Below are 57671 nucleotides of genomic sequence, written 5' to 3'. Positions count from 1 at the left end.
CTTTTGGAGCATTTATATTTTCAAAATTTATGCTACTAGGATTTGAACCTATAACTAGTACTGTCTTAGCTTTTATTTTTGGTTCATTAGCTGGAGTATTAACCTATGCTTTGCACATAAAAATGAAAATAGCACCAATATTAGCTGGTATCTTAACTATGACTATACTTTATTCTGTCAACTTAAGGGTCAATGGTAAAGCTAATATTCCATTATATAATCACTCAAGTATTTTTGACTATGGGAATACAACTTTAGTTCTGCTTATAATTGTTCTTTTAATCAAAGTTTTAATGGATAGCTTCTTGAAAACAGAAAGAGGATATCTACTTATTGCTACTGGAGATAACGAAACTTTAGTAAAATCTTTAGGAGTTAATTGCAATACTTACAAACTTTTAGGACTCATGCTATCAAATGGACTAGTCTCTATGAGTGGAGCTATTATGGGACAATTACAAGGCTTTGCTGATATAAATATGGGAGCTTCTATCATTGTTGCAGCTCTAGCTTCTATAATAATTGGAGATACTTTCTTAAAAAATTCTAAGAGATTAAATGGTACAACTAGAGCTATTATAGGAGCTATAACGTATAAAATTATAGGTGGTATTGCTCTAGAAGTTGGGCTTGCTCCTACTGATTTAAAAGCTATTAGTGCTTTCATAGTAATCGTATTTATTGGATATAATAATCTTTCTATTCTAAATTTTATGAAAAAAGGGGGAAAACAAGATGTTACAAATAAGAAATTTATCAAAGAGTTTTAATATAGGAACTGAAAATGAAACAAATATTTTTAATGGTTTTAATTTTAATGTAAAAGAAAATGAGTTTGTAGCCATTCTTGGTTCAAATGGTTGTGGAAAATCTACCCTTTTTAATTTAATAAGTGGCTCACTTCAAAATGATGGTGGTTCTATTATTTTAGATGGAATAGAGATTGGCAAATTAAAAGAAGAGAAAAGAGCACTCAAAATTGGAAAGATACACCAAGATCCATCTATGGGAGTTTCTCCATCTTTAACTATCTTAGAGAATATCTCTCTCGCTAATAAAAAAGGAGAAAAATTTTCATTAAAAAGTTTAATAAAGAAAAGTAATATTTCAAGATTTATAGAGCTTTTAAAAGAATTAGATTTAGGATTAGAAAATAAACTAGATACTCAAGTAAAATTTCTATCTGGTGGTCAAAGACAAGCACTATCACTTTTAATGACTACATTAAAAAAACCTAAACTTTTACTTCTAGATGAACATACTTCGGCTCTTGATCCTAAAACTTCAAAAGTTATTATGGAAAAGACAAAAGAACTAATCCAAAAACAAAAAATTACTACTCTTATGATCTCTCATAACCTAAGAGATGCTATAAAATATGCTGATAGAATTGTCATGTTAGATAAAGGAAAAGTTATTTTAGATTTACCTAGTAAAAATTTGACAGAAGAAGAATTAGTCAAAATATATAACTCAAAAATTAATAACTCCCCCATATCAATAGCCGTCTAAACCACTTATTAAATTAAATTTGACAAAAATATTTTATACGTGTATGATTTAGTTAAGGAATTAAAATTTTAAGGAGGAAAACAAATGGCAAATTGTAGCACTTGTCCTTCAGGAAGTACTTGTAAAAAAGACAAAGAAACTTGTGGGATTATAAATAACCCATTAAATCATATAAAAAATGTAATAGGTATAATGAGTGGTAAAGGAGGAGTAGGAAAATCCACTGTTACTACTTTATTCGCTAAAGAACTAGCTAAAAGAGGATATAAAGTTGGTATCATGGACGCTGATATTACTGGTCCTAGTATTCCTAGACTTATGGGACTAGCTGGACAAAAAGCTACCGGAGATGGAACTAACCTAATTCCAGTAACTTCAAAAGAAGGAATAAAGATAATTTCTCTTAATTTATTATTAGAAGATGAAAGTCAACCAGTAGTATGGAGAGGTTCTATTATAAGTAATGCAGTTAAGCAATTTTGGGAAGAAGTACTATGGGGAGATCTTGATTATCTTCTAATAGATATGCCTCCAGGAACAGGAGATGTAGCTCTAACCGTTATGCAATCTACTCCTATAAATGGAGTTATCATGGTATCCGTTCCTCAAGATATGGTATCTATGATAGTTGCCAAAGCTGTGAACATGACCAAAAAATTAAACGTTCCTGTATTAGGAGTTGTTGAAAATATGAGTTATATAGTTTGCCCTGGTTGTAAAACTAAAATTAGTTTTCATGAAGAAAGTGGAGCCCATGATTTTTTAAAGGATATGAATCTTACACTTCTAGGGGAATTACCTATGACAAAAGGATTTGCTAGAATGACTAAAGGAGAGGAGTGCGCTGATTCAACTGCTCTTTTTAGTCCAATAACAGATAAAATTCTAGATATAGTTTCTAAATTATAATACAAAAGGAGGTTGTATAGTAACCCCTCCTTCTTAGATACTATTATTTCATTATTAATTAGTAAGGATTAACTCCTGTATTTTGCAGATGTTAATCCTTTTAATTTTATTATTATAATAATCTATATATTCTTTTATTGCTAATTTTAACTTTCCAATATTTCTACAATTATTTTCTTGTCCATAAAATATTTCTGATTCCATTATCTCAGAGAAACTTTCTATTAGAACATTATCTAAACTCTTCTCTTTTTTTGATATACTTTAAATTATATTCCTTTCTTATTCACTTCTTTTTTAACATCCAATATTAATTTAATAACTAAATACTTTCTTTATGCTATCTTAAAGTATATTTATATGGGTTAAAAGCTACTTGAACTAGTTTAAAATTTTGTATACCAAAAGGTATTCCTATAATTGTACAACACTGAGTTATACCTATTAATATATGAGATATTGCTAACCATATCCCTGCAAATATTATCCATAAAAATGCACTTATAGGTCTAGCTGGCTCACCTAACTTCTCTTTTAATTCTACTTTTTTTCCAAATGGTGTCAAACACGAAGCAGCCATTTCAAAACATCCTCTTGCAAAAGGAATAGTTATTATAAAAATGATAGATATGATCCCCATAATTATCCATTCCAATGCCAAAAATAAACCTCCAAAAAAAAGCCAAATTATATTCATTACAATACTCATATTTTCCTCCGTTATATGTAAAAATAGACATACATCTGTATGTCCTAAAATTCATAAGTATGGCGGGAGTGACGAGGGTCGAACTCGCGACCTCATGCGTGACAGGCATGCGCTCTAACCAACTGAGCTACACCCCCATAATATAATGGTGGTCTCAACAGGACTTGAACCTGTGACCCCCTGCTTGTAAGGCAGGTGCTCTCCCAACTGAGCTATGAGACCATCCTCTAAAAATGGTGCCCAGAGGCGGAATCGAACCACCGACACGGGGATTTTCAGTCCCCTGCTCTACCGACTGAGCTATCTGGGCATATTTTTCTGGCGGAAGACCAGAGATTCGAACTCTGAAGCCTTGCGGCGCCGGTTTTCAAGACCGGTTCCTTACCAATTAGGATAGCCTTCCAGCCTTTGAAATATTTATTATTAATGGTACCCCGTAGGGGAATCGAACCCCTGTTTCCAGAGTGAAAATCTGATGTCCTTACCACTGAACGAACGGGGCAGTGGTGGATCCAGCTGGAGTCGAACCAGCGACCACTCGGTTATGAGCCGAGTGCTCTGACCAACTGAGCTATGGATCCAAAATTTCATGGCGTGTCTGAAGAGATTCGAACTCCTGACCCACGCCTTAGAAGGGCGTTGCTCTATCCAGCTGAGCTACAGACACAATGGTGCGTCATACAGGATTTGAACCTGTGGCAACACGATTAAAAGTCGTGTGCTCTACCAACTGAGCTAATGACGCTTTGGAGCGGGAAACGAGGGTCGAACTCGCGACATTCAGCTTGGAAGGCTGACGCTCTACCAACTGAGCTATTCCCGCATATCTTAATTTAATTTTGGTGGCGGGGGAAGGATTTGAACCTGCGACCTTCGGGTTATGAGCCCGACGAGCTACCAGACTGCTCTACCCCGCGTTAAGTGGTGCCTAGAGCCGGAATCGAACCGGCACGGTAACTAAATACCACAGGATTTTAAGTCCTGTGCGTCTACCTGTTCCGCCATCCAGGCAATTTATAAAATATTATTAAAGTTATGGCGGGAGTGACGAGGGTCGAACTCGCGACCTCATGCGTGACAGGCATGCGCTCTAACCAACTGAGCTACACCCCCATAATATAATGGTGGTCTCAACAGGACTTGAACCTGTGACCCCCTGCTTGTAAGGCAGGTGCTCTCCCAACTGAGCTATGAGACCATCCTCTAAAAATGGTGCCCAGAGGCGGAATCGAACCACCGACACGGGGATTTTCAGTCCCCTGCTCTACCGACTGAGCTATCTGGGCATATTTTTCTGGCGGAAGACCAGAGATTCGAACTCTGAAGCCTTGCGGCGCCGGTTTTCAAGACCGGTTCCTTACCAATTAGGATAGCCTTCCAGCCTTTGAAATATTTATTATTAATGGTACCCCGTAGGGGAATCGAACCCCTGTTTCCAGAGTGAAAATCTGATGTCCTTACCACTGAACGAACGGGGCAGTGGTGGATCCAGCTGGAGTCGAACCAGCGACCACTCGGTTATGAGCCGAGTGCTCTGACCAACTGAGCTATGGATCCAAAATTTCATGGCGTGTCTGAAGAGATTCGAACTCCTGACCCACGCCTTAGAAGGGCGTTGCTCTATCCAGCTGAGCTACAGACACAATGGTGCGTCATACAGGATTTGAACCTGTGGCAACACGATTAAAAGTCGTGTGCTCTACCAACTGAGCTAATGACGCTTTGGAGCGGGAAACGAGGGTCGAACTCGCGACATTCAGCTTGGAAGGCTGACGCTCTACCAACTGAGCTATTCCCGCATATCTTAATTTAATTTTGGTGGCGGGGGAAGGATTTGAACCTGCGACCTTCGGGTTATGAGCCCGACGAGCTACCAGACTGCTCTACCCCGCGTTAAGTGGTGCCTAGAGCCGGAATCGAACCGGCACGGTAACTAAATACCACAGGATTTTAAGTCCTGTGCGTCTACCTGTTCCGCCATCCAGGCATTCTGACACACATTTTTTATGTTTCAGAACATGTACTATACTATCATATATTTTATTTTATGTCAATACTTTTTTATTTATTTTTATCTCAATATTTAATTCCTTTTTTACACTCAAAATAAAACTCTTTGGATTAGCTATAATACCCTCTTTTTTTTCTCTTGATAGAGCTTTTATATACTTCTCTATCTTACTAGCTACTGCACGATCTTCACACTGAAAATGAACCTCAATTTTCAATACTCCCTTCGCTCTAGTATACCTCCCTCCTCTTTTTTCTAAATGCTCTTTGTATCTTCTTTGAATATCAGTTGTTATTCCAGTATATAAACTTCCGTCCTTACATCTTAATATATAAATATAATAACTCTTAACCTCTTTCATACCTTTTATTTTACAATATATTTTTATTTTTTTATAGTCAAATTCTATCTCTTTTATAAAAATCATTATTTGACTTTTCAAATAAAACATAATAATATTTAATTATATAGAAAATTTAATATGGAGGACTTGATGGATAATTTTAATAATAATCATGTTAAAAAAATTAAGGCCATCTCTATTTTTTTAACAGCTCTTATCATCATTGGATTTATTTCTTATGTTATTTATGAAAGAGAAAATGTTTTTACTGGAATTTTAAAAATAATCACCTCTCCTGCTATATTGATTACAGATTTTCTAGTTATTGGTGGAATTGGTGCTGCTTTTCTAAATGCTTTTTTAATATTTATTTTTAATTTTATACTTGTAAAACTTCTAAAAGTTGAGATTAATGGTCTCACTATTGCATCATTTTTCACTGTATTTGGTTTTTCATTCTTTGGAAAAAATATTTTAAATATTCTTCCCTTTTATCTAGGTGGAATACTTTATAGTGTATTTGAACATATTGATTTTAAAGAAATCTTTATTACTATTTCATTTACTAGTGCGATGGCTCCTTTTGTAAGCGAAGTTGCTTTCAGGGTGGATACTACTGAAACCTCATATATTAATGCCATTGCTTTAGGGATTATAATAGGCTTTATAGCTACTCCACTATCAAAAAAGATGCTGAACTTTCATGAAGGATTTAACCTTTATAATTCAGGTTTTACAGCTGGTATTTTAGGTGCTGTCATCACTTCGATACTAAAGCTATATAACTTCCAAATAACACCACAAAGAATTATATCTACAGAGTTTGATTTAGCTTTAAAAGTTATATGTTCATCTTTTTTTTCTACTCTTATCATTATAGGCTTTTTTATAAACAACTGCTCTTTTAAAGGTTATTTAGCTATTTTAAAAGATAATGGATTAAAATCTGATTTTATAAAAAAATATGGATTTGGAGTAACATTTATAAATATGGGTGTAATGGGATTTGTTGCTACAGGATTTATAGTACTTATAAAAGAAACTTTAAATGGACCTCTACTTGCTGGAATATTAACTATTGTTGGTTTTTCAGCACATGGAAAACATTTTAAAAATACTATTCCTATCCTACTAGGAGTTTATCTTGCTGGTTGGGGAAGCTCTATTGATGGTTTTACTGTAGCTCTTTCAGCTCTATTTGGTACTTCATTAGCTCCTATTACTGGAGTTTATGGAGTAATCTGGGGAATAATTGCTGGCTTATTACATCTTGCTGTTGTTCAAAGTATTGGAACTGTTCATGGTGGATTAAACCTATATAATAATGGATTCTCAGCTGGTATTGTAGCAAGTATCCTCCTTCCTATTATGGATATGATAAAAGACCACAAAGATAAAGAAAGAATTAAATATTTAAAGAGAAAAAAACAACTTTATGATGCCATTACTGAACAAAGAAAAAAATTAGAAGAATTTGACAATGAAATATAAAAGGAGATTTGTTATGGAGTTAAATAATTTAAAATTTTTAAAGATTGCTATTGAAACACATCCTACTACTGGAACTACCTTAGAATACATTATTAAGCAAGATGCTATAGGAGCTCTTGTAGTTAATGCTAAAGGAGATAAAACTTTTTTAGTAAAGCAATATAGACCTGGTATAGCTGGTGAAATGTATGAAATACCTGCTGGTTTAATAGAAAGTGGAGAATCTGCACTTTCAACTCTTTATAGAGAAATTGAAGAGGAAACTGGTTATCTTCCAGAAAATTATGATATTATCTACATGCCTAAGCAACCACTTACTGTATCTCCAGGATATACTCAAGAAAAGATTTATATCTATGTTATAAAACTAAAGAATGACTCTATTATTCCTAAAAATTTAAAACTAGATATAGGAGAAGATTTAACTGGAAGCTGGTTTGATTTAAAAGAAGTGGAAAATATTTCCCAAGATATGAAAACAATACTAGCTCTACATCTTTATAAAAGATAAAATAAATCAAGAATGACCTTTACTTTCTAAATAAAAGTCATTCTTGAATTTTTATATTTAAATTTTAATTTAAAAATTTATAATAACCATCTACTTCAACTCTATATCAATCTTTTATAATTTGTATTTTAATTTACCTTTATTCCCTGCAACAAATATTTTCCATACTCGCTTTTTGGTGCCAGAAAAAAATCCTCTATTTCTCTAATCTCTTGAATCTCACCTTTATATAATAGCATTACTCTATCAGAAATATTATATACAACTCCTAAATCATGTGAAATAAATATAAAAGTTATTCCATACTTCTTATTGAATTTTTTTATTAAATCCAATATCTGTTTTTGTACTCTTAAATCTAATGAAGCAACTGGTTCATCACAAACTACCAATTTAGGTCTTAATATCATAGCACAACCTATGACAACTCTTTGTCTTTGTCCTCCGCTTAGCTCGTTTGGGTACTTATCTAAATACTCCTCACTTAATCCTACTTCTTTTATAATATTTACTATTCTACTCCTTATCTCTTTTTTATTTAATCTTTCATTAGCTTTAATAGGTTCTGCTAATATATCCTTTATCTTCATAGCTGGATTTAAAGAGCTATATGGATCTTGGAAAATCATCTGTATATCTTTTTTCTCTCTTTCAGAAAGAGATTTTCCTAAAAACTTTATCTCTCCAGAACTTTCCCTCTCTATCCCTAATATTATCTTTCCAATAGTTGATTTTCCAACTCCTGACTGACCTATTATAGAGAAAATCTCTCCTTTTTTTACTTCAAAATTAATATTTTTAAGTACTTCTTTTTTTTCATTAGAAAAAAACTTTTTTTTCTCATAGATCTTTGATAAATTTTTTATACTTAATATCATTTCTCACCTCTTATCCAAAGACTATTAGATAGATACATTAATCTTTTTACATAAGGGTGAACTTGAGTTTCAAATATCTTCTTACAACTATTCTCCTCTACTATCTCTCCCCCATACATTACACATACTCTTTGTGCAAAATCTTTTACTGATTCTAAGTCATGTGAAATAAAAAGAATAGCCACTCCTGTTACCTTCTGAACCTCCTTAAAAAGATCAATAACCTCTTTTTTACTCTTCAAATCCAAAGCAGTTGTTACTTCATCTGCTATGAGCAAATCAGGCTGTCCTATTATTGCTCCTGCTATAACTATTCTTTGTCTTTCTCCTCCACTTGTTTCATGTGGATATTTCTTCAATATTTTTCTAGGTTCTTTTATTCCTAATTTCATTAATAAGTCTACTATTTTGCTCTCCCACTGAATATTTTTTCCAAAATGACCTTCATAAATCTTTTTTAATTGATGCCCTACTCGTATAGTTGGATTTAAAGATGTAAAAGCATTTTGAAAAACTGCTCCTATTTTACATTTTTTTTCAAACTTTTCATACTCAATTATACTTCTTTCAGGTAAAATCTCTAATATAAATTTAGTAGTTAAAGTCTTTCCACTCCCTGATTCCCCAACTAATGCTAAAATTTCTCCTGAAGTTATAGAAAAATTGATATTCTTTAAAAGTAACTTTCCATCTATCTTTAAATTTAATCCTTTAATATCTATTAATTTCAATATTTTTTACCTCTTTTTTCTAACTTTTTTATTTGATAAACAGTAAAGACTATAAGTAGTCCAGGTGCTATAGTAAACCAAGGGGCTGATAAAAAATACGATTGAGATTGATTCAAAATATTTCCCCAAGTTGGATATGGTGGTTGTATCCCTAGGCCTAAATATCCTAAGCCTGCTTCAGTTAAAATAGCTCCAGCAAATCCTGTTGTAAAAGCTACTGAAATAGGTTTTAATATGTTTGGCAAAATATGTATGAGGAGTATCCTACTATTTGAAACTCCATAAGTTTTAGCAGCTATTACATACTCCATATTTTTTTCTTTTTTTACTAATCCTCTTACAACAGTTACACATCTGGGAATATAAATCACAAATATTGCAACTATTAGAGAATGAAAGCCAGTACCTAAAATTATTATTATTCCTAATGCTATTAATATTCCAGGAATTGAACTAATTACCTCCATGATTGATATTACTATTCCATCTATTATTTTCCCGTAATAACCAGCTACACCACCTACTAATACCCCAGTAATAACTGCTAAACTTATAGATAAAAAAGCTATAGTCAAAGTATAAAAACTTCCTAATAATAATCTACTAAATATATCCCTTCCTAAATTATCACAACCTAAAATATTATCAAAACTTGGTGTTGCTAATATTTTGCTCTCTTCCATTGCATAAGGATTTTGATAAAAGAAAAAACAGAGTATAAAAAATATAAGTAATAACAAGTATCTTTTCTTTTTCATTATCTCTCACTCCTTATCCTAGGATCAACTATAGAATAGATTAAATCTATTAAAAAATTAAGCATTACCATAACTACAGAAGTATAAAATATAAGTCCTTGTACTAGTGGTAAATCCCTGTTAACAACTGCAGTTATCATAAGTCTACCTATGCCTGGTATTGAAAAAATTTGCTCAATTATTACAACTCCAGTAATCAAATCAATTAACATCAAACCTATTAGTGGAATTATTGGTATAACCGAATTTTTTAAAATATAAAAATTTAGCCAAAAGCTTTTAACTCCATTTACAAAAAGATACTTTGTATATTCCTCTCTTAACTCTACTTCTAAATTATTTTTTATATAGCTAATAAAAATTCCTATATTAGGTATGGCTATAACAAAACAAGGTAATAAAAGAGAGATAATTGTATTATCATATCCCACTGAAAACCATTTTAAAATTACACTAAATAAAAACATTGAAATTATTCCTAGCCAAAAAGATGGCATAGATATACATAGTCCTATTATAAAATCTATTATTTTTCTTACTTTCTTATTCTTTATTCTATAAATCATAAAAGAAAGAGGAATCGAAACTATTAAAACCATAATTATTGTTAAAATAGCCACTTTTAAAGTTAATGGAAGCCTTTCCATTATCAAATTTGAAACTGGCTCTCCATATTTAAAAGAGTTCCCAAAATTTCCAGTTAAAACACCTTTGCCCCATTCTAAATATCTCTTTTGTAACCTCTTATTTAGACCTAAAATATTTCTTAACATTGCTATATCTTCGGCTGAACTTTCTAATCCTAATATAGCTAAAGCTGGATCTCCAGGTATCATTTCAAGAAGTAAAAATGAAATGCTTCCTATTAAATATATAGAAAATACCATCTTTAATATTTTTTTTAAATAATACATCTTACTCTCCAATTTTTATCTTAGCAAAATTAATGTATGGTAATGGATAGTATTCAAAGCCACTTATTTTTTTATCAAATGAAGTTATAAGCTCAGGGTCCATTATATATATAGCTGCTTGTTTTTCTCTCAATATTTCTTGAGCTTTTTTATAATTTTCTACTATAATTTCATCTTGAGTGGTTTGCTTTGCCTCTTCAATTAAAAGATCATACTCTCTATCTACAAAATTAAAGAAATTATTTTTATAATTACTAGTATATCTTCTTAGAATAGAATACGGATCTAACTTCCCTGACAGTCCAACTATTGTTGCTTCGTATTTTCTTCCAGAATAAACTTCAGATAGCCAAGTAGTCCATTCAATTGTTTCAATTTTTACATCTACATCTATTTTTTTTAATTGTTCAGCAATTATTTGAGCAGTATTTACATGTAGAGGATAATTACTTGGAACTCTTATTGTAAAAGAAAGGTTTAAATTTCCACTTTCCTTAAGAAGCTTTCTAGCTCCATCTATATCTTGTTTTTCTCCTATATTTTCTATACAATATTTCTTCATCACAGGACTCATATTAGTTTCTAATTTTATTCCATTTCCACCTACTACTGCTGAAATAATTTCATCCTTATTCAATGCCATATTAAGTGCTTTTCTTACTCTAATATCATCAAAAGGCTTCACATTATTGTTTAAAGCAAAAATCTGTACTGTATTTTGTGGTGCTGACACATTTTTAAAATTTTCTAATTCATTGATTCTTTTGGAGTCTATTCTTGAAAGCATATTTATTTCACCAGATAGAAGCTTTAAAAACGCTGTTTCAGCATTAGGAACTATAAGAATTGTTACTTTATCAATATTGGCTTTAACTCCCCAATAATCATCAAATTTTTCTAGTACAACTTGTTGTTCTCTATCATATCTTGATACTTTAAAAGGACCTGTTCCTATTGGATTTTCATCCAAGTTTTCCGCATTTTCATCAGGTACTATAGCTTTTGTCAGAGCATATATAAAAGCTGAATCAGCTTTTATTAGCTTGATCTCTATTTCATCTTCTGATATTATTCTTATATCCTCTATTTCATTAAAAAGAGCACTGACAGTTGGAGACCCATCTCTTCCTGACATTCTATTCAAAGAAAATTCTACATCTTTTACATCTAAAGGATTTCCATTATGAAATTTTATACCTTTTCTTATCTTAAAAATATATCGCTTTCCATCTTCTGAAATTCTATAATTTTCTGCAATCGTAGGAATTAATTCTCCATCTACACTAGGCATAAATAAACCTTCATATACATTTAACATTATCTCTTCTGTTCCACTAGACACTATCTTATAAGGATTAAGACTATCTATATCCATACTCATTGTTGTTTTTATCTCTTTTACATTTTTACTCTGTTCTGTTCCACAACTTAAAAGAAGTATTCCTAATAAACTAACAACAACAAACTTCCCCAACACTTTTATTTTTTTCATCATAACCTCCAAATTTTCGTTCATTTTTTATAAGTTTTCAGTATAAATTAACTTATTACTATTGTATCATATTTTTTCTATAATAAAAGGGTATAAACAAAATTATTCTGTAACAATTCAGTTATACCCTATTTATATTTATTTCGTTATATATCATACAATTATATCCCCTACTACCATATTCAGATAAGTTATTAATTCATCAGGTTCTATTATTAATTGTAATCCACGTACTCCTGCACTTATCATTATATAATCCTTAGTTAAAGCACTTTGATGTATAAAACTTTGATGTCTTTTTTTTATACCAATAGGGGAACAACCACCTCTTATATATCCAGTCATATTAAATAGCTCTTTTAATTCCAACATTTCAACTTTTTTACATCCAGCCACTTTTGCTAATTTTTTTAAATCAATATTATCAGCGCCTGGAATACAAGCCACTAACATCTCCCTTTTTTCATTTAATAAAACTAAAGTTTTAAATATTTTGGTAATATCCTCTCCAGTTTTTAATGAAACAGCTATTGCACTTAAATCATTTTCATCTACTTCATATTCTTTAAATTCATATTTTATCTTATTTTTATCCAATTCTCTCATTGCATTTGTTTTTTTCATTTTACCCCCTTAAAATATAAAGTTTCCAAAAAATAAAAAATGGCGCTTCCTAATGGACTCGAACCATTGACACTGCGGTTAACAGCCGCATGCTCTACCGACTGAGCTAAGGAAGCACTCTTATTGAGAGCTTGGCAAGTTCCTATCCTCCCAGGAGGCTTCCCTCCAAGTACTTTCAGCGTTTACGGGCTTAACTTCCAGGTTCGGAATGTGTCTGGGTGTACCCCCGTAGCTCTTCTCACCAAGCTAATGTCTATTTACATAGGCATTTGAAACTATATAGTAATATCAGGTAACGCTGATTCCTTTCAGTCATCTGCGTCTAAATAATCATAGTCGTAACTTCGTTACTTCTTGATTATTTGAAGGTTAAAACTTCGACTTATTAGTATTGGTCAGCTAAAGGCCTCGCAACCCTTACACCCCCAACCTATCTACCTCCTAGGCTCGAAGGAGTCTTAAAGAATACTTATCTTGAAGTCAGTTTCCCGCTTAGATGCTTTCAGCGGTTATCTGTTCCAAACGTGACTACCCAGCTGTGCCACTGGCGTGACAACTGGTACATCAGAGGTTTGTCCATCCCGGTCCTCTCGTACTAAGGACAGATCTTCTCAATATTCTAACGCCTACAGTGGATAGGGACCGAACTGTCTCACGACGTTCTGAACCCAGCTCACGTACCGCTTTAATGGGCGAACAGCCCAACCCTTGGGACCTTCTCCAGCCCCAGGATGCGATGAGCCGACATCGAGGTGCCAAACCCTACCGTCGATATGGACTCTCGGGTAGGATCAGCCTGTTATCCCCAGGGTAGCTTTTATCCGTTGAGCGACGATCCTTCCATTCGGAATCGCCGGATCACTATGTCCTGCTTTCGCACCTGCTCGACCCGTCAGTCTCGCAGTCAAGCTCTCTTATGCCATTGCACTCTGCGGTTGATTTCCATCCAACCTGAGAGAACCTTTGAACGCCTCCGTTACTCTTTCGGAGGCGACCGCCCCAGTCAAACTGCCCACCTAGCACTGTCTCCGTGGCTTCAAACCACAGATTAGAATTTCAACATTGAATGGTTGGTATTCCACCGACAACTCCAATGCAGCTAGCGCCACATCTTCATAGTTTCCCAACTATCCTATACATGCAATGCCAAAACCCAATACCAAGCTACAGTAAAGCTCCATGGGGTCTTTCCGTCCTACTGTAGGTAACCGGTATCTTCACCGGTAATACAATTTCACCAGGCCTCCCGTCAAGACAGCGCTCAAATCATTACACCATTCGTGCAGGTCGGAACTTACCCGACAAGGAATTTCGCTACCTTAGGACCGTTATAGTTACGGCCGCCGTTCACCGGGGCTTCAATTCGGAGCTCTCACTCCTCCTCTTAACCTTCCGGCACTGGGCAGGTGTCAGCCCATATACATCGCCTTACAGCTTAGCATAGACCTGTGTTTTTGTTAAACAGTTGCTTGAGCCTCTTCACTGCGACCCCCAAGCGCTTTGCATTGCGTGTATACTCACGCCCAGGGGCACCCCTTCTCCCTAAGTTACGGGGCTATTTTGCAGAGTTCCTTAACGAGAGTTAGCCTGTCCGCCTTAGATTTCTCATCCTGACCACCTGTGTCGGTTTCGGGTACGGGCAGTCATACCTTAACGTTAGAAGCTTTTCTTGGCAGCGTGGGATCTGTACATTCATCTTACGACTATATATCACACCTCAAATCTAACTTGACGGATTTACCTATCAAGTCATTCTACATGCTTTTACGGAAACTACCGTTCTTCCGCGCACATACCCTTCTGCGTCCCTCCATCACAAAATATGACTGGCACAGAAATATTAATCTGTTTTCCATTCGCCTACGCACTATAGCCTCGGCTTAGGTCCCGGCTTACTCAGGGAAGACAAGCTTTACCCTGAAAACCTTGGTCTTCCGGCGGGGAGGATTCTCGCCTCCCTTCTCGCTACTTATTCCTGCATTCTCACTTCTGATACCTCCAGAGTTGCTTACGCTTCTCCTTCAACGGCCTACAGAACGCTCTCCTACCAATTGCTTGCGCAATTCCACAGCTTCGGTTCATAACTTAGCCCCGTTACATTGTCGGCGCAGAGACTCTCGACCAGTGAGCTATTACGCACTCTTTAAAGGTATGGCTGCTTCTAAGCCAACCTCCTGGTTGTTTATGAATCTCCACCTCCTTTCCCACTTAGTTATGATTAGGGACCTTAGCTGGTGGTCTGGGTTGTTTCCCTTTTGACGATGGAAGTTAATTCCCATAGTCTCACTCCTGAGCTCTTGAATTATGGTATTCGGAGTTTGATTGGATTCAGTAAGCAATGCGCCCCCTAGTCCATTCAGTGCTCTACCCCCATAATTAAACACTCAAGGCTGCACCTAAATGCATTTCGGAGAGAACGAGCTATCTCCTAGTTCGATTGGCTTTTCACCCCTAAACCTACCTCATCTCCCAACTTTTCAACGGCGGTGAGTTCGGGCCTCCACTGTGTCTTACCACAGCTTCACCCTGGACAGGCTTAGATCACCAGGTTTCGCGTCTACGCCCAGCGACTAAAATCGCCCTGTTCAGACTCGGTTTCCCTTCGGCTCCGTTAAACTTAACCTTGCCACTGAACGTAACTCGCAGGATCATTCTCCAAAAGGCACGCCATCACCCCGAAGGGCTCTGACCGCTTGTAAGCACATAGTTTCAGGTTCTATTTCACTCCCCTCCCGGGGTTCTTTTCACCTTTCCCTCACGGTACTATACGCTATCGGTTAGTAAGAGTATTTAGCCTTACGAGATATGGTCCTCGCAGATTCACACAGAATTCCTCGTGTTCCATGTTACTTGGGAGAGAACGGACAAGTTAATGAGTTTACCTGTACAGGATTATCACCTTCTACGATCTAGCTTTCCAACTAGTTCCAGTTCAGTCATTAACATTGTTGAGTACGTTGCAGTTCCTCGTAGTTCTTCCCACAACCCCGCATAAACAACGGCTGCATCCTTGACATTTATGCGGTTTGGGCTCATCCCCGTTCGCTCGCCGCTACTTGGGGAATCGTTTTTACTTTCTTTTCCTCGCGTTACTTAGATGTTTCAGTTCACGCGGTACCCTCTTTCGTGCTAAGTCTTCAACTTAGCGGATTGCTCCATTCGGAAATCTCAGGATCAAACGTTCGATTGCAACTACCCTGAGCTTATCGCAGCTTACCACGTCCTTCATCGGCTCTTACTACCTAGGCATTCCCTATGTGCCCTTAATTATTTTAACCTTTAGTTTTTAAATATTGATTGACAGCTAACTCTATTAAAATTAGAGTTAAATTGTATTATCTGATTTACTATATAGTTTCCAATGTCCATTAATAATAATGTTGCGTCCCATTCTCCGAATGCGACATCTTTATAATCATAGTCGTAACTCCGTCACTCCTTGATTATAAGAACATTATCAATAGAATAGAGAAAGTATTGCTCCTTAGAAAGGAGGTGATCCATCCGCACGTTCCCGTACGGATACCTTGTTACGACTTCACCCCAATCGCTAATCACACCCTCGGAGCATCCCTCCTTACGGTTAGGCCTGCTACTTCAGGTGCAACCAACTCTCGTGGTGTGACGGGCGGTGTGTACAAGACCCGAGAACGTATTCACCGCAACATAGCTGATTTGCGATTACTAGCGATTCCAACTTCATGTACTCGAGTTGCAGAGTACAATCCGAACTGAGAATAGTTTTCTGAGATTAGCTCCCCCTCGCGGGTTTGCGACTCTCTGTACTACCCATTGTAGCACGTGTGTAGCCCAGCGTATAAGGGGCATGATGACTTGACGTCATCCCCACCTTCCTCCTGCTCATCGCAGGCAGTATCGCATGAGTGCCCAACTTAATGATGGCAACATACGAAAGGGGTTGCGCTCGTTGCGGGACTTAACCCAACATCTCACGACACGAGCTGACGACAGCCATGCACCACCTGTCACTAGGTTCCCCCGAAGGGGCACGAAGGCATCTCTGCCAACTTCCTAGGATGTCAAACGCTGGTAAGGTTCCTCGCGTTGCGTCGAATTAAACCACATGCTCCACCGCTTGTGCGGGTCCCCGTCAATTCCTTTGAGTTTCATACTTGCGTACGTACTCCCCAGGCGGATTACTTATCGCGTTAGCTTGGGCGCTGAGGTTCGACCCCCAACACCTAGTAATCATCGTTTACGGCGTGGACTACCAGGGTATCTAATCCTGTTTGCTACCCACGCTTTCGCGCTTTAGCGTCAGTATCTGTCCAGTGGGCTGGCTTCCCCATCGGCATTCCTACAAATATCTACGAATTTCACCTCTACACTTGTAGTTCCGCCCACCTCTCCAGTACTCTAGTTTGACAGTTTCCAACGCAATACGGAGTTGAGCCCCGCATTTTCACATCAGACTTACCAAACCGCCTAGACGCGCTTTACGCCCAATAAATCCGGATAACGCTTGCGACATACGTATTACCGCGGCTGCTGGCACGTATTTAGCCGTCGCTTCTTCTGTTGGTACCGTCACTTACTTCGTCCCAACTGAAAGCACTTTACATTCCGAAAAACTTCATCGTGCACACAGAATTGCTGGATCAGACTTTTGGTCCATTGTCCAATATTCCCCACTGCTGCCTCCCGTAGGAGTAAGGGCCGTGTCTCAGTCCCCTTGTGGCCGTTCACCCTCTCAGGCCGGCTACCTATCATGGCCTTGGTGAGCCGTTACCTCACCAACTAGCTAATAGGACGCAAAGCTCTCCTGCAGCGCATATAGCTTTCATATGAATTCCATGCGAAACTCACATAATATCCGGTATTAGCATTCGTTTCCAAATGTTGTCCCAGACTGCAGGGCAAGTTCTTTACGCGTTACTCACCCGTCCGCCACCATCACCCGAAGGATCAAGTAGACTTGCATGTGTTAAGCATTCTGTCAGCGTTCATCCTGAGCCAGGATCAAACTCTTCGTTCAATCTATTAAACTCAGTAAAATATACTGATTATTTACACCAATTTATTGTTGTGTTTGCATTACTTATCTTTCTCTATTCTGTTGCTAATGTCCTTATCACCATTAATCACGCTCTCTCACGAACATAAAATATAGTATCATACTTTTTATATTTCGTCAATACTTTTTTATTTTTTTAAAATTTTTTATATTTTTTGTCTCTTAATATTGAAAAAACCTCCATTAAAGCTAGTAAATTAAACTTCAACAAAAGTTCTTTATTCAATAATTATTTTATCAATTTATTATTATATTTTCTATTAAAACTTTTCCTTCAAAACTATTCATAAATAAACTCTTCCATAATATAGAATAAGTTTAAAATAAAAAAGCTGAGTAATATTTTAAAATATTTTACTCAGCCTTCCTTATTTATATAGTTACCATCATTTTATAACTATATTTACTATTTTATCAGGAATAACAATTAATTTTACCAAATTTTTCCCTTCCATATGCTTTTTAACATTATCTAACTCTAAAGCTAATCTTCCAATAGTTTCTTTATCAGTTCCTCTCTCTACTTCAACTGTCCCTCTAACTTTTCCATTTACTTGAACAGCTATTACAACATCTGAAGAAACTGTTAACTTTTCATCATATGAAGGCCATTTTTCATTAAATAAATATCCTGTATGTCCCATCTCTTCCCATAACTCATCACAAAAATGTGGAGTAAATGGAGATAACATTACTAAGATATTTTTAATAACTTCAGCAAATATTTTCTTAGATTCAGAAGTTGTTTTTCCAACTTCTAAAATATTTACTTTATAATCTTGAGTTTCATTTATTAACTCCATAGTAGCAGCTATTGAAGTATTAAAGTGATAGTCATCTTCAATAGATTCAGTTACTTTCTTTATAGTTTGATTTAATTTTATTAGTAGAGCTTTGTCCTCTTTACTCACCTTTGTTAGATCAATATTTCCAAACTCTAAATTTTCTTTGTGTTCCATTACTAATCTCCAGATTTTACTTAAAAATCTGGAAGCTCCAGCAAGGCCATTTTCATTCCACTCTAACTCTTTTTCTGGTGGAGCAGCAAACATTATAAATAATCTAGTTGTATCTGCACCATATTTTGTTATCATCTCTTCAGGATCTACACCATTATTTTTAGATTTAGACATTTTTTCAACTTTTATTGCTAATTCTTCCCCAGTAACTTTTGAAAATGCCTTTTCACCTTTAACATTAACTTCGCTTGGGAATAAGAATTTATTCTCAGCTGACGAATAGTATGATGGTCCTAAAACCATCCCTTGAGTTAATAATCTCTTAAATGGTTCATTAGCTGAAACAAGACCTAAATCCCTTAATATTTTTTGGAAAAATCTAGCATATAATAAGTGCATTACTGCATGTTCAATTCCCCCTATATATTGATCTACTCCCATCCAAGAATCAACTATCTCTTTATCAAATGGAAGTTTATCATTTTTAGGGTCACAATATCTTAAGAAATACCAAGATGAATCTACGAAAGTATCCATAGTATCTGTATCTCTTCTAGCTGGTCCACCACAAATTGGACATACAGCATGTTTGAAACTCTCTGATGTCTCTAATGGATTTCCTACTCCATTAAATGAAACATCTTCTGGAAGTTTCACTGGAAGATTTTCATCTTTTTCCATTACAGTTCCACATTTTTCACAATATAGTGCTGGGATAGGTGTTCCCCAATATCTTTGCCTTGAAACTCCCCAATCTTTTAATCTGTATTTTACTGTTCTTTTACCATAATTATTAGCTTCTACATACTCAGCTATTTTTGTTAAGGCCTCTTTAGAGCTCATTCCGTTAAACTCTCCCGAATTTGTCATTACTCCAACTTCAATGAAAGCCTCTGTCATCTCTTCTGCTTTTAGCTCAATTACTTCTTTTGTTTCCTTATTAACTGGATTAATTACAACATTTAATGGTAGATTATATTTCTTTGCAAATGCAAAGTCTCTTTCATCATGACAAGGAACAGCCATTACAGCTCCTGTTCCATAGTTCATTAGAACATAGTCAGCTACCCATAATTCTACTTTCTCTTTTGTTACTGGATTAATTACATGCCAACCTGTAAATACTCCATTTTTTTCTCTTCCTTCTGCTGATCTTTCAATTAAATCTGTATTTTTCATTGCTTCAATGCTTGATTTTATCTCTGGATTACCTTTTATAATTTCCTCTACAATAGGATGCTCTGGAGCAACAACACAATAAGATACTCCATATATTGTATCTATTCTTGTTGTAAACATAGGTAATTCCTTACCTGTTTCAGCAATAGTAAATACTATCTCTGTTCCATATGATTTTCCTATCCAGTTTTTTTGCATTGTTAAAACTTTTTCAGGCCAACCATCTTTCAACTCTTTATGCCCCTCTAATAACTCGTCAGCATAGTCAGTTATCTTAAAGAACCATTGCTCTAACTCTTTTTGAATAACTGAAGTTTTACTATGTCTCCAACATTTTCCATCTTCAACTTGCTCATTTGCTAATACTGTATTACAGTCTGGGCACCAGTTTACAAGAGATTTTTTCTTGTAAATTAATCCTTTTTCATAAAGTCTTTTGAACATCCATTGGTTCCATTTATAATATTCTGGTGTATAAGAAGCTATCTCCCTATCCCAATCATACGAGAATCCTAATAATTTTAATTGTCTTCTCATATTTTCAATATTAGATTTTGTCCACGCAGCTGGGTGTGCTCCATTTTGAATAGCTGCATTTTCTGCTGGTAATCCAAAAGAATCCCATCCCATAGGATTTAATACATTATAACCTTTCATTCTCTTATATCTAGCTATAACATCTCCTATTGTATAGTTTCTAGCATGTCCAACATGTAGTTTCCCAGATGGATATGGAAGCATTACAAGTACATAATAATTCTCTTTACCTTCAACTTTATTTTCTGTCTTGAAAATGTGTCCATTTTCCCATTTTTCTTGCCACTTGGCTTCTACTTCTTTAAAATTATACTCTCTCAAGAATATCACCTCATTAATAATTCTTTTCAATATTCAATATATCACTACTATTTTTGATTAACAACTTCTTTATTAAATTTAGTAGGTACTTAACCATAACTCACTTTTCCTTTTTATCCTTTGAAAACTATTATCTATTACTTTAGGTGTTTTCTCGAGTTCTTCAGCTATTTCTTTATACGAAAATCCTTTTATCATGTAATTAAATACTTTTCTTTCAAATGGACTAAAATTATGCTCTACAAAATTTTGAAACTCCATCACTTTCTCTTTAGATAAAAATATAGCCTCAGGATTATACTGCTTATTTAAGTAAAGATTTTTCGAATAACCTTCATGAATATCTTCAATCTCTAAATTATTTCCACTAGCCTCGTTCAAAACGCTATTTTTCTGCGCCGTTGAACTTCTAATAGCAGTCAATATTTGCCTTCTTATACATAAAGTCGCAAAAGTTTTAAAAGAAGCTTTTTCCTTACTATAATTCTTTATAGCTTTTAACAATCCTATCATTCCCTCTTGGAGCAAGTCATCTTGCTCAGCACCAACTAAAAAATAGTTTCTTACATTCAAAAATATAAATTTCTTGTATTCCTTTAAAATTAAGTTCAATGCTTCTTGATTCCCCTGCTGTGCTCTTTCTACTATATCATCTGTTATTAAATTTTCACTCATATAACTCTTCTACCTTCCCACTTTTTTTAACTGTTCTAGAAAGATTTTACTATCTCAGATAAAATTATTCCTCCAGCTACTGAAACATTTAAAGAGTTTATCTTTCCATACATTGGTATTTTTATAAGAACATCACAGCTTTCTTTCACTTTCTTCCTCATTCCATTTCCTTCACTTCCAAGAACTAATGCTGTTCTACTAGGATATTTCTCTTGAGAATAATCCTTACTTCCTTCTCCTTCTGCTCCATATACCCAATAATCTAATTTTTTTAATTTACTAATAGCATCAGATATATTTGTAACTTTTACTATATCCACATACTCTATTGCTCCAGTTGAAGTTTTAACAACCGTTTCATTTATTCTTACAGCATTTCTTTCTGGAATAATTATTCCCTTTACTCCAAAAACTTCCGCACTTCTTATCAAGGCTCCAAAATTTCTTGGATCTTGAATTTCATCTAGTATTAGCACAATAGACTTTTCAAGCGGCGCTATTTTCTCTAAGAAAGCTCCAAAATCAACATAATAATCATAATCACTTATATAAACTACAACACCTTGTGAATTTTCTCTTTTTTTATCAGTATAAAATATCTTAATATTTCTCTCAGAAGCTAATCTTTTTATTTTATTTACTTTTTCATCCTTGGCTCCTTTAAAAATCTCCAGCTTTTCTATTGTCTTTTCTTTATTTTGTAAAACTTCAATAACTGGATTTATACCTATTATTTTCTCCATTCTTCCTCCATCATATATCTACTTTTATTCTTTCTATATTAGCTCCAATACTTTTTAATTTTAAACTTAGATTCTCATAACCTCTATCCACATGGTATATTCTGTTTACAACACTCTCTCCTTCAGCCTTTAAAGCAGCTAATATCAAAGAGGCTCCTGCTCTTAGATCACTTGCCATAACTTCAGCTGATGAAAAGTTTTCAATTCCTTTTATCGTTGCAATATTTCCATTTATATCTATCTTTGCTCCCATTCTATTTAATTCAGGCACATGCATAAATCTATTTTCAAAAATAGTTTCCTTTATTTCACTACTTCCCTTAGCTAGACACATAAGCGTCATTATAGGTGATTGCAAATCTGTGGGAAAACCTGGATATGGCATAGTTGTAACTTTAACTCCTCGAATATCAGAAAGTTTAGACAAAACTGCTAAGGTGTCCCCCTCTATCTTATATCTAACTCCCATCTCTTGTAATTTTAATAAAAAAGCCTCCAAATGTTCTTTTATAACACCTTTTACCCTTACCTTTCCATCAAAAATTACAGCTGCTATTATGAAAGTTCCTGCTACTATTCTATCGGCAATAATAGTATGTTCACATGGATATAACTTCTCAACTCCTTCAATTTTCAAAGTTCCCGTTCCTATCCCATCTATCTTTGCTCCCATTTTATTTAAAAAATTACACAAATCTATTATCTCTGGTTCTCTCGCTGCATTTTCTAATATTGTAATCCCCTTTGCCTTAACAGCTGCCATTACAATATTTTCAGTAGCTCCTACACTTGGAAAGTCTAATATTATCTTTCCACCAATCAATTCATCAGTTTGAGCCTCTACATATCCATGGTCAATTGTTATTTTTGTTCCTAAAGCTTCAAAACCTTTTAAGTGTAAGTCTACTGGTCTAGCTCCAATAGCACATCCACCAGGAAGAGAAACTTTTGCTTTCTTACAATGGGCTAACATTGGTCCCATCACTAAAAATGAAGCTCTCATCTTTTTTACAAGTTCATAACCAGCCACCAAATTAGTCAATCCTTTATTCACAATCTTATATGTATTCAAGTCCAATCTTTCTATTTCCAAACCTAAACTTTCCAATAATTTTACTAAGGTTCTTATATCCATTAAATTTGGAACATTTTTTAATACATATGTCCCTGTCTCTATAAGAGTAGCTATCATTATTGGAAGAGCTGCGTTCTTAGACCCCTCTACCTCTAATATTCCATCTATTTCCCTACCACCTATGACTCTAAAAGCTTCTACCATTTTCTATTTTTCTCCTTTTCAATTTTACATATTGGACAACCCTTTCCAAATAATTTATCTAAAAATGTTAATTTTTTAAACTGGAATACATATTCTGGCATTTTATCCTTCAATAATCTATAGTGTCTTTCACAGAGTGCTTCTCCAAAGTATTTAATATATTCAACATAGAGTCCATTTTTTTCAAATTTCTCCTCCATGCTCTTTACTACAATCTCTCTTTCGTTTGTTTCAAAAGCCTCCTTACTTACAACAACTAATCCTATATCTCCTAAAAGATTCAATCCATCTACTAATGTATATCTCAATCTATTTTTTTCAGCTTCTAAAATATACGGTTTTAAATATTTTAATGAAATTTCCCTTTTTAATTTTATATATGCAGTTGTTGACTTTTTCATCTCTTCTAAAATCTCAGGATATACATACCCAGACTTTAGTTCCTTCTCCGTTAAAGCTAAAGCTATATTCTCTTTAAATTCATCTAAATAAAAAGCTCGTTCCGCCTGCATTTTTAAAAATCTCAACTTCACCTGACTCTCTTGATCAACTAAGTTTTCACTCACTAATATCACCTTTTATATATGACTTTTGTAATAGATTATATCATAATATTTTACCATTTTATAGTGATATTTCAAAAGTTTTTCTAAAACTCTTTTGAGAAATTTTAACATAAATCATAAAAAAATGGTATAATAGTCTTACAATTATTTTCAGGAGGAAAAATAGTGAGAAAAATTTTTTTTATCTTTATATTCACGAATGTATTTTTGACAACTTTTACTAAAAATATTACCTTTAACTTTAACACTCCAACAGGTAAAGTACAATATTTCAAAGCTGGTGATCTCAATGTCCAAAGTAACTATTTTTATGAAGGAACTCTAACTCTAGATCTAGAAGAAACAGAATATCATTTTTTAATCATTAATGAAGATTTTCCAATCATCGAAAAAATCTATAATATTAAAGATATAACCACCCCTATCAACATAGTATTTTCTAAAAAAGATTATGTAGTAGTCCAAGGTAAAATTACTAGTAACTCTTCAAATTTAGGGAATGTTGTTATCTCTTTTACCAATGCTGAAAATAAAAGTTTTAATTTTATTACTGATATATTTGGACAGTACACAGCCTATCTACCACCTGGTAACTACCTTATAAATGCCAAAAGATTTGGTTATACTCTTGAAAAAATAAATAAGATTGTACATACTTTTTCCTTTACTAATAATCCTTATTCTTTAAATCTTGAACTGAAAGAATTGCCAAGTTTCATACAGGGAAAAGTTATAGATGAGAATGGATTTGCTATTCCATATCCAACTCTTTTTATAAAAAACGGTAAGGATATTATAGAGAAACAGGGGGATGAGTTTGGAATGTTTAAACTTGAAGTTGATAGTGGTATAGTAACTATTCTTGCTCAAAAACATAGTTTCTTTCAAAATGGAGTTGTTAGAAAAGTAGAAAAAAATTCCTCTATCAGCAATATTGAAATTCCACTCAAAAAAATAAGATACAGTATCACAGGAACAATTACTAATGGAATAAAAGCCCTTCCAAATATACAACTTCAACTGTTAACCGAAGATAATAATAAAATTACAACAACTTATAGTAATGAAAATGGCTATTTTGAATTTTATAAAATTCCAGGTAATAGAGAAGTTTTTATTTCCATCTTAGATGAAGAAAAAGTCATTATGAAAACCCCTATTATAGAGTTAACAAAGGATATTAAAGACTACAATATTCTAATTGATAAATAGAGCAAGTCAGCATAAGCTTGACTTGCTCTTTTAATCATCTATCACATTCAATGTAGCTACTCCATTTAAATCCAAGTCAGAAAAGCACTCCTTTTTATCTTTTGCATTAATAAGTTTATAATAGGCTGCTTCAGCTATCATAGCTGCATTATCCGTACAAAGTTTCAAAGATGGATAAAATACCTCTATTCCCATTTTTTTAGCTTCTTCTGTAAGTTGACTTCTAAGTAATGAGTTAGCTGCCACACCGCCAGCTAAAATAATCGTTTTGACGTTTTTATCTTTAGCCGCCTTTAAAGTCTTTTTACATAGGATATCTACAACTTTTCCCAAAAAAGAGGCTGCTAAATCTTCATTAGAAAATTCTTCACCTTTCATCTTCATCTTATTTACAAAGTTGATTACAGCTGTTTTTATCCCTGAAAAACTAAAATCGTACTCTCCTACCTTAGGTTCAGATATCTTAAGAAAATTTCTATCTCCTTGATAGTACATTTTATCAATCACAGGCCCTCCAGGATAGCCTATTCCTAAAACTCTAGCAACTTTATCGCAGCTCTCTCCTACTGCATCATCTAATGTTCCACCTAAATTAGTAAACTTATGATTTTCATCCATATACAAAATATTAGTATGCCCTCCAGATACAACCAATGAAATACATGGTAATTTTATATCATGCTCTAAAAAGTTTGCATACATATGCCCTTTTATATGGTGTACAGGTATAATAGGTATATTATGAGTATAAGATAACCCTTTAGCAAAAGATATTCCTACTAACAACGCTCCTATAAGTCCAGGAGCATAAGTTACAGCTATATAATCTATATCTGTTATAGTTAGCCCAGCTTCTTCTAAAGCTTCATCTACTATTGTAGCTATATTTTTTATATGCTGTCTTGAAGCTATTTCTGGAACTACTCCTCCATACTCTTTATGTATCTCTATCTGTGAAGAGATTTTATTAGATAAAATCTCCTTCCCATCTTTCAATATAGCTACGGAAGTTTCATCACAAGAAGTCTCTATCCCTAAAATTATCATTAAAGAACCTCCCTTTCTCTCAATAACATATTGTCTATTATATCATTTTTTAAGAAAAAAAGCACTTTTTTAATGAACAGGAAGTTCATATTTTTTAAATATCTCCATTATCTCTTGTTTTCTTTCGTATCCTAAATCTTCTACCTCAGCTAATGGATACTCCAGTCCTAACTTTTTATATTTAAACACTCCTAAAGTATGGTATGGAAGTATTTCTACCATTTCAACATTATCAGCCTTTGATATATATTGAGCCGTTCTTTCAAGAAGTTCATCATTATCAGTTATTCCTGGAACTACTACATGCCTTATCCAAGTTGACTTTTTTATCTCCTTTAAATATTCGAAAAATTTTAAGGTATTATTGATATCTACTCCTGTTAAATCCCTATGAATGTCCTGATCTATAGCTTTTATATCTAGCAAAACCAAATCTGTATATTCTAAGATCTCTTTTACTTGTTCATTAAAAATATAACCTGAAGTATCTAAAGCCGTATGAATACCCTCCTTTTTACAAAGTTTAAAAAGTTCTAATACATAATTACCTTGAATTAAAGGTTCTCCACCAGTTACAGTTACACCACCCTTTTTTCCAAAAAAATTTCTGTATCTTTTTATTTTTTTCAAAGTATCCTCAGCACTCTCCTGTATCTTTTTTTCTGCTATATTCCAAGTATCAGGATTATGGCAAAATTTACATCTCAATGGACAACCTTGTAAAAAAACTACAAATCTAATCCCAGGTCCATCTACGGTTCCCATACTCTCATAAGAATGAATATTTCCTAAAACCATTTTATCTCCTTTTTTAAATTATTAGACTCATCTGAAAAATAGTAAAAATTGATAAAGAATAAATAGAGCAAGTCAGCATAAGCCATACTTGCTCTTTATTCTTTGAACGAAAGTCATTCTTGAACTATTTATAATAACTTTAATTTCTTAAATTGCAACATCCCCTATATTACATTTTTCCACTGATAGTTCTTGATAGCACATCTAACTGTTGTTCTCTTGTAAGTCTTACAAAGTTTACTGCATATCCCGAAACTCTAATTGTAAGTTGTGGATATTTATCAGGATTTGCCATAGCATCTTCTAATAACTCTCTATCAAATACATTGACATTTAGATGTTGTCCTCCCTGTGGAGTAAAATACCCATCCATCAATGTAACTAGATTCTCTACTCTATCCTCTTTAGTTTTTCCTAAAGCTGCTGGTGAGATAGCAAATGTATAAGAAATTCCATCCTCTGCATGGTGGAACGGTAATTTAGCCACTGAAGCTAGAGAAGCTACAGCACCTCTTGTATCTCTTCCATTCATTGGATTAGCTCCTGGTGCAAAAGGTGTTCCTCCTCTTCTACCATCTGGAGTATTTCCTGTTTTCTTTCCATATACAACATTTGAAGTAATAGTTAATATTGATTGAGTTGCCTTAGAGTTTCTATATGTTCCATGAGTTCTTAAGTAATTCATAAACTTCTCAACTATTTGAACTGCTAGCTCATCTGTTGAGTCCTCATCATTACCAAATGGTACATACTCTCCTTCTCTTTCAAAATCTACTACTATTCCCTCTTCATTTCTTATCACTTTTACTTTAGCATCTCTTATAGCTACTAGTGAATCTACTACTATTGAAAGACCTGCTATTCCACTAGCTTGAGTTCTTTCTACATTTAAATCATGTAATCCCATAGCAAAAGCTTCATAAGAATACTTATCGTGCATATAATGTATAATTTTTAAAGCATTTACATAAGTTCCTGCCAACCATTTCATCATTTGGTCAAACTTATCCATCACATCATCAAAATCTAAGTAATCTCCCATAACTGGAGTGAACTTAGGTGCTACTTGAACTCCACTTTTTTCATCTCTTCCACCATTAATAGCATATAAAAGTGCTTTTGCTAGATTTGCTCTAGCTCCAAAGAATTCCATTCCTTTTCCTATCTTCATAGGAGATACACAACAAGCTATTCCATAATCATCTCCTAATTCAGGTCTCATTAAATCATCATTTTCATACTGAATTGAAGAAGTATCTATCGATACTTTCGAACAGAATTTTTTCCAATTTTCAGGAGAGTTCACTGACCATAAAACTGTTAAATTTGGTTCTGGAGCTGGTCCTAAATTATATAGTGTATGTAGATATCTAAATGATGTTTTAGTAACTAATGTTCTTCCATCTACACCTTGCCCTCCAATAGATTCAGTTACCCATGTAGGATCTCCAGAGAATAAATCATTGTATTCAGGTGTTCTTAAAAATCTTATTATTCTTAATTTTATTATAAATTGGTCTATTAACTCTTGAGCTTCCTCCTCAGTAATTACTCCAGCTTTAAGGTCTCTCTCAATGTATATGTCTAAGAAAGTAGAAGTTCTTCCTAAAGACATAGCTGCTCCATCTTGATCTTTTGTAGCTGCAAGATAAGCAAAATAGAGAAATTGCACAGCTTCTTTTGCGTCTTTAGCAGGCTTAGTTACATCAAAACCATAAGATGCACACATTGTTATAAACTCTTTTAAAGCTTTTATTTGCTCAGATACCTCTTCTCTTTTTCTAATTATATCTTCATTGAAATCTGCTGATTCCAATTGTTTTAATTGCTCTTTTTTATCTTCAATTAATCTATTTACACCATATAAAGCTACTCTTCTATAATCTCCTATGATTCTTCCTCTTCCATAGGCATCAGGAAGACCTGTTATAATCCCACTTTTTCTAGCAGCTTTTATCTCATCTGTATAAGCTGAGAAAACCCCTTCATTATGAGTTTTTCTATACTTAGTAAAAATCTCTTCTGTCAATGGATCAATTTTATATCCATACGCCTCTAATGAGTTTTTAACCATTCTAAGTCCACCTTTAGGAAAGATTCCTCTTTTTAGTGGAGCATCAGTTTGAAGCCCTACAATAACCTCTGAGTCTTTATCAATATATCCAGGTCCATAAGTGACTATCCCTTGTGGAAATTTAGTCTCTGCATCATAGATTCCCTTTTCTCTTTCTACTTTGAACATCTCTGTTAACTTATTCCAAACTTTTTTAGTCTTCTCTGTAGAATCAACTAGGAAAGAATCATCACCATGATAAGGTGTATAATTTTCTTGTATAAAGTCTCTGACATTGATCTCCTTTTTCCATAATTGACCTTTAAAATTGCTCCAAAACTCCATTTTGCCTCCTTAAAATTAATAAATATTAAAAAATTCAAAAACCCTTTAGTGTGTTAATTTTTATTTTATATTGTTTGAATATACTTTATGATATCATTCTTTATTCAAAAAGTCAATTTTTTTGTTTGTAAAAATAATATTTTTTATATAAAAATATTTGAAGTGTTTTTAAAATAAAAAAGCCGACAATCCAGGCTTAGTGCCCAGACGGTCGGCTAAATCTTAAAGTTATACTCCACGTGGTTATCCACTTTTTCTCCGTCAGTTATATAACTATTTATAGTATATCATTTCTTTTATAATTTATCAACAACTTATTTAATTTTCTCATAATTACTTTTTATTATCTCTCTAACAGTCGTACTTAATTCTTTGACCTCATCTTTAGAAAGAGAGTTTATATATATTGGTTCATCTACAACTATAGTGACCATCTGATTTCTTCTCATCTTCCACTCTCCTCTTTTTTGTATATTAAAAGTACCTTTTAAGGTAATAGGTACTATTATTCCACTTGTTTCTGTTGCCAGCTTAAAACTACCTTTTTTGAATCTAAGTATCTCTCCATCTAAACTTCTTTCTCCCTCAGGAAAGATAACTATTGGATGTCCAGATTTTACAATTTTTACCGCTTCTTTTATATCCTTTATTCCCTCTCTTGGATTTTCTCTATCTAAGAAGACACACTTACTTTTTTTCATCCAAATACTAAAAAATGGCCAAGTTTTCATCTCTTTTTTTGCTACAAATCCAGTATCTATGTGTAATGCACTAACAATGACGGGAATATCTAAATTACTCTGATGATTACATACAAAAATAATTCCCTTTTCTCTCTCTAAAGCGTTAATATTTTTTCTATTTTTATAAATAACTCTTAATTTTACACCTAAACTTCTTAAAACCAGTTTTGATAACCATCTTAATTTTTTTCTTGCTAACTTCACTCCAGTTACTTCATCTTTTAACGCTATTATAGGAAGATATAGTATACTTATGTATATAAATATTAATAATCCTGTTCCAGCTGCTAATATCATTCCCAACATATTTTCTAATCCTCCTAAATTTCTACTCTTCAATCTCTTTTATTGCCCTTTGAATATCTTTATATGTAAATCCTTTTCTCATGAGAGAATTGATTTTTTTATCTACATCTTTCCCCTCAAACCTTTTTAATTGTCTTTTTATCTCAGTTATATCTCGAAAATTATCATTCTCTAAGACTTTTTTAATTATTTCTGAGCTTATTCCTTTTTGAAGAAGCATAAATTCTATCTTTTTTTTACTATAATTATGTGACCTTACATAGCTCTGTGCATAATCATAATCATTGAGATAGCCTAAATCTACAAATCTTTCTAAGATCTCTCTTAAAATATCTTTTTCTCTATATTTAGCTAAAAGTTTATGATATAGCTCTTTTTGAGAGTAATCTCTTTTACTTAACCAAAAATAAGCCATACTTTCTGCTCTTTTTCTAACTAATTCTCTATACTCAACTTCAGTAATCTCAATACGATTTTTCAAATCAAAGTCTAATATAGTTTGTCTATTCAAATCTAAGTAAAAAAATTCATCAAAATATATCTTATTTCCCTTAAGATTATACTTCATCAAAATTCAATGCTCCTTCTGGAACAGCTATTCCTTGTTCCTCTTCCTCATCTTTTGCTGAATGTGGTTTCATAACTTTCATTACTTCAACTTCAATAGCTGCTAATAACTCTGGTTCACTCTCTAATCTCGCTTTTACATTCTCTTTTCCTTGTCCAAGCCTAATATCTCCAAAACTGAACCAAGCTCCAGATTTTGCAACTATATCGTATTCTAAAGCCATATCTAGTATTTCACCAACTCTCGATATTCCCTTTCCATACATTATTTGGAAAGCTGCTTCTTTAAATGGAGGAGCTATCTTATTTTTAGTAATTTTTACAACTGTTTCATTTCCTATTGCCTCATCACCTTGTTTTACACTTCCTACTCTTTTTACTTCCATTCTCACTGAAGCATAAAACTTTAATGCCTTTCCTCCGGTAGTTGTAGTTTGAGGCCCAAATCCAAATCCACCAATCTTATCTCTAATTTGGTTGATAAAGACCATTGTAGTTTTTGATTTATTAAGTGTTGCAGTTAATTTTCTCAATGCTTTAGACATAAGTCTTGCTTGTAATCCCATCTGTTGATCCGACATCTCTCCATCTATCTCAGCTTTTGGAACAAGAGCAGCCACTGAGTCTACAACCACCAAATCTACAGCTCCAGAACGAACAAGCATATCAGCTATCTCCAAAGCTTGCTCCCCATAATCAGGTTGAGATATTAAAAGCTCATCTACATCTACTCCTAAAGCCTTAGCATAAATAGGATCCAAAGCATGTTCAGCATCTATAAATGCCACTATCCCACCCATTTTTTGAGCTTCAGCTGCTATGTGTAAAGCTATTGTTGTCTTTCCTGAACTTTCCGCTCCATATATCTCAACTATTCTTCCTCTAGGTACTCCACCTTGACCTAAAGCTAGATCCAAATTGATACTTCCTGTTGAAATTGTCTCTACTGCCATACTTTGATTAGAACCCAATTTCATTATAGATCCTTCTCCAAAATCCTTCTTTATCTGCTTCATTGCCATCTCTAATGCTTTTTCTCTCTCATTAACTTCATCCTTTGTCTTCGCCATACTACTCCTCCTCATTTATTTTTTTATCTATGATGTCTAAAACTTCTTTAGCTCTTATCTCTTTCATACATTTAAAATGACCTCTTGGACATTTTTTATCTCCATGCAAACTACAAGGAGAACAACTTTCATTTGCATATATAAGAGTATCTCTTCTCCCAAACTCAAACATTCCTGGACTCGTAGGTCCAAAGATTACAAAAGTTCTACAACCAACTCCTCTAGCTATATGAAATGGTCCTGAATCATTGGTTACTAGAAATTTTGCTTTAGCTAGTAAGCCTCCACTCTCTTTTAAAGAGAGTTTTCCAGCAAGTACAATACAAGAGTTTTCACTTAGCCTATTTATCTCTTCGCATTTAGAAATATCTTGCTTTGCACCTATAAGCACACTCTTTAATCCATATCTTTCAAAAATAAGCTTTGCTAATTTCGCAAACCCCTCAGAAGTCCACTCTTTAGTATTCTTAGATGCCTTTGGTGCCATCACTGGCAAACCTTCAAACTTTCTTAACTTTATATTTTCTTCAAATTTAAAGTCTAAATCCTCACCTACATATTCTAAATCAAAATCTTTAAAAGCACCAAAATAATTTTTTACAATTGTATCATCTACTTGATATCTTATAACTCTTAGTTTTACTAATAAGGTTTTCCACCAAGCCCTCTTTTTATAAGTATAAGTTCTAACTCCAAGCTCTTTTGCTATCATCTTAGATCTAAACTTTGCATGTAAATCAAATACATAATCATAGTTATTTTCCCTTAGTCTAGCAGCAAATTTTTTTATATTTTTTATTCCATCATCTTTTTTCTTACTAAAAGTGATCAAATTATCTATATATTCCAGTCCAGATATGGCATCTTTAAATTGTTCTAGAACGACAAAATCTATTATAAGTTCTGGATATTTTCTTTTAAAAGCCTTAAGTACAGGAGTAGTAAGTATTATATCTCCTATAGAACTCATCCTTATTACTAATATTTTCACTTCTTCCCTCTCAATCTTCTTTTAAAATTAGAAAACCATATCAAATACTTTTTCAGAGCTATAGCTCCTTTATAGTAAATACTCTCCCTATCATATTCTATATCCCTATCACAGCTTTCTTCTAAATAGATAAATTCAAAAACCTCACCAAATTTCCCATATCTATTTCTCATAAGCTTTGTATCTATAAGATATACAGTATTTCCATTTATTAAAAAATTCATAACTTGAGAGTCTCCGTGAAGATACCCCCTTCTATGTATCTTTTTTAACTCTTCAGAAATCAAGGCTATATCCTCAGTCCTTCCCTCTTTTCCCTCAAGATATGAATATAAAAGATAAGAATCAACAACACAAGGGCCAATTTTTTTCTCTACTACCAAGTATGGTATTGCTCCATTGAAGCCTAACTTATTTATCTTTTGAATATTTTCATATTCTCTTTTACTTTCACTACCTCTAAATATAGATAAAAATCTCTGCCACTTTCTTCTATTTTTCTCAATAGGTTTTTTCAAAACATATTTTTCCCCATCTATATTTACAATGGCCACATAGCTTCTTTGATCATTTTTTAAGACCCTCTCTATATTATAACAAGCGTTTTTTATTTTGTCATATAATTTTATATTTTTTTTATCGTCATAATATAAAATATCTTGCTCACACCTTAATCTCTCCATCAGTTTTCACTCTCTAAATTTTTTTCTATTCTCTTTAGTACATATTCCGGTTTTATCTCTAACATACATCTAAAATGTTTTTTAGGACAAAAGTTTCCTCCATGAATTGAACATGGTCTACATTCCAATCCATCTATTTGAAATATTTCACTATTTTTAGACCATGGAAAAAAACCAAAATTTTGAACAGTAGGTCCAAAAATAGCTAAAATTTTAACAGTTGAAAAAGCTGAAGCTATATGTGTTGGAGATGAATCATTTGTTAGTACTATATCAGCTCTTCTTATCACTTCAGCTAATTCCAAGAGAGTAGTTCTTCCCCTTAAATCAATTGAGCTTCCAGAGAGATTAATATTGAGTAATAACTCTTCTTTTCCCCCTATTACTACAACTGTTGTATCTTCTCTTTTTTCCAATTCAGCTATAATTTTTCTAAAATACTCAAGAGGCCATTTTTTAGTAAACCACTTACTTCCAGGAGCAACTACAACCATTTTTTTCCTCTTTTTCTCCAATAATCTATCGACTTTTTCCCGTTCTAATTCAGTCGGAAAAAGTTCTATCTCATATCTCTTTTCTTGATTTTTAGGAACAAAAGAGAGGAGTTTTTCAACTTCATGCTTACTCTTATCATAATGAACTTTTTCTGTAAATAAAAATGAAGCAGCTGCATTGTCATACCCTCTTCTTACTGGGGCTCCTGTCAAAAAACTAATAAGTGTACTTCTCAGATATCTATGTGGCGTTATCACTAAATTATAAGCTCCCATTTTTAATTTTTTAATTATGGACCAAAAGCCATTCAATCCTCTGTGCTCTCCTCTTTTATCATATTCTATTATATGAGTAAGATACGGATTATTTCTCAAGATTGAAGCTCCTATAGGAGTTGTCAGATAAGTAATCTCCGCTTTAGGATAAGTATCTCTCAATTTTTTTATAAGTGGAGTTGAAAGGACAATATCCCCTATAAATGCTGTATGAATAATTAAAATTTTAATTTTTCTCACCCTCTTCTAAGAGAAAACTTTCATCTATATAGTTTAAAAGTTCTCCTTCCATAATTTTATTATAATTATCAAAATATGGATTTTTATAATTCTCCTTTGGATTTCCCTTATCTGGAATTAGATATTTTACTTTAGAATTACCAAAAACTCCCCATCTTATAATACTTTGAGTAGCCTTAGCTGGGTATATTCCTACTATTCTCTTTTGAAGTGCTCCAGCAATATGTGTAGGTCCAGTAGAAGCTCCCAAATATACCTTTCCCTTTTCTATTATAGCTGCTATATTTAAAAGATCTCCTCCATTTGCATAGAGATATACACCATCTCTTGCTATTCTATCAACTAATCTTAATCCTCTTTCTTCTTCTGATATATGACATATTACAATCACACTTTTATCTGGGTTATCATCTCTGAATCTTTGTAAAAGAGAGACATACTCTTCATCTTTTATATTTTTAGCAGACCCACCTGTAAAAGGATTAACAACTAAAGTCTCTCCTTTTATATTATAAGTTGAAAAAAAAGTCTTTGCTGCTTTTTTATTCTCTTCACTTAAATAGATCTTAGTATCTATCTTAAACACTTCATTATATCTCTTTTCATCAACTTTTTTTATCAAATCTAAGTTATATTCAGCCTCATTTTTTATAGACTTAGATCTCTTTTGCCAAACACCTTTATTAAAAGTAAAAAATGAATAGGTCTTAGAAAGTGGTCCTATTTTAATCGGAGCCTTACTTGCCTTAGCAAGTTGCGATACAAATTTATCATTGTATAGAGCTATGAAAATATCAGCATTAAAATATGCTATTTTTTCTAAAAGCTCTGATTGTGTATAATCATCTATTTTGATTACTCTATCTATATATGGAAGATTTTTCACTATATCATAGTTATACTTTCTTACTAAAACCACAAGTTCTGCTTTGGGATACATCCTTTTTATCATAAAAAAACTTGGAATTGAAAGTACTAAATCTCCTATCTTATCAGTTCTTGAAATTATTATCCTCTTGATCTCCATAATCCTTCCTTTATTTTTCAATATAACTTCCATTCTTAGTTATCTCGTATAGTTTATAATATTTTACCATAGTGTATAAAGAGCTTGTACAAGCTAATAAAAAACCCTCTTTTCCATCTAAAAAACCAAGTCTTAATAAATACATTCTTAAAAATTTAAATAGTGGATTAAAAACTAACTGAAAAATATTACATTTTTTTCCTCTTTTATAGTACTCTATAGCCCCTTCAGTTGTATAACGATTAAATTTAGTAAAATAATCAGTCAATGTGGAGTAGCTGTGATGGTAGATCTCCTCTTTCAAAATTTGAACTTTCTCAGTTGTTTCAAAAGTTTCATGTACAGTATTTTCATTAAACCTTCCAGCATCTTTTTTAAAAAGTCTTATATGATAACTATTACTCCAACCTCCATATTTTATTTTTTTTCCAAAACAAACAGATGTAAAATTTATAGTAAATACGCTATCTTCTCTAGTCGCTTTTTTTATTTCCAAAATCTTCTTTTGTAATTCTAAAGATATTTCTTCATCTGCATCAATATTTAAAATCCATTCTCCACTAGCTTTATCTATTGCAGAATTTCTTTGTGACCCGTATCCTTTCCAAACCTCCCTATAAAATTTTGCACCATATCTCTTAGCTATCTCTTCAGTTTTATCAGTAGAACCACTATCTACTATCACTATCTCATCAGCTATTCCTTTAACTGATTCTAAAGTTTTAGCCAAAATCCTTTCTTCATTCATTGTTATCATTGCAACTGATAATTTCATATAACACCTCTTAAGATAGCCAGCCATATATTTTCCCTAAAATATAATTTCTTGCTATAAACAAATTTATTTTAAATTTCTTTGGAGTAAATTTTCTAAGCTCTATACGTCTTATCATATCATATTTAGGAATTCTTCCATTAGTTCCTTTTTTAGTTGTAACAAATCCTTTTATTCCCTCTTTTTTGAGCATCTCTATCACAGACCTATTTTTATGTCCCCACGGCCAACAAAAATATTCTACTTTCTTTCCTATTTTCTTTTCCATTAATTCCTTATTTAATAGAAATTCCTCTCTTACTCTTTTCAGAAATTCCTCTTCACTCTCATAATGAAAATATTTCTCTTTATTATTGTTAATATACATTTGAGCTAATTTTAACTGCTCCTTTTTCTCTTTTCCTTGTAGCTCACTATCATAATATTGTTTAAATTTTTCAAAAAAACTTTTCTCAATAATAACAGCTCTAGAAGAATACTCTCCTCTTTTTCTAAACTTAGGATATCCTCTTTCTATTTTTCCATAGAGATAAATATCTGTTATATCCTCTTCATCTCCATTTAAAAAACCTTCTATTTTATCACTTACAAACACTGCTGTATGTTTATGTGAATGGGCTTGAAAATCGATTAAACCACTTTCAGACATCTCTTTTATCTCCTCCCAAGTGAGATACTGTTCAGTTGTTCCATCTCCACTCTCAACAAACTTTTTCATAGCTTCATAATTCGCCTTATCACTGATAAGAATCTCAGTTTTCTCCTCTCTTTTCTCCTTTACATAAAAAGTATTCAAAAAAACAGTAGCTTTCATATTATATTTTTTCAAAAGTGGTAAAACTTCAGAATAATTATCATAATAGCCATCATCTAAAGTTATTAGTACTGAATTATCTTTTATATCTCCAGCTCCATACTCTTTCAAAGTTATAGGATTCATATTTTTTTCTTTCAATATCTTTAAATGCTCTTCAAACAGTGCTGGTGTTACACCTGATATCTCATTTACCTGATGATACAAAAATATCGGAACTCCCTTATCTTTAAAATATATAATTAATATCAATATCATTATAACTATCCCTATCCACATATTGACTCCTTTTTTTCTCTTTTAGAATATTATATCAAATCTGAGTGGAAAATACAAAAAAGAAAAAAGATGAGCCAATGACTCATCCTTTTCCTTAAAAATATTTAGGGTTAGACTACAACATATGAATCTAAAAAGTGGGGTTTAAAAAATTATTTGGAATATGGTGCCTAGAAATGGATTCGAACCATCGACCGTACGGGTATGAACCGTATGCTCTAGCCAACTGAGCTATCTAGGCATATCTTAAAAATTTGCTACACAAATATAATACACTATATTATGAGTACTGTCAAGTTTTTTTTAGAATTTCATTAAAAAAAGAACATGTCCACAGACATGTCCTTTAAAAAAACACTATTACTCTTCAACTGGTTCAAATTCATCTTTTCCAACGCTACAAAGTGGACATAACCAGTCATTTGGTACATCTTCCCAAGCAGTTCCTGCTGGTACTCCATTTTCAACATCTCCTACTGTAGGATCATATTCATATCCACATACTACACATACGTACTTTTTCATCATTTCCTCCAAATTTCTATTTTAACTTCAAAAATACATCTAAACTATTTATTTATCCATAAACCATGAATATTGCAATACTCTCTAGCTATTACTTCTTTTCCTTTTGGAACCTCAAAGAAAGCTTCTGGTTCTTGTTCAGGTTTTAGATATTTTCTGTAAAGAGTATCTCCGTCAACTTCTAACTCTATAAATTCAATGTAGTGCTCTGCTAACATAGGATGTTTAGCATCTTTTCCAATTCTAACTAAATATCCATTTTCTTTTTCTTCAACATATGGCACATGTTTTTCTGTAGCTGCATCTTGAGTCTTTGCTGATATTACTTCAACCCCTTTGTCACAACCTTCTCCTGAAATTACTTGTGCTAAAGCTCCACATTCTAATTTAATAAAGTCTTTTCTCATAAATAAACCTACCTCCTTATTAAATAGAGCTATTCTTTATTATTTTGAACAATCTTGACAAATTCCTTTAAAATAATAATGTTGTTCCTTAACTTCACAACTTTTCAAGAGCTCATTTTCTAAAATAGCCCTATCAACTCTTATGTCATATATTTTTCCACATTTTTCACATTTAAAATGTCCATGAACTTCCATGACAGTATCATATCTAGTTTCATTTTCTTCAATCACTACAACATTTACTATTTTTTTCTCGATAAATAAATTCAATGTATTGTAAACAGTAGTCTTAGATAAAGTAGGTATTTCCGTACATAGAGCTTTATATATCATATCTACTGTTGGATGATTTTTTTTCTCAATTAAGTATTGAAAGATTTTTATTCTCTGATAAGATGGTTTTATATCATGAGCTTTTAAATATCCACCTATATTTTCAATTTGAAACTCCATACTCGAACACCTCCTGTCTCATTTAACTCACTTTTGTAATGATTCTATATTTATATGGTACACTATTTTGAACCAATTGTCAAGTATTTTCCAATTCAAACTATTATTTTTTTCATTAAATATCTATGAATATCTCTACCATACTCATTTTTTTGATATTCTTCTACTCCATAACCTAAATCTTTATATAACTTCATTCCTATCTCATTATTTGGATCAACAGTTAAACTTATTTCTTTATACCCTCTCTCTTTTAAGTACTTTTCACTTTCTTCCATTATTTTTTTTGCATAACCACGGTTTCTATATTTTTTCTTTGTAGATATCCCATATAAAAAAACTTCTTCTTTTCCCATAATTTGCATATATTCAACTATAGATATTATTTCCTCAGCTTCTTCTAAAATAAATACTTTTCCATATCTAATAAGTGCTTTTAATATCCACATATCAACATTCCCATTTCCTTCAAAAGCTTCTTCTTCTATCTCCACAATCTTATTTAATGTAGGTAAATCCACTTCTTTTAATACTTTAAACTCCATTTTCCCCCCTAATAATCGACTTTTGATAGATAAAGTCCATTGGGCTCTGCTACCTTCTTTATATATTTTTTATTCGGATTTTTTAACATCTCTTCTATATAATTTTTAGGAAGATTTCCAAAATATATATTCAAAGCAGTTCCTATTATTATTCTTATTTGTGATTTTAAAAAAGAACTCCCTATAATATCTATACTTACTCTCTTCTTTCCTATTTTTTTTACTTCTATATCATATATCTCTCTAATAGATGTCTTGCTTCCACAATCACTCAATCTAAAATTATTAAAATCATGTATTCCAATTAAACTATTCAATATATTTTGAAAATTCTCTATATCTATCTCCTTATTTACATAAGTTTCATATCTACTTTGAAATGGATCCCTCTCCCAGCTTAGTCTATAAGTGTAACCTCTACTTTTAGCATCAAATCTTGAATTAAACTCTAGATCTACCTCCTCTAGGCTTAAAATCTCTATATCTAGAGGTAATCCTCTCATAAGTACATATTTTAATCTATCCAGTGGAATACCAGAATCTGTATAAAAATTGGATACCTGTATCAAAGCATGAACTCCTCTATCCGTTCTTCCAGAAGATATAATATCTACCTGCTCTTTTAATACAACGTTTAATAAACTCTCTATCTCCCCTTGAACTGTTCTTTTATTTGGTTGCCTTTGAAAACCATAAAACATACTTCCATCATATCTGTAGACCATTTTTATATTTCTCATTTTTTCCCCTTTTGGCAGATAAAAATAAAAAAGAGATTCATTAGAATCTCTTGTTAACTACATGGTGCGAAGAGAGAGACTTGAACTCTCACGTCTGGGACACTAGATCCTAAGTCTAGCGCGTCTGCCAATTCCGCCATCCTCGCACGAATGGTGCGTCATACAGGATTTGAACCTGTGGCAACACGATTAAAAGTCGTGTGCTCTACCAACTGAGCTAATGACGCATCTTATTTAATTAAAATGGGGTGATCGACGAGGCTCGAACTCGCGACAACCAGTGCCACAAACTGGCGCTCTACCAACTGAACTACGATCACCATATAAATCTTTTGTCTCTTTTCATAAGTGGCGTGTCTGAAGAGATTCGAACTCCTGACCCACGCCTTAGAAGGGCGTTGCTCTATCCAGCTGAGCTACAGACACATTAATTGGAGCGGGAAACGAGGGTCGAACTCGCGACATTCAGCTTGGAAGGCTGACGCTCTACCAACTGAGCTATTCCCGCAAACTTAATGGTCGGAATAGCAAGATTCGAACTTGCGGCCCCCTGCTCCCAAGGCAGATGCGCTACCGGACTGCGCTATATTCCGACGCCTTCTTTCAAGACAAGATTAATTATAGCATCTATATTAAAAACTGTCAACACTTTTTTCATTTTTTTTAAATATTTTTTAATTAGAAATTAAGGTTAATTTTCTCACTTTTTACTCTCATTCAGAATTTTATCAAAAAATTTTATCTTTTTTTTACTTTTTGTTATATAATATATCTAAGAGTAATCTTATCTATTTTAAAATATGGAGGTAATTTCATGAGAAATACAAAAAAAATAATTGCTAGTTTGATACTAGGAGTAACAATAGTTGGCTGTACTTCTTCACCTTTTTTAGATGAAACAGGTTCAGTTAATAAAAAGACTTCTGGTACAGCTGGTGGAGCTGCAGCCGGAGCATTGATTGGACAACTTATTGGAAAAGATACTAAGGGAACTCTCATTGGTGCTGGAATAGGTGCTCTTGCTGGTCTTGGTTGGGGAGCATACAGAGATAATCAAGAGCAAGAGTTGAGAGAGAGATTAAAAAATACTGAAGTTGAAGTTAACAGAGAGGGAGATAACTTAAATCTTTACCTCCCAGGAGGGGTAACTTTTGCTACTAACAGTGCTAACATAGCTTCTAACTTCTATGATCCACTAAACTCTATAGCAACAGTTTTAGTTCAATATCCTGAAACTAGAATAATAGTAAATGGATATACTGATAATACTGGAGCTGCTAGTTATAACTTAGACCTATCACAAAGAAGAGCTAATAGCGTTAGAGATTACTTCATATCTCAAGGAGTAGCGTCATATAGAGTAACTGCTGTAGGACATGGTATTAACAATCCTAGAGCAACTAATAATACTGCAGCTGGAAGAGCAGAAAATAGAAGAGTAGAAATTCAAATTCTTCCATTAAATTAACATAATCATGTAGGAGGAAAGCAACGATGCAATTTTTTTCAGGAAGATTCAAAGAAAAAGCAAGTCACTTAATCTTAGATTTTCATTCATCTATCAGTTTTGACAAAAGACTGTACAAATACGATATTATGGGTAGTATTGCCCATGTAAGAGGTCTTGGGAAACAAGGAATAATATCTCTTGAAGACTCTCAATTAATTGAAAGGACCTTAAAAGATATATTAAGAGATATTGAAGCTGGAAAAATAGAATTTTCTATTGAGTATGAAGATATTCATATGAATATTGAAAAAATACTCATTGATAGAATTGGTGATGTAGGAAAAAAACTCCATACTGGTAGAAGTAGAAATGATCAAGTGGCTGTTGATATGAAGCTTTTTACTAAAGATGAAGTAGTAAAAATACAGGCTCTTCTTTTAGATTTATTAGAAGTTATAAACTCTATGGCCAAGGAAAATTTATCTACATATATGCCAGGATTTACTCATTTACAAAAAGCTCAACCTGTATCTTTTGCTCACTATATCCTAGCTTATGCTGAGATGTTTAGAAGAGATTATATAAGACTTTCTAATGCTATAAGTTTAGCTGATACATCTCCACTTGGATCTGCCGCCCTAGCTGGTACTACTTATCCTCTAGATAGACAGTTTACAGCCTCTCAATTAGGGTTTTCAGCTCCTACTTGGAATAGTATGGACAGTGTAAGTGATAGAGATTATTTAATTGAAATCATCAATGCTTTTTCTCTTATTATGGTTCACCTTTCTCGTTTCTGTGAGGAGATAATCATATTTAGTTCAAACGATTATGGATATATTGAACTCAGTGATTCATTCTCTACAGGAAGTAGTATCATGCCTCAGAAAAAAAATCCAGACGCTGCTGAATTAATTAGAGGAAAAAGTGGAAGGGTATTTGGAGATCTCATGGCTCTACTTACGACAATGAAAGGAATACCTCTAGCTTATAATAAAGATATGCAAGAGGATAAAGAAAATTTCTTTGATGCCCTAGATACTGTAAAAGCTTGTTTAAATGTATTTATAGGAATGTTCCATACTCTCACAGTTAAAAAAGAAAACATGCTTTTAGCTGCCTCTCAAGGATTCATAAATGCCACTGATGTAGCTGATTTCTTGACAGAAAAAGGAATGAGCTTTAGAGATGCCTATAAAATAGTAGGAAGTATGGTAGCTTACTGTATTGATAATAATACTACATTTGAAAATTTAACTTTTGAAAATTATAAAAATTTCTCTGAGCTTTTTGACAATGATATCTATGAAGCTATCTCTATTAAAAATTGTGTAGAAAAAAGAACCACACTAGGTGGTCCTGGTGAAGAAAGTGTTTTAGCTCATATTGAATTTTTAGATAAATTTATTCTTGATTCTGAAAAACATGTAAATGAGTTTAAATTAAATAATATTTTAGATTAATATTTAAAACTCTTTATAAATTTTTCTCCATCAGCAAATCCTTGGTGATATACAGATAATAATCTCTCTCTGCTCTTCTCAAATCTATCTATTTTTAAAGGAGCAGAGGGAGCTATAACCATAGCTTTTCCCTCTTTTTCTAATCTTCTTATCTCCTCTTGATTCTCTTTATATACTTTATGATGTCTTTTTAACAGTTCCACCATTGCTGGATATTTTCTCATCTTCCAAGCTACTAATGGAAAACATTTTAGTGGAGGCTTTATAAAATTTCTATCTCTAGTTAAAACTACTATAAGTTTATCACAACCATCTTTTAAAGCTTGTGATACAGGTATAGGAGCTGATGTCCCTCCATCAAAATATATTTTCCCACTATAAGTTACAGGATTAGCTACTAAAGGAATAGAAGATGAAGCTTTCAATATAGTTGCTCCATCATGTATGGAGTCCTTTCCATAAAACTCTGCTTTTCCAGTTTCAGCATTAGTAACTCCCACTTTAAAATCACACGGATTAGCAAAGAAACTATTGTAATCAAAAGGATCTAACTTCTCTGGAATCTCTTCATATAAAAACTCCATTCCAAAGAGAGAACCTGTTTTTAAGTAGTTACTCCAACTAAGATATCTCTTATCCCCTATATAATTTATATTAGTTCTAAGTGCTCTTCCATCTTGCTTAGATATATATGAAGCTGCATTAGAAGCTCCAGCAGAAACTCCTATTACATAATCTGGCATAAAGTTATATTTCCTAAAAGCATCTAATACTCCTACTGTATAGACACCTCTCATTCCTCCACCTTCCAAAACTAATCCTATTTTCATACTCTCACCCCTAAATGATTTATTTTTATAATATTTTATACTATTTTTTCCCCTTTTTCTAGAGGAAAATAAAAGAAGGAGATGCTATAAATTATTAAATTACCAACACTCCTTCTTAAAAAATTTATAATAAATTTCTAAAATCTATATTTTAATTTTAATGTTCCTGTAAGCTTTTCAGCCCCATACTCTCCAATTAAATATTTTACCTCTAAGTCTAATCCTAAATTTTTATACTCAGTACCTCCACCTATTGTTATACTTCCACCTCTTTCTATAAGAGCTGTTCCTATTTTTGTTCCTGCAGTTTTTAACTCTGGAGCCTTATTGAACAAATAATCATTAAATTCATAAGATAAAGCTCCATATGGAATAAGTTTTAAATCTCCGTAATGAAATTGCTTCTCTAATCTTATCTCTGGAATTATTTCAACTACTAACTCTTTTTCTACACTAGCTCTTTGTAATTTTTCATTTTTGAAGTCTAAAGTATAGTCAACACCTGGTAGATAATATAGGTTCATATCTACACCTGTTATAAGTTTTGCTCCTAAAATTTCTTTTTTAATTCCCACTCCTGTTCCTAAGCTAAAAATATTTGTCTCAAATTTTCTTTCATTTATCTCCTCTTTTAGATGAGTTAAACCTAGATCACCCTTTAAATACAATTCATTATCTTTTACTAATTTTGAGTATACATGTCCTGAAAAACTTTCAATATTTCCAGAATACCCCTCTCCATACTCTATATTAGACTTACCATAGATAAATGCTACTCCTGCATAATTATCCAAATTACTACTTAATACTATATCTTTTTCATATGCAAAACCATGGTTAATTATTTTTTGATCAAACTTTCTAAACTTGTCACTTTCATATTTAGATTCAGAATAATTTCCTACATAATAAGCTCCACCTTCAAATTTATCCTTATCCATATTTCTCATGGAATCTTTTATTACTCTTTTTTGACTTCTCAATACCTCTCCCCTAGCTGCATATTCAGCTGCCATAGTGTTTGTTGTCGATCCACTGACTATTTTTTGATTTGATGAGTTTATCTCTGGAATCTCTACATCTACTACTATATCTCCATCTGGCTTAGAATCAGGAGTAGTTCCTAAACTTGAATCTAAAATTAAGTCTCCTTGCTCATTTTTAGTTACTTTTATACCTACTTTTACAGATCCAATATCAATTTTATTATCTTTTCCATCTCCAGTAACTATATTTATGCTTTTATCTTCGGCTGCTTTAATCTCCATTATTTTAAACTTACTTCCATAATTTGGAATTTCTGCATTATCTTTTAAATCTACTTTTAATTCACTATTTCCATCTGTTAAATTATTAATAATTAATCTATCACTTTCTCCAGTAGAGGAATTAGCATTAAATGTTACTGAAGTACTCCCTGAGAAATTATCGGCCTCTAAAGTCGAAAAAGCTCTTGCACTTCTAGCAACAGATCTTGTATTAAATTTAATCTGACTATCTCCGCCTATTAATAGAGTATCTACTTGTGAATCTTCAGTTATAGTCCAGACAGTACTATATAGATTTAACTTCCCTTCAGTTGCTGATATTTTTCCATTTATTTGAGAATCCTTTAAAACTAAGTGGCTATCATCTAATTTTATATTTCCTTCAACTACAGAATCAGATACAGCAGAATTTGACCCATTATATAGATCTAAATTTCCTATTAAAGTTACTTCATTTATTGTAGAATCACTCTTATCTTGAGTTATATTTCCAATCATTAGTGAATTTGTAAAACTTGCCTTACTATTTTTTAAAGTTGTATTTCCTTCAACTCTTGCATACCCAACTTTCAAATCAGAGTTATTTTCGATATTTAAATCTCCCTTGTAGAAAGTAGTTATCTTTTTAAATTTTCCATTTGTATTTTCATCATTTAGAGTAACTTTAGTTGCAGTCTGAGTCTTAGTTTCCTGTGTAGAATCATAAACAAGTTCACTTTCACCATCCACATATCCTAAAACTACTTTGTTATCTTTATTGGTATTTATATTACCATTGATAATTGAGTATACTCCTCCTTGGAACTCTGTCCCTTCAGACATATTGACATTTTTAAAATCAAACTGACTAGAATAGTAATCGCCATTTATAGTCGTTTTCTTTATATCCTCTCCCGCATGAAGATCTCTTTCTCCTGATAAAATAAGAGTTGTTCCCTTCCCATTTAAATTAAAGTTTCCATTTAATGTAGAACCTCCAGTAACAGCAAAAGTTTTTACTCCACTACCAGAGATATTTACATCCATCTCTCCATTTACTTTATCTTTATCATTTTCTCCAAAATGTCCATGATAAATTGAAGTATCTTTTTTGAATTTATCTGTATCTATCTCTATCACTGCTTTTTTCTCATTATTATGATTTACTATCATAGCTCCAAAATCAACAGCATTTATATCACCAAAAGTTATATTATTTCCATCTACATCTAATCTTCCCCCTCTAAATCCAAAGTTAATCTTAGAGGTATCTATTTGTTCTGAATCCTTTAATACTACAGTAGCTCTTCCACTAACTATATCTATATAGTCAAAAGCCTGTTTATTTCCATTTTCATCAGCTTGTTGGTCTAAAATAACTATTCCATCTCCTACATTTAAAGCTCCCTCATTTTTTCCAGTAGCATTTACATGTAATGTTCCTTCTCCTATTTTATGAAGAGCATCTCCCTTTACTCCATTTACCTGCCAAAGTACCTCTTTATTCTTAGCTATCTCTATTCCTGCTCCTACCCAAGTCTCTTCTCCAGTTTCTCCTTTAACTGTGTAGTTATTTTTAAAGGTAAGTTTTCCAGCTCCCATATTAATAGAATCTTCTAATTTAATAGTTCCACCCTCTCCAGCAAAAGTCAGATGTTTTGTAAAATTAAGTTCATCATTAGTAGCCTTAGATAGATCTATATCAGATTTTAAACCATTGTATGTCCAAGTTTTATCTCCTTGAGTTATAGTTCCAGTTCCTGTATTACTTCCCTCTTCAGTATTTGCTGCTCCCCAAACTATCTCTCCATTAGCCTTTATATCATTTACCTCTGGAAGATAATCCTCTCCCATTACTTGCTCCATAAACGCCTTATCTACTGGAATATATATACTTACTGTTGATGATATTGCCATTCCAAAAGCAACCAACTCCCACTCTTGAGTTTCATTATTAAATCCCCATAGTGGTGATCCACTATCTCCCTGTTCTATATAAATTGGTAGAGGACTCTTATCCAAATAGTTATTCATATTTTCTCCTCTATCATCTACCCATATCCCTTTGTATAGCATATCACTTGTTATGATTCCACCAGTGAGGTATTCATAAGCCCAAGCTTCATATTTCTTATCTCCATTTTCACTTTGAATATATTGTATCCCACTTCCCACTCTAGCAAATAAAGAGTATTTATTTTTCCAATCTTGTACTAGGGTATCATCTTGTTTATACTTAGTAGGTGCTACATCTGTAACTACCTTATTTAACCTAGGTGTGTGGTAATCTCTATTAGACTTCTCATTTCTATCTATCAACTTATAAGTATGCCCTGTGTTATACCCATATTTTACTGTAGTATACCCTCTGTTATGTTTTACTCCAGCTACATAGTTAGGGTCTATCAAAGTTCCTACTGCACTAGAATCTGTTGTTGAAAAATCTGGAATAGGTAAATTAATCACTTTAAAACTTCCATCTTTTCTCTCAACTACTACATTTGTAGCCCCTACTTTGAACTTTCCTTTATTCATTGCAAAGTCCTTATACAATTGATAATCAATTAAATCAGAAACCGTGCCTCCATAAGTTACATTTAATGCTATAAAATATAAAAATAAATTTTTTCTAAATCTCATATATACTCCTAGTTTTTTTTAACAATTTTAGTTTATATATACATATTAATATATATAAGATTTTTTGTCAATAATTTTATTAAATACTTTACATATAATTTTAAAATAAATAAAAGCCCTATTTAGGGCTTTTATTTATTACTCTACTTTAGATATAGCATCTTCTATAGCCGTTATAAATCCTTCTGAACTGTAGCTTGCTCCTGCTACTATATCTAACTTTGAAATATCTTGAGTTGATTTTAATCTTGTAATCAACTGTCCAATAGCTGGGTCAGCTATCTCTGGCGTATCACCATGAGTATACTTAACATCTGAGATTCTAACTTCTCCTTTAGAATTTCTCTTAGCAAGTATTCTCACATTGATATTATCATATAAGCCTTCTCCTACACCCGTATATTCTTTTGGTGCATTAGCTTTTTCTACGAATATACACGCCAATCCAACTACAATAAAAGCAATCACAGAAATTTTTCTAATTTTCTCAACATCCACTTCTCTTTCCTCCTAATATCTCTAAATTTATATTAAATACATTATATCACACTGTTTATAGAAAAAAAATCTTTTTATGTATTATTTCCGTTTAATTCTTGTTCTAGGTAATATTCTATCTTTTTGATATCTAAGTACGTATCTATATCTACTGAGTATTTTTCATTCATCACATAGGCAAGCCTACCATCATTAAGACTTGTATCCAATCCAAAATCCTTATTTAACTCTTGAATATATATAGCTCCATTTACTCTATAGAATTTTGGAAAATCCTGTCTTCTCATTGTACTATTTAAAGAAAGAAGATTTTTTACAGTTCCATCTTCATTAATAGTTCTCATAAGTACTGGGTTCTCATCAACTTCTGTAACGCTTACAAGGCTCTTTTCATCACTTTCAAAAAGCTTTTCTATTGCCTCATCTATATGCCAACCTTTTCTGAGAGGTACAGTATTTTGAAGTAATACTAGATAATCATACTCCTCTCCATGCTCCTTTAGCCAATTTATAGCGTGTACCACTGCATCTATTGTCTTAGATGTATCTTGAGCTAACTCTGCAGGTCTCATAAAAGGAACATCTCCTCCAAATTTTTCTGCCACAGCTTTTATCTCTAAATCATCAGTGGAAATAACTGTCCTATCTAAATATTTTGATGAGTTAGCACACTCTATTGAATATTGTATAAGTGGTTTCCCATATATCTCTATTATATTTTTAGAAGGTATTCCCTTACTTCCACCTCTAGCTGGTATTATCCCTAATATTCTCTTTCCTTTGTACATTTTTCTCCTCCTTTCTATTTTTTATATCTTCTCCATATCTCCTTTAAAAGATAGAAGGTATTAAGTGATTTTAATTGAATCCACGCTTGCTCTCTATACTCAGTTATAAAGAAGTCTATTAAAAACAGTGCTGTAAATTGAGTGATTAAAGTAGCAATTGCTGCTCCATTTATTCCATATTTAGGTATAAGAAGAACATTTAAAATTATGTTTATCATGAGGCTTATAAGAGTTTTATAAAAACTTTTTTTAGTAATATTTTTAAGAGTCATATGTCCAGTTTGCAATGAACCATTGGCTTTTATAAATATTGATGCTGCTAAAATAATATAAACCTCAATAGCTGGACTATATTCCTGTGCATATACATATCCAAAGGTATATTTTACTACAAATATTGATACTAAGGTTATTATAAAATAAAATTGTGTCACTAGAGTATTAGAAAAAAGATAAAATTGGTAATACTCCTTATAATCCTTTCTATACAGCTCCATCATCTTAGGAAAAAGTGAATTTTGTACAGGACCTAAAAGTATGGCTAAGATAGTAGAGAGCTGTACTCCTATTGTATATATCCCTACATCTACTACTCCCATATAGTATTTTATCATAAGTCTGTCCACTTGAGTATAGACTAAAAATGATATATAGGTTATCCACAAAAATTTCCCCTCATCTATTATTTGATAGAGTAGATTTTTATCTATCCTTCTCTCTATATTTGAAAGTTTTGATAGATAGATTCTTCTATATTGAAGTTTCAATATCCCCATTCTTATAAGGCTACCTATACACCTTATAGCAGGAACAACTACTATCCCCATTCCATATAACATTCCCACATATTGAAGAGAGTAAGATATTATTTTTACTATATTATTTGAGATAACTATTCTTCTAGATTCCAGCTTAAACTCAAAAAAGTTTTCTATCCCATAAGTTGCCGTAGTAAGTATATTATCCAAACAGATAAGCAGTAGCATATAGAAAAGAAGATTATCCATACCAACTGTAAATTTTAAAATTATAGGTATAAATATTATTATCCCAGCCATACTGTTACGAAAAAAATTCACATTGAAGATAATATTATTGAAGTTGTCCTCCGTATAGTACTTTTTTATTACCCTACTGTTGAGCAACTCAAATAGTATTGCTGAAAATGCTACTAGAGATACAGCATAATTATATTTTCCATAGAGTTCTGCTCCATAGTAATTGGCAATTTTTATTCCTACTAAAAATTGTAACAATAGTATAAATACTTGGTCAAACATAAGCCAAGCTATATTTTTAGTTATTTTTCCTCCACTACTCATTATTTTCTCCTATTTTTAAAGCTCTGCATTTCTTACCATTATACTATCACAGCTTCCAAATCTTTCAAAGAGTTTATCATCTACCTCTGTTCCATAAAAATCTATTGCTACATCTTTTCCAAAACCAAATACAGCTGTAGAGAAAAGAGTAACCACTCTTTCTAATTTTATTCCCATAACACTTAAAAGTTCCACTGGATACTTCTCTTTCATCACATAACACTCTTTAAAATATTTAGAATAATCTGTTTTTTCTCTTGGATGAGGTTTTATTATAATAGACTTATTGGGATATTTAGCTAATACTTTAGTATATAGTTCTATTTTTCTTTCTTCTGATACTATTCCATCTTCTGATATAGGCTGAGTGAAAATCATTACTGTTTCTCCATCTACCTTTTGAAATATCTCTTCATTAAAACTAAAAACATCTTTTATCAATCTCTTTTCATTTTCGCTCTTTTTATTCCATAGCTCTTGAAGATCTATTACCTCAGCTTTATTTTCAAGCCCTTGAGGTATTTTTTCACAAAGTGAAGATGTGAGATAGATTTTTTTACATCTATCTCCATAGCCCATCAATACTTTTCTTTCTCCTATTCCATAGAGTTTGGCTATAATGTCCTGTATCTTTTCTTTCATTCCACTAGGAGCTGCCTTATATGGCATATAATTTAAAGTTCCTTCCTCTATTACATTTATTTTTTCCTTATAGAATACCCTTCTTCCCAATTCTAGATTATCCATTCCATAAAGTTGACTCTCACCACTTTCTATCCTCTTTAGAAGTGGTGCTAAATCATGCCTTATATCTCCTATATAGCTAGCCATCTTAAATCTATTAAATTTGGGATTTTTAGCATACATTCTAGACTTTTCTAAGATTATCTTCCTTCCAGTTAACTTTTCTAAGATTTTCTCTTTTCCTTCATAAGTTATATACGTGATATTATCTTTTTCTAAATCTGATAAAAGTAAGAATATGAGAAGAACTCTATCCATATCATAAAGAAATACTCTTTCCATCACTACCTCCTAATCATCAAAAAAAGGAATAGCTATTAACTATTCCCCTCATATTATTTTGAATATTTATGTTTATACTGTTTTACAAACTCTTTCATAAAAGCAGAGAAAACTCCTAACATTAGTCCAATCACAAGCCCTACACCTAGAAATAGTAGTAATGGTTTTCCTTCTGTAGTAGTTGTAACAGGAGAAATAACTTTTATCATATCAGAATAAGTAGAGTTAGTATATTCTTCATTTAGCATATTCATATCTTCTATTATCTTATTCAACTTCTCTACTGAAGTTTTTAGTTTTTTGTCTAATATAGCAGTCTCTTCAGCAGTTGGAGTTTTTATTCCCATTTTACTCTCTTCTAATAACTTTATCTTAATCTTATTATCCTCAATATTGTTATTTAGCTTCACATATTCAGCTACCAATCCAGGATAATAATCATTTTGATCATTAACATTGATTCCTTCTTGTTGTATAGTTGGAACTATAAGTTGCTTTTGAGCAGGCTTTAAATTTTCTAACATCTCTTTAAAAACTTTTACTTTACCTTCTAAAGCTTGATTTTCTAATTTCAATTTTTGAATATTTGAATCTATTCTTACTAATTTATTGCTACCAATTTTAGAAAAACCATTTATCATATAATAAGAATAGTAATCTTGTAGTTCTACATTTTTAAAATTTTTAAGTCTTTCACTTAACATTCCAAAAGAGTAACCTAATCTTTTTGACATATAGTCTTTCTCTGTATATTGAGATGTAAGCATCTCCATCATTTTCACTCTTTCATCTAATAGTAAATAACTATCACCATAGTCATAATCGAAGATATCACTTTTAACTCTTTGAATATAATAAGTTGGTTTATATTTTTTGATATATTTTTCTACAGAATCACTTACTAATTTTGTAAGTACCTCTTTATTCTTTTCTTTAAGTGTTACTAGATAATTACTAGCTGTAAAAGAATAATTCTCTCCTCTTTTTAAAGCATTATCTATCAATGTCTGTGTAGATTCTGGTATTATTGGTTCTATAAGTATTGAATTTCTAAATTCATCCAAGTCTTCTACTTTTATATCCTCTTTATATTTTCCAAAAGTTTCATTAATCACATCAAGTGAGATAATATTACTTCTTGAAAATATTGATCCATCTGGATTTTTCCCTTTTTCTAGCTCAGGATAATTAAAACCTATTATTGCAGTGGTAACTGTATTGGCCTTATTATAAATATATCCCCCTAAAGTTGCTATTATTGCAACTAATATAGTTATAACCGCTATTCTAACCTTATATTTTAATATAGTATGAAGAAGCTCATATAGATCTATCTCATCTTCTTCTTCATAATATCTTCTTTCTTCTAACTGGTTCAACTTTATTCCCTCCAATTTTAGTATTTATTCCCAAAATATTATACCCTATTTTCCTTTTTAACTCAACTTTTTTTTAGATATAACATAGCTATAACTATTACTATTGCACATATCCCCAAATATATAAATGTCATCGGATTTTGAAGTCCACCTATTATTATTATTAAAGATCCCAAGATAGCTACGGATGGTATTATTATTCCCTTGATAAAACCATCTACCTCTCCCCTTTTATAAAGTTTTATCACACAAAAATAGAGAATGATATATAAAATATAACTAGCTACTATAGGTATTTCTGAAATATCTGAATTAGGTATTAAATCATACTTTTGAACTACATAGTTAATTACTATAAATACCATTGTAATTACAAATGCAATTTTAGCTGAAAATTTAGGAACATGGTGTCCTTCTTCTAAGTATCCTACCTTATCTGCCATAGGAAACATCTTTCTTATTGCTAAAGAGTATGGCATTCTCAAAAAACCAAGTGTAAATCCATTGAGTGTTCCTAATACTGAAAATATTATAAAAATTAAAAATATCTTTGCTCCAGCAGTTCCAAATAACATAGTTACAGCTTCATTTACATGAGCATCTCCTAACTCCATTATTCTCTGTGGTCCCACTAATATACTTATTCCAATAAAATATAATACATAAGCTATCAATACAAATATCGGTCCAACTATAAGAGCTATTGGTAAATTTCTTTTTGAATTTTTTATCTCATGAGATATAGAAGTAGAGACAACCCAACCATCGTATGAAAAAGCTATAGGAGCCAATGCTCCTAACCAAGCTAATGAACTTCCAGTTGCTGATAACTCTTTAGCATATATGATACTGGGATCCCCATACTTAAAACCTGCTATTGCCAAAACTCCTATTAGAATTACCTTAGATATAGTAGTAAAGTTTTGAAAAAAACCTCCTAATAAGGCTGAAAAATAGTTGATTAAAAAACAACCTAGGAACGCTATTGTTCCTATAATTGCCATTCTTTCTGGAGTTGCTTCCCACCCCATAAGCATACACATATATACACCAACTATCCACGATACCACCGATAACAATGCTGGATAATAGATAAGTACTTGAAACCAACCAAAAGCTCCAGCTACCTTTGTCCCAGCATATTCATCTGCATAGGTAATAACTCCTCCAGGTTTTGTTGTCTTAGTTGCTAAAACAGCTATTGCCAAACTCCCAAATATTATTCCAATAGCCGCTATTACAAAAACTGCTACTCCTTTTACTATACTTCCATTAGTATACACCAAAATATTATCACTTTTAAAAAATATTCCTGATCCTATTACTATCCCTACTATCATAGCAATAGCTGTAAAAAGTCCGTATTCTCTCTCTTTATCCATTCTTTTCTCCTAAATTCAAGTATGATCTTTTACTATTATACTATATATTTTAGTTAATTTAAAGAAATTTTACGTAACTTTTACAATACAAATATTAAACTTCTAGTATAGATCAAAATCTTTCTTTCGTTCTGTTTATAAATAAAGCTATTATCATCTTTATACTTATAGATAGTACTTCTACTTCTACCTATGATTTCCATTGCAGTTTTAACTGTCACCCAATACCCGTATCTTGCCTCTAACTCTTCCATAAGTTTCTTCTCAAAATCACTACATCCATCTAATTTTTTTCTCAAATACTCCTCACACTCTAACTTAAAGTCATGCTTACTTTTCCACTCATTGTTTGTTTTCATAATCCCTCACCTCTAAAACATTTTATTATATTTTATAAATAATTAATATGTATAGATATATATTAATATATTTTAGAGGGTTTGTAAAGTGCTATTTCTAAGGAATTTTCTATTAATTCATATTTATTCACATTTATTAATATTTACTAATAAAAAGCCCTTAGCTCAAGAGCTAAAGGCTATTTTTATAAATTTAATAGACTACTTTCCTCTATATCCATAAGGAGTAGTAACTGTTACGTTATTAGTTGTATTTGATCCCATAGAAGACAAACCTGAAGACACTGATCCAACTGAGTTAGAAGATGCTGATCCTCCAACTCCTGCTCCTCCTCCCATACCAAATGCTGACATGAAAGATTCTCCAACACTAACTGGTGCTGCTGCAGGTGCCGCTGCAGGCGCTGCTCCTGTTCCTGAAGTAGTTGTTCCCTCAGCTGTTGTTGTTGCTCCATTTCCTGAATCTGAAGATGTAGTGTTGTCGTCAACTGCAAACACTGCCACTGATAATACCATTAAAGCTAATACTAATAATTTTTTCATTCTTATTCCTCCCTTTTTCTCTAAAAATTAGAATGAGTATGCCGCTGATAAAGAAGCTATAAATGATGTTTTGTCATTTCCTATATCAATAGTCTCTCTATTAACATTATAAGCTCCCATTGTAATAGTTATCGGTAATTTTGGTGATGGAACTAAACCTACTCCTAAAGTAACTATATCACTTGTATAATCAGCTATTAAGCTCACTTGTGGAAGTACATATGCAGCTAATGATACAAATGGATGCATGTGATCTTTTTTATCTCCTGTTTGTGTTATTTTTGCAAAATCGTTATTTCCAACCCCTGCAGTTACAGCAACAGGCACTATACCATTTGGTAGTAATTTAGTCATTGCTACATAGTAGCTTTCATCCATTTTGTCGCTACCCTTAGCATGCCACATATCGATAGTGTTAACTCCGACAGCTAATCCCACACCTAAATTTGAAAAATTATGTCCTAAAGATATATTAAGAGATCCTCTATTGAATTCTCCACCATCATCAGGATTAATACTTCCTAAAGATAATGATATAGCTCCTCCTAATGTTTCATAAGGATTTCCATATCCAAACCCTAATGCCATTGATCCATCAGTATCATTTCCTTTTTTACCTTTAGTATGTAGCCCTCCTATACCTGCAAATACAACTCCTTTTCCTGGGACTAATCCAGCTGGAGCACTCATAGTAAATCCTGGAACAGCTGCTAACTCTTGGTAATTTTTAGCTATGTAGAAATATTTTCCTACTCCTACTTCATTAGATGATACCGCAGCAGATGAAGTAATAGCAGCTTCTGGTCCCGCCGCTAAAACTGCAGATGAAACTAGTAAACTTCCTAATAATAACTTTTTCATTATGTTTCTTCCCTCCTAAAACCATTTATAAATGTATCTAAATATCCCTTAATGCATCTGTGATAGATATATCCCCAGCTTTTTTTGCAGGATAAACTCCCATTACTATTCCAAATACCAAAGAGACTATTAGAGCTAACAGAATTTGTAAAATATTAAATTCTGGTGGTATCATTATGAGTTTTCCACTCATAACAGCACCAATTATACCTATTATAACTCCCAAAAATGAACCTATTATAGAGATAATTATACCTTCAGCTAAAAATATCTTTATAATATCTTTTTTAGACATTCCCATGGCTCTCAAAATGCCTATATGACCTGTTCTAGCTCTTACTCCTCCCGCTATAAGGTTCATTATACCAAATCCACCTATACACAGGGATATAAATGATAAAATCCCTAATGTATTCCTTACTATTTTCTGTATCTTAACGATTCTTTTATAGACCTCTGGGGTCTCAAGTAATCTTACTTGTCCATAACTTCTTCTATCTTCATTAAATTTTCTCAAAAGAAGAGGAATCAAATCTTCAGCATCTTCGCCTTTATCAAAAGATACAATTAACTCATTGTACCTATATCTTCCAAACAGCCTCTCAAAATATCCTTGTGAGACTATTATTCTATTTCCCTGCTTCATCAGTTCAAAAGGGTTTTGTTCCTCATAAATCCCAGCTACTATAAAACTTCTTGTCCCCATCTCAGTAACTAGATCTACCCTATCACCTGGTTGCTTATCTGGAAATTGATTTTTATCTAATATAACCTCTCTATCTCCTAGATTTCTAAGCCCCAATGCCATAAGTGCCTTTTGAGAATATCCTATAAATATATTGTTTCCACTATTTTCTCTAGCTCCAGGAAAGAGTGTATATTCTACAAAGGGATAATTCTCTATTATCTGCATATCCCTTGCACTCATCTCTTGTCCACCTATCATTATTCTATTACTCCCTATAGCTGAAAGATTTGTAGAAATTATTTTTTCTCCTCCAGCTCCTAAAGAAAATGACATAATAAGTGCTGTAATTCCTCCTATTACCCCTAGAAGTGGAAATATAGCTCTTTTACTATTCCCCAAAAGCATTTTATACGCAAACCAGAATATCATTTTCATACTACTCAACAACCCTTATTTTTTCTCCATTTCTTACTTTAAATGGGTTTACTACTACTTGTGTTCCTAGTGGTAAGTCCAAAATCTCATAGCTATTTACTGTTCTAGCCCCTACACTTACCTTTTGCTTTCTTGCTCTTCCTTCATCATTTATGTAGACAAAATACTCTCCATCCTCTTCTAAGACTGAAAA

Annotated in this window: 52 protein-coding genes, 30 tRNA genes, 3 rRNA genes and 1 riboswitch (2 of these 86 running past the window's edge); of the genes, 8 read left to right on the top strand and 77 right to left on the bottom strand. The window is 32.6% G+C overall.

Translation table 11 applies throughout. The features are described from left to right. From DYA59_RS09215 to DYA59_RS09205, 3 genes are all read left to right on the top strand, one after another. Positions 1-770, top strand: the 3' portion of a protein-coding gene (locus DYA59_RS09215) for an ABC transporter permease (protein WP_115271365.1). Its footprint begins 121 nt before the window's first position; 770 of the gene's 891 nt are visible here — the last part of the coding sequence; its start codon lies off the left edge, out of view; its stop codon occupies positions 768-770. Next, on the top strand, positions 736-1512 hold the full coding sequence (locus DYA59_RS09210; RefSeq protein WP_115271363.1) for an ABC transporter ATP-binding protein: 777 nt from the start codon (positions 736-738) through the stop codon (positions 1510-1512). The genes DYA59_RS09215 and DYA59_RS09210 overlap by 35 nt, the downstream gene beginning before the upstream one ends. A gap of 84 nt (positions 1513-1596) precedes the next feature. Further along, the gene (locus DYA59_RS09205; protein WP_115271361.1) at positions 1597-2421 is read left to right on the top strand and encodes an Mrp/NBP35 family ATP-binding protein; all 825 of its coding nucleotides are present in this window, start codon (positions 1597-1599) and stop codon (positions 2419-2421) included. 54 nt (positions 2422-2475) lie between these two features. Here DYA59_RS09205 and DYA59_RS09690 read toward each other — a convergent pair whose 3' ends face one another. From DYA59_RS09690 to DYA59_RS09080, 25 genes are all read right to left on the bottom strand, one after another. Continuing rightward, entirely contained in the window at positions 2476-2646 is a 171-nt protein-coding gene (locus tag DYA59_RS09690) for an IS3 family transposase (protein WP_350029015.1), read from the bottom strand. 115 nt (positions 2647-2761) lie between these two features. Next, the gene (locus tag DYA59_RS09195) at positions 2762-3130 is read right to left on the bottom strand and encodes a YccF domain-containing protein (protein ID WP_115271357.1); all 369 of its coding nucleotides are present in this window, start codon (positions 3128-3130) and stop codon (positions 2762-2764) included. 60 nt (positions 3131-3190) lie between these two features. Then, positions 3191-3267: transfer RNA gene (locus tag DYA59_RS09190), tRNA-Asp, on the bottom strand. A gap of 9 nt (positions 3268-3276) precedes the next feature. Next, positions 3277-3352: transfer RNA gene (locus DYA59_RS09185), tRNA-Val, on the bottom strand. A gap of 12 nt (positions 3353-3364) precedes the next feature. Then, positions 3365-3440, bottom strand: a tRNA-Phe gene (locus DYA59_RS09180). Positions 3441-3449: 9 nt separating this feature from the next. After that, positions 3450-3533 (bottom strand) — tRNA-Ser (locus DYA59_RS09175). Between the two features lie 24 nt (positions 3534-3557). Then, positions 3558-3632, bottom strand: a tRNA-Glu gene (locus DYA59_RS09170). A 2-nt stretch (positions 3633-3634) separates the two neighbouring features. After that, a tRNA-Ile gene (locus tag DYA59_RS09165) sits at positions 3635-3711 on the bottom strand. Between the two features lie 9 nt (positions 3712-3720). Next, positions 3721-3797: transfer RNA gene (locus tag DYA59_RS09160), tRNA-Arg, on the bottom strand. Positions 3798-3799: 2 nt separating this feature from the next. Then, positions 3800-3875 (bottom strand) — tRNA-Lys (locus tag DYA59_RS09155). A gap of 2 nt (positions 3876-3877) precedes the next feature. Continuing rightward, positions 3878-3953 (bottom strand) — tRNA-Gly (locus DYA59_RS09150). A 17-nt stretch (positions 3954-3970) separates the two neighbouring features. Beyond that, positions 3971-4047: transfer RNA gene (locus DYA59_RS09145), tRNA-Met, on the bottom strand. A gap of 5 nt (positions 4048-4052) precedes the next feature. Beyond that, a tRNA-Leu gene (locus tag DYA59_RS09140) sits at positions 4053-4141 on the bottom strand. A 25-nt stretch (positions 4142-4166) separates the two neighbouring features. Further along, positions 4167-4243 (bottom strand) — tRNA-Asp (locus DYA59_RS09135). A gap of 9 nt (positions 4244-4252) precedes the next feature. Further along, positions 4253-4328 (bottom strand) — tRNA-Val (locus DYA59_RS09130). A gap of 12 nt (positions 4329-4340) precedes the next feature. Continuing rightward, positions 4341-4416 (bottom strand) — tRNA-Phe (locus DYA59_RS09125). 9 nt (positions 4417-4425) lie between these two features. Next, positions 4426-4509, bottom strand: a tRNA-Ser gene (locus DYA59_RS09120). A 24-nt stretch (positions 4510-4533) separates the two neighbouring features. Beyond that, positions 4534-4608, bottom strand: a tRNA-Glu gene (locus DYA59_RS09115). 2 nt (positions 4609-4610) lie between these two features. After that, positions 4611-4687, bottom strand: a tRNA-Ile gene (locus tag DYA59_RS09110). Between the two features lie 9 nt (positions 4688-4696). Next, positions 4697-4773, bottom strand: a tRNA-Arg gene (locus DYA59_RS09105). A 2-nt stretch (positions 4774-4775) separates the two neighbouring features. Continuing rightward, positions 4776-4851, bottom strand: a tRNA-Lys gene (locus tag DYA59_RS09100). Positions 4852-4853: 2 nt separating this feature from the next. After that, positions 4854-4929, bottom strand: a tRNA-Gly gene (locus DYA59_RS09095). Between the two features lie 17 nt (positions 4930-4946). After that, positions 4947-5023: transfer RNA gene (locus DYA59_RS09090), tRNA-Met, on the bottom strand. Positions 5024-5028: 5 nt separating this feature from the next. Further along, positions 5029-5117: transfer RNA gene (locus DYA59_RS09085), tRNA-Leu, on the bottom strand. Positions 5118-5175: 58 nt separating this feature from the next. Beyond that, on the bottom strand, positions 5176-5568 hold the full coding sequence (locus tag DYA59_RS09080) for a GIY-YIG nuclease family protein (protein WP_245943730.1): 393 nt from the start codon (positions 5566-5568) through the stop codon (positions 5176-5178). 66 nt (positions 5569-5634) lie between these two features. On the opposite strand from DYA59_RS09080, the gene DYA59_RS09075 reads away from it, so the two are divergent. Both DYA59_RS09075 and DYA59_RS09070 read left to right on the top strand, forming a co-directional pair. Continuing rightward, a complete protein-coding gene (locus tag DYA59_RS09075) occupies positions 5635-6975 on the top strand; it encodes a DUF1576 domain-containing protein (protein ID WP_115271355.1) in 1341 nt (446 codons plus the stop codon). Between the two features lie 13 nt (positions 6976-6988). Next, positions 6989-7486: an NUDIX hydrolase gene (locus tag DYA59_RS09070; RefSeq protein ID WP_115271353.1), complete on the top strand. Its 498-nt coding sequence runs from the start codon at positions 6989-6991 to the stop codon at positions 7484-7486. Between the two features lie 128 nt (positions 7487-7614). On the opposite strand, the gene DYA59_RS09065 is transcribed toward DYA59_RS09070, so the two are convergent. The 15 genes from DYA59_RS09065 to DYA59_RS08995 form a co-directional block, all read right to left on the bottom strand. Further along, on the bottom strand, positions 7615-8364 hold the full coding sequence (locus DYA59_RS09065; RefSeq protein WP_115271351.1) for an ABC transporter ATP-binding protein: 750 nt from the start codon (positions 8362-8364) through the stop codon (positions 7615-7617). Continuing rightward, the gene (locus DYA59_RS09060; RefSeq protein WP_115271349.1) at positions 8361-9095 is read right to left on the bottom strand and encodes an ATP-binding cassette domain-containing protein; all 735 of its coding nucleotides are present in this window, start codon (positions 9093-9095) and stop codon (positions 8361-8363) included. Before DYA59_RS09060 ends, DYA59_RS09065 begins: the two co-directional genes overlap by 4 nt. After that, positions 9092-9853 (bottom strand): ABC transporter permease, encoded by a 762-nt coding sequence (locus DYA59_RS09055; RefSeq protein ID WP_115271347.1) that lies wholly within the window; start codon positions 9851-9853, stop codon positions 9092-9094. Before DYA59_RS09055 ends, DYA59_RS09060 begins: the two co-directional genes overlap by 4 nt. After that, positions 9853-10767: an ABC transporter permease gene (locus tag DYA59_RS09050; RefSeq protein ID WP_115271345.1), complete on the bottom strand. Its 915-nt coding sequence runs from the start codon at positions 10765-10767 to the stop codon at positions 9853-9855. The genes DYA59_RS09055 and DYA59_RS09050 overlap by 1 nt, the downstream gene beginning before the upstream one ends. A 1-nt stretch (position 10768) precedes the next feature. Next, positions 10769-12259: an ABC transporter substrate-binding protein gene (locus tag DYA59_RS09045; RefSeq protein ID WP_115271343.1), complete on the bottom strand. Its 1491-nt coding sequence runs from the start codon at positions 12257-12259 to the stop codon at positions 10769-10771. Positions 12260-12412: 153 nt separating this feature from the next. Then, on the bottom strand, positions 12413-12883 hold the full coding sequence (gene ybaK / locus DYA59_RS09040; RefSeq protein ID WP_115271341.1) for a Cys-tRNA(Pro) deacylase: 471 nt from the start codon (positions 12881-12883) through the stop codon (positions 12413-12415). Positions 12884-12923: 40 nt separating this feature from the next. Then, a tRNA-Asn gene (locus tag DYA59_RS09035) sits at positions 12924-12999 on the bottom strand. 13 nt (positions 13000-13012) lie between these two features. Next, a 5S ribosomal RNA gene (gene rrf, locus DYA59_RS09030) occupies positions 13013-13129 on the bottom strand. Between the two features lie 119 nt (positions 13130-13248). Beyond that, positions 13249-16161 (bottom strand): 23S ribosomal RNA (locus DYA59_RS09025). Positions 16162-16371: 210 nt separating this feature from the next. Next, positions 16372-17879, bottom strand: a 16S ribosomal RNA gene (locus DYA59_RS09020). The 16S, 23S and 5S rRNA genes sit together here with 1 tRNA gene alongside, the layout of an rRNA operon. Positions 17880-18304: 425 nt before the next feature. Further along, positions 18305-20914, bottom strand: coding sequence for a leucine--tRNA ligase (leuS, locus tag DYA59_RS09015; protein ID WP_115271339.1), 2610 nt, complete (start codon positions 20912-20914; stop codon positions 18305-18307). A gap of 78 nt (positions 20915-20992) precedes the next feature. Continuing rightward, the gene (locus DYA59_RS09010; RefSeq protein WP_115271337.1) at positions 20993-21589 is read right to left on the bottom strand and encodes a sigma-70 family RNA polymerase sigma factor; all 597 of its coding nucleotides are present in this window, start codon (positions 21587-21589) and stop codon (positions 20993-20995) included. Between the two features lie 35 nt (positions 21590-21624). Continuing rightward, on the bottom strand, positions 21625-22332 hold the full coding sequence (gene rlmB, locus DYA59_RS09005; RefSeq protein ID WP_115271335.1) for a 23S rRNA (guanosine(2251)-2'-O)-methyltransferase RlmB: 708 nt from the start codon (positions 22330-22332) through the stop codon (positions 21625-21627). 10 nt (positions 22333-22342) lie between these two features. After that, complete coding sequence (gene murA / locus DYA59_RS09000; protein WP_115271333.1) at positions 22343-23611, bottom strand: UDP-N-acetylglucosamine 1-carboxyvinyltransferase; 1269 nt, start codon at positions 23609-23611, stop codon at positions 22343-22345. Next, positions 23605-24177, bottom strand: coding sequence for a DUF1694 domain-containing protein (locus tag DYA59_RS08995; RefSeq protein WP_115271331.1), 573 nt, complete (start codon positions 24175-24177; stop codon positions 23605-23607). The genes murA and DYA59_RS08995 overlap by 7 nt, the downstream gene beginning before the upstream one ends. 165 nt (positions 24178-24342) lie before the next feature. Between DYA59_RS08995 and DYA59_RS08990 the strand changes: the two genes are divergently transcribed. Next, entirely contained in the window at positions 24343-25389 is a 1047-nt protein-coding gene (locus DYA59_RS08990) for a carboxypeptidase-like regulatory domain-containing protein (protein ID WP_115271329.1), read from the top strand. A gap of 30 nt (positions 25390-25419) precedes the next feature. On the opposite strand, the gene tsaD is transcribed toward DYA59_RS08990, so the two are convergent. From tsaD to DYA59_RS08870, 24 genes are all read right to left on the bottom strand, one after another. Continuing rightward, positions 25420-26436: a tRNA (adenosine(37)-N6)-threonylcarbamoyltransferase complex transferase subunit TsaD gene (gene tsaD / locus DYA59_RS08985; protein ID WP_115271327.1), complete on the bottom strand. Its 1017-nt coding sequence runs from the start codon at positions 26434-26436 to the stop codon at positions 25420-25422. 69 nt (positions 26437-26505) lie between these two features. Then, complete coding sequence (pflA, locus tag DYA59_RS08980; protein ID WP_115271325.1) at positions 26506-27234, bottom strand: pyruvate formate-lyase-activating protein; 729 nt, start codon at positions 27232-27234, stop codon at positions 26506-26508. Positions 27235-27403: 169 nt separating this feature from the next. Further along, a complete protein-coding gene (gene pflB, locus DYA59_RS08975; RefSeq protein WP_115271323.1) occupies positions 27404-29632 on the bottom strand; it encodes a formate C-acetyltransferase in 2229 nt (742 codons plus the stop codon). Positions 29633-29826: 194 nt separating this feature from the next. Continuing rightward, a riboswitch (ZMP/ZTP riboswitch) is annotated at positions 29827-29911 on the bottom strand. Positions 29912-29946: 35 nt separating this feature from the next. Continuing rightward, positions 29947-30681 carry a lysophospholipid acyltransferase family protein gene (locus tag DYA59_RS08970; protein ID WP_115271321.1) on the bottom strand — a complete coding sequence of 245 codons (735 nt, stop codon included), beginning with the start codon at positions 30679-30681 and terminating at the stop codon, positions 29947-29949. A 22-nt stretch (positions 30682-30703) separates the two neighbouring features. Next, positions 30704-31249 (bottom strand): regulatory protein RecX, encoded by a 546-nt coding sequence (locus DYA59_RS08965; protein WP_172606971.1) that lies wholly within the window; start codon positions 31247-31249, stop codon positions 30704-30706. Beyond that, positions 31239-32318: a recombinase RecA gene (gene recA, locus DYA59_RS08960; protein ID WP_115271317.1), complete on the bottom strand. Its 1080-nt coding sequence runs from the start codon at positions 32316-32318 to the stop codon at positions 31239-31241. The genes DYA59_RS08965 and recA overlap by 11 nt, the downstream gene beginning before the upstream one ends. 1 nt (position 32319) lies before the next feature. Next, positions 32320-33288, bottom strand: a complete 969-nt coding sequence (locus tag DYA59_RS08955; protein WP_172606992.1) for a glycosyltransferase family 9 protein — start codon at positions 33286-33288, stop codon at positions 32320-32322. 17 nt (positions 33289-33305) lie between these two features. Then, the gene (locus tag DYA59_RS08950) at positions 33306-33992 is read right to left on the bottom strand and encodes a lipopolysaccharide core heptose(II) kinase RfaY (RefSeq protein ID WP_115271313.1); all 687 of its coding nucleotides are present in this window, start codon (positions 33990-33992) and stop codon (positions 33306-33308) included. Continuing rightward, positions 33992-34993 carry a glycosyltransferase family 9 protein gene (locus DYA59_RS08945; RefSeq protein WP_172606991.1) on the bottom strand — a complete coding sequence of 334 codons (1002 nt, stop codon included), beginning with the start codon at positions 34991-34993 and terminating at the stop codon, positions 33992-33994. Before DYA59_RS08945 ends, DYA59_RS08950 begins: the two co-directional genes overlap by 1 nt. Then, positions 34989-36029: a glycosyltransferase family 9 protein gene (locus DYA59_RS08940; RefSeq protein ID WP_115271544.1), complete on the bottom strand. Its 1041-nt coding sequence runs from the start codon at positions 36027-36029 to the stop codon at positions 34989-34991. Before DYA59_RS08940 ends, DYA59_RS08945 begins: the two co-directional genes overlap by 5 nt. A gap of 10 nt (positions 36030-36039) precedes the next feature. Continuing rightward, a complete protein-coding gene (locus DYA59_RS08935; RefSeq protein WP_115271309.1) occupies positions 36040-36804 on the bottom strand; it encodes a glycosyltransferase family 2 protein in 765 nt (254 codons plus the stop codon). Between the two features lie 10 nt (positions 36805-36814). Continuing rightward, positions 36815-37897 (bottom strand): polysaccharide deacetylase family protein, encoded by a 1083-nt coding sequence (locus DYA59_RS08930; RefSeq protein WP_115271307.1) that lies wholly within the window; start codon positions 37895-37897, stop codon positions 36815-36817. 164 nt (positions 37898-38061) lie between these two features. Then, positions 38062-38138, bottom strand: a tRNA-Met gene (locus DYA59_RS08925). A gap of 119 nt (positions 38139-38257) precedes the next feature. Then, positions 38258-38422, bottom strand: coding sequence for a rubredoxin (gene rd, locus DYA59_RS08920; RefSeq protein WP_115271305.1), 165 nt, complete (start codon positions 38420-38422; stop codon positions 38258-38260). Between the two features lie 44 nt (positions 38423-38466). Further along, complete coding sequence (locus DYA59_RS08915) at positions 38467-38829, bottom strand: desulfoferrodoxin family protein (RefSeq protein ID WP_115271303.1); 363 nt, start codon at positions 38827-38829, stop codon at positions 38467-38469. 39 nt (positions 38830-38868) lie between these two features. Beyond that, a complete protein-coding gene (locus DYA59_RS08910; RefSeq protein ID WP_115271301.1) occupies positions 38869-39282 on the bottom strand; it encodes a Fur family transcriptional regulator in 414 nt (137 codons plus the stop codon). A 95-nt stretch (positions 39283-39377) separates the two neighbouring features. Beyond that, positions 39378-39827 carry a GNAT family N-acetyltransferase gene (locus DYA59_RS08905; RefSeq protein ID WP_115271299.1) on the bottom strand — a complete coding sequence of 150 codons (450 nt, stop codon included), beginning with the start codon at positions 39825-39827 and terminating at the stop codon, positions 39378-39380. An 8-nt stretch (positions 39828-39835) separates the two neighbouring features. Next, positions 39836-40567 (bottom strand): tRNA pseudouridine(38-40) synthase TruA, encoded by a 732-nt coding sequence (gene truA / locus DYA59_RS08900; RefSeq protein ID WP_115271297.1) that lies wholly within the window; start codon positions 40565-40567, stop codon positions 39836-39838. 62 nt (positions 40568-40629) lie between these two features. Continuing rightward, positions 40630-40713, bottom strand: a tRNA-Leu gene (locus DYA59_RS08895). Between the two features lie 5 nt (positions 40714-40718). Then, a tRNA-Lys gene (locus DYA59_RS08890) sits at positions 40719-40794 on the bottom strand. A 17-nt stretch (positions 40795-40811) separates the two neighbouring features. Further along, positions 40812-40887, bottom strand: a tRNA-His gene (locus tag DYA59_RS08885). Positions 40888-40916: 29 nt separating this feature from the next. Then, a tRNA-Arg gene (locus DYA59_RS08880) sits at positions 40917-40993 on the bottom strand. Positions 40994-40999: 6 nt separating this feature from the next. After that, positions 41000-41075 (bottom strand) — tRNA-Gly (locus DYA59_RS08875). Between the two features lie 8 nt (positions 41076-41083). Continuing rightward, positions 41084-41160, bottom strand: a tRNA-Pro gene (locus DYA59_RS08870). Between the two features lie 221 nt (positions 41161-41381). Between DYA59_RS08870 and DYA59_RS08865 the strand changes: the two genes are divergently transcribed. Then, positions 41382-42035 carry an OmpA family protein gene (locus DYA59_RS08865; RefSeq protein WP_115271295.1) on the top strand — a complete coding sequence of 218 codons (654 nt, stop codon included), beginning with the start codon at positions 41382-41384 and terminating at the stop codon, positions 42033-42035. A gap of 26 nt (positions 42036-42061) precedes the next feature. Beyond that, the gene (gene argH, locus DYA59_RS08860; protein ID WP_115271293.1) at positions 42062-43480 is read left to right on the top strand and encodes an argininosuccinate lyase; all 1419 of its coding nucleotides are present in this window, start codon (positions 42062-42064) and stop codon (positions 43478-43480) included. On the opposite strand, the gene DYA59_RS08855 is transcribed toward argH, so the two are convergent. The 13 genes from DYA59_RS08855 to DYA59_RS08795 form a co-directional block, all read right to left on the bottom strand. Continuing rightward, complete coding sequence (locus DYA59_RS08855; protein ID WP_115271291.1) at positions 43477-44310, bottom strand: patatin-like phospholipase family protein; 834 nt, start codon at positions 44308-44310, stop codon at positions 43477-43479. The two genes, argH and DYA59_RS08855, sit on opposite strands and share 4 nt — an antisense overlap. Positions 44311-44447: 137 nt before the next feature. Continuing rightward, on the bottom strand, positions 44448-48197 hold the full coding sequence (locus tag DYA59_RS08850; protein ID WP_115271289.1) for a S6 family peptidase: 3750 nt from the start codon (positions 48195-48197) through the stop codon (positions 44448-44450). Between the two features lie 138 nt (positions 48198-48335). Continuing rightward, a complete protein-coding gene (locus DYA59_RS08845; protein ID WP_115271287.1) occupies positions 48336-48695 on the bottom strand; it encodes an FMN-binding protein in 360 nt (119 codons plus the stop codon). 74 nt (positions 48696-48769) lie between these two features. Beyond that, positions 48770-49483 carry an acylneuraminate cytidylyltransferase family protein gene (locus tag DYA59_RS08840; RefSeq protein WP_115271285.1) on the bottom strand — a complete coding sequence of 238 codons (714 nt, stop codon included), beginning with the start codon at positions 49481-49483 and terminating at the stop codon, positions 48770-48772. 14 nt (positions 49484-49497) lie between these two features. Next, positions 49498-50805, bottom strand: a complete 1308-nt coding sequence (locus DYA59_RS08835; protein ID WP_115271283.1) for a flippase — start codon at positions 50803-50805, stop codon at positions 49498-49500. A 15-nt stretch (positions 50806-50820) separates the two neighbouring features. Beyond that, on the bottom strand, positions 50821-51831 hold the full coding sequence (locus tag DYA59_RS08830) for a glycosyltransferase family 52 (protein ID WP_115271281.1): 1011 nt from the start codon (positions 51829-51831) through the stop codon (positions 50821-50823). 53 nt (positions 51832-51884) lie between these two features. Further along, the gene (locus tag DYA59_RS08825) at positions 51885-53210 is read right to left on the bottom strand and encodes a hypothetical protein (protein WP_115271279.1); all 1326 of its coding nucleotides are present in this window, start codon (positions 53208-53210) and stop codon (positions 51885-51887) included. A 62-nt stretch (positions 53211-53272) separates the two neighbouring features. Next, the gene (locus tag DYA59_RS08820; RefSeq protein WP_115271277.1) at positions 53273-54592 is read right to left on the bottom strand and encodes an APC family permease; all 1320 of its coding nucleotides are present in this window, start codon (positions 54590-54592) and stop codon (positions 53273-53275) included. 80 nt (positions 54593-54672) lie between these two features. Next, positions 54673-54951 (bottom strand): DNA-binding protein, encoded by a 279-nt coding sequence (locus DYA59_RS08815; protein WP_115271275.1) that lies wholly within the window; start codon positions 54949-54951, stop codon positions 54673-54675. Positions 54952-55152: 201 nt separating this feature from the next. After that, positions 55153-55494, bottom strand: coding sequence for a hypothetical protein (locus tag DYA59_RS08810; RefSeq protein WP_115271273.1), 342 nt, complete (start codon positions 55492-55494; stop codon positions 55153-55155). A 27-nt stretch (positions 55495-55521) separates the two neighbouring features. Continuing rightward, on the bottom strand, positions 55522-56355 hold the full coding sequence (locus tag DYA59_RS08805) for a hypothetical protein (protein WP_115271271.1): 834 nt from the start codon (positions 56353-56355) through the stop codon (positions 55522-55524). Positions 56356-56392: 37 nt separating this feature from the next. Next, on the bottom strand, positions 56393-57478 hold the full coding sequence (locus DYA59_RS08800) for an ABC transporter permease (RefSeq protein ID WP_115271269.1): 1086 nt from the start codon (positions 57476-57478) through the stop codon (positions 56393-56395). A 1-nt stretch (position 57479) separates the two neighbouring features. Next, positions 57480-57671: the 3' end of an efflux RND transporter periplasmic adaptor subunit gene (locus DYA59_RS08795; protein ID WP_115271267.1), read on the bottom strand. 1140 nt of this gene lie beyond the right edge of the window; 192 of the gene's 1332 nt are visible here — the last part of the coding sequence; its start codon lies beyond the right edge, outside the window — the gene reads right to left on this strand; the stop codon is at positions 57480-57482.

The sequence above is a fragment of the Fusobacterium necrogenes genome (assembly GCF_900450765.1).
Lineage (GTDB): Bacteria > Fusobacteriota > Fusobacteriia > Fusobacteriales > Fusobacteriaceae > Fusobacterium_A > Fusobacterium_A necrogenes.
This window is presented reverse-complemented; position numbering and strand designations above follow the sequence as displayed.

Coding starts and splice junctions, on each gene's coding strand:
- DYA59_RS09210 (WP_115271363.1), top strand. CDS start 736: ATGTTACAAATAAGAAATTTATCAAAGAGTTTTAATATAGGAACTGAA.
- DYA59_RS09205 (WP_115271361.1), top strand. CDS start 1,597: ATGGCAAATTGTAGCACTTGTCCTTCAGGAAGTACTTGTAAAAAAGAC.
- DYA59_RS09195 (WP_115271357.1), bottom strand. CDS start 3,130: ATGAGTATTGTAATGAATATAATTTGGCTTTTTTTTGGAGGTTTATTT.
- DYA59_RS09080 (WP_245943730.1), bottom strand. CDS start 5,568: ATGATTTTTATAAAAGAGATAGAATTTGACTATAAAAAAATAAAAATA.
- DYA59_RS09075 (WP_115271355.1), top strand. CDS start 5,635: ATGGATAATTTTAATAATAATCATGTTAAAAAAATTAAGGCCATCTCT.
- DYA59_RS09070 (WP_115271353.1), top strand. CDS start 6,989: ATGGAGTTAAATAATTTAAAATTTTTAAAGATTGCTATTGAAACACAT.
- DYA59_RS09065 (WP_115271351.1), bottom strand. CDS start 8,364: ATGATATTAAGTATAAAAAATTTATCAAAGATCTATGAGAAAAAAAAG.
- DYA59_RS09055 (WP_115271347.1), bottom strand. CDS start 9,853: ATGAAAAAGAAAAGATACTTGTTATTACTTATATTTTTTATACTCTGT.
- DYA59_RS09050 (WP_115271345.1), bottom strand. CDS start 10,767: ATGTATTATTTAAAAAAAATATTAAAGATGGTATTTTCTATATATTTA.
- DYA59_RS09045 (WP_115271343.1), bottom strand. CDS start 12,259: ATGAAAAAAATAAAAGTGTTGGGGAAGTTTGTTGTTGTTAGTTTATTA.
- ybaK (WP_115271341.1), bottom strand. CDS start 12,883: ATGAAAAAAACAAATGCAATGAGAGAATTGGATAAAAATAAGATAAAA.
- DYA59_RS09010 (WP_115271337.1), bottom strand. CDS start 21,589: ATGAGTGAAAATTTAATAACAGATGATATAGTAGAAAGAGCACAGCAG.
- rlmB (WP_115271335.1), bottom strand. CDS start 22,332: ATGGAGAAAATAATAGGTATAAATCCAGTTATTGAAGTTTTACAAAAT.
- murA (WP_115271333.1), bottom strand. CDS start 23,611: ATGGTAGAAGCTTTTAGAGTCATAGGTGGTAGGGAAATAGATGGAATA.
- tsaD (WP_115271327.1), bottom strand. CDS start 26,436: ATGATAATTTTAGGGATAGAGACTTCTTGTGATGAAACTTCCGTAGCT.
- pflA (WP_115271325.1), bottom strand. CDS start 27,234: ATGGTTTTAGGAAATATTCATTCTTATGAGAGTATGGGAACCGTAGAT.
- pflB (WP_115271323.1), bottom strand. CDS start 29,632: ATGGAGTTTTGGAGCAATTTTAAAGGTCAATTATGGAAAAAGGAGATC.
- DYA59_RS08970 (WP_115271321.1), bottom strand. CDS start 30,681: ATGTTGGGAATGATATTAGCAGCTGGAACAGGATTATTAATATTTATA.
- DYA59_RS08965 (WP_172606971.1), bottom strand. CDS start 31,249: ATGAAGTATAATCTTAAGGGAAATAAGATATATTTTGATGAATTTTTT.
- recA (WP_115271317.1), bottom strand. CDS start 32,318: ATGGCGAAGACAAAGGATGAAGTTAATGAGAGAGAAAAAGCATTAGAG.
- DYA59_RS08955 (WP_172606992.1), bottom strand. CDS start 33,288: ATGAGTTCTATAGGAGATATAATACTTACTACTCCTGTACTTAAGGCT.
- DYA59_RS08950 (WP_115271313.1), bottom strand. CDS start 33,992: ATGGAGAGATTAAGGTGTGAGCAAGATATTTTATATTATGACGATAAA.
- DYA59_RS08940 (WP_115271544.1), bottom strand. CDS start 36,029: ATGGAGATCAAGAGGATAATAATTTCAAGAACTGATAAGATAGGAGAT.
- DYA59_RS08935 (WP_115271309.1), bottom strand. CDS start 36,804: ATGAAATTATCAGTTGCAATGATAACAATGAATGAAGAAAGGATTTTG.
- DYA59_RS08930 (WP_115271307.1), bottom strand. CDS start 37,897: ATGTGGATAGGGATAGTTATAATGATATTGATATTAATTATATATTTT.
- rd (WP_115271305.1), bottom strand. CDS start 38,422: ATGAAAAAGTACGTATGTGTAGTATGTGGATATGAATATGATCCTACA.
- DYA59_RS08915 (WP_115271303.1), bottom strand. CDS start 38,829: ATGAGAAAAGACTTTATTAAATTAGAATGTGGAGCTTTAGCACAAGTA.
- DYA59_RS08910 (WP_115271301.1), bottom strand. CDS start 39,282: ATGGAGTTTCAAATTGAAAATATAGGTGGATATTTAAAAGCTCATGAT.
- DYA59_RS08905 (WP_115271299.1), bottom strand. CDS start 39,827: ATGGAGTTTAAAGTATTAAAAGAAGTGGATTTACCTACATTAAATAAG.
- truA (WP_115271297.1), bottom strand. CDS start 40,567: ATGAGAAATATAAAAATGGTCTACAGATATGATGGAAGTATGTTTTAT.
- DYA59_RS08865 (WP_115271295.1), top strand. CDS start 41,382: ATGAGAAATACAAAAAAAATAATTGCTAGTTTGATACTAGGAGTAACA.
- argH (WP_115271293.1), top strand. CDS start 42,062: ATGCAATTTTTTTCAGGAAGATTCAAAGAAAAAGCAAGTCACTTAATC.
- DYA59_RS08855 (WP_115271291.1), bottom strand. CDS start 44,310: ATGAAAATAGGATTAGTTTTGGAAGGTGGAGGAATGAGAGGTGTCTAT.
- DYA59_RS08850 (WP_115271289.1), bottom strand. CDS start 48,197: ATGAGATTTAGAAAAAATTTATTTTTATATTTTATAGCATTAAATGTA.
- DYA59_RS08840 (WP_115271285.1), bottom strand. CDS start 49,483: ATGTACAAAGGAAAGAGAATATTAGGGATAATACCAGCTAGAGGTGGA.
- DYA59_RS08835 (WP_115271283.1), bottom strand. CDS start 50,805: ATGAGTAGTGGAGGAAAAATAACTAAAAATATAGCTTGGCTTATGTTT.
- DYA59_RS08830 (WP_115271281.1), bottom strand. CDS start 51,831: ATGGAAAGAGTATTTCTTTATGATATGGATAGAGTTCTTCTCATATTC.
- DYA59_RS08820 (WP_115271277.1), bottom strand. CDS start 54,592: ATGGATAAAGAGAGAGAATACGGACTTTTTACAGCTATTGCTATGATA.
- DYA59_RS08815 (WP_115271275.1), bottom strand. CDS start 54,951: ATGAAAACAAACAATGAGTGGAAAAGTAAGCATGACTTTAAGTTAGAG.
- DYA59_RS08810 (WP_115271273.1), bottom strand. CDS start 55,494: ATGAAAAAATTATTAGTATTAGCTTTAATGGTATTATCAGTGGCAGTG.
- DYA59_RS08805 (WP_115271271.1), bottom strand. CDS start 56,355: ATGAAAAAGTTATTATTAGGAAGTTTACTAGTTTCATCTGCAGTTTTA.
- DYA59_RS08800 (WP_115271269.1), bottom strand. CDS start 57,478: ATGAAAATGATATTCTGGTTTGCGTATAAAATGCTTTTGGGGAATAGT.